Source organism: Psychrobacter sp. CAM01 (assembly GCF_032842965.1).
Taxonomy (GTDB): domain Bacteria; phylum Pseudomonadota; class Gammaproteobacteria; order Pseudomonadales; family Moraxellaceae; genus Psychrobacter; species Psychrobacter celer.
The window spans coordinates 749,728-807,398 of sequence record NZ_JAWJBL010000008.1 but is presented as its reverse complement, the minus strand read 5'-3'; the positions used below and the strand labels follow the sequence as shown (position 1 = coordinate 807,398).

Sequence of the window (57,671 nt, the reverse complement as noted above, 5' to 3'; positions counted from 1 at the left end):
TGCTATGGTACACCACAGTAGCACCCTTAAGCCGAGACAATGGCTCACGTAAAAACCCTGTCGGTAGTAGCTGCTTATTACCAAAACCGCGAGCAGTGTCCACGACGATCCACTCTATATCACGCTGCAGTGCATAATGCTGCAAGCCATCATCGGCAATGATCAGTTGCAAGTCTGGGTGAGCGGCCAATAACGTTGTGATCGCTTGCTGCCGATTGGGACTGACCGCCATCGGTGCGCCTGTCATATTGACGATCAAACACGGCTCATCGCCGACCACGCTAGGGGTGCTGCTGGCATCGACCAGTGCTGGCATTTGACTGGTGTCGCCGCCATAGCCGCGACTAATCACCCCCACCTTGATACGATGTACCGCTTGTAGATGGCTCACCAACTCAATAATCAATGGCGTCTTGCCACTACCGCCCACACTGATATTACCGATAACCATGACAGGTATGGGCGCCCGATAGCTGGCAAACACCCCCCATCGATAAGCCTGACGGCGCAGCGTGATGATGAGACCATACAGCCAACTAATAGGCAACAGCAGCCATAGCCAAGCGGCTTTGCGTTGCCATGCACGCGTCACTGTCGTCTCAATACTCAAGGCTGGTTGCTCACTTATTCGTTGGTTTGAAGCTTTGCACGCAACGATGGCTATTCAAAATCGCGGGCATACATCTGGGCATAATGACCTTGCTTTTGCATCAGCTCATCATGGGTGCCCAGCTCTACAAGCTGACCACCATCTAAGACTGCGATACGATCGGCGGACTCAATAGTCGTCAATCGATGGGCAATGACCAATGTCGTCCGGTCTTTCATAACGTTATCAAGTGCCTGCTGGATATAGTACTCTGACTCATTGTCCAGCGCGCTGGTCGCCTCATCTAGTATAAGGATCGGTGCGTCTTTTAGCAGTGCCCGAGCGATAGACAAACGCTGACGCTGACCACCTGACAGCTGCAGACCTTCAGCGCCGATTTCGCTTTGATAGCCATTTGGCAGCTTCATAATAAAATCATGAGCAAACGCATCTTTGGCTGCTTTTTCTACCTCTGCTTGGCTTTTATTGGCCAAACTGCCATAAGCGATGTTATTAAAAACAGTGGTATTAAATAGCACCACCTGCTGATTGACCATCGCAATCTGCGCACGCAGACTCTCAAGCTTGACATCCTCAATCGGCCGTCCATCCAAGGTAATCTGCCCCGAGGAGGTCGGCAAGGTACGCGTCAACAAATTGACCAATGAAGACTTACCAGCGCCGCTGCGCCCTACCAAGGCTACCGTCTCCCCTGCTCGCACATCCAGCGTAAAGTCGCGCAGCGCTACGGTCGAATCGGGATACACCAAACTGATATTGTCCAGAGATATCTCCCCAGACAACGCTGGGCTGACCGTGCCGGTGTCTTTTTCTTCTGGCTCATCAAGTAGCGCAAAGATGGACTCACCCGCGGCAATGCCTTTTTGCAGTTTTTGATTGACATCGGTCAGGGATCGAACCGGCTTACTGAGCAGTCCTGCCGCGGCGATATACGAGATAAACTCACCGGCAGAGATATTATCGATCACCGATGGTCTAAGGGCCAGCCAAACCACCACCGACATCGCCATGGCCATCAACAGCTGTACCGCTGGGGTGTTGATGCTGTTGGTCACGACGACCTTCATACCTTGGCGCAGGTTCTTTTTGGAGGTTTTATCAAAACGCTCGGCTTCGTAAGCTTGGCCGCCGTAGTTTTTGACCACCTGATAGCCACCGATGACTTCATTGGTGATATGGCTGACATCCCCCATGGTTTCTTGGATGCCTTTTGATAACTTGAGATAACGCTTGGATGCGATGCGAATCAGCCATAATATGGGCGGCAACACCACAAACAAAATCAAGGTCAAACGCCAATTACTATAAAGCAAAAACCCAATCAGACCAATCACGGTCAAACCATCTCTCAACACCGTTTTCATCGAGTCGGTACTGGCAGCGGTGACTTGCTCGACGTCAAATATCAGCTTTGAGGAGATAGTGCCTGCCGGATTGGCCAAATAAAACGCACTCGGCAAACGCAGCAGCTTATTAAACACCTCCACACGCAGCTCATACACCAAGTTGCGCGACACCAATGCGGAGTAATAGTTACCCAAAAAGCTACCCACACCGCGAACGAAGAACAGACCGATAATAAGCAGTGGAAACAAATCTTGCTTACTTTGGTCATTTTGATTGATGGCATCAGTGATGTATTGCAGCAGTTTGGCAATCCAAATCTCGGTTGCCGCATTGATCGCAAACCCTACAACCGTCAGCAGCAACGCCCACCAGTACGGTTTAAGATAGCGTAGCAGCCGCAGCAATGTCTGGTATTTCGGCGTACCTGAGGGCGCAGCCGACTGTTTTTTTGCAGACGGTTTTTTAGCGTTTGATGAATAAGCTTGGCTCATAAAAGCCTCAATTTGGGTGTCATAACATGAATGGACTGCATCTATACTGCATCTTCAAAGAACTGCAGATTCACAGAACTACAGCTGTACAGATGAGTGCGGCATCGAGCACGCCATATATTATTGCGGTAACGACTGGCCAAGCGGCACAACCGTACTGATATTTAGGTTCAAAAACCCCATTTTGCCAGCGACATCCATCACGCGCACGACTGATTGGTGCGTGGCATTGGCATCTGCCGCGATGACAAAGAGCATCTCACGATTGCTGCCGGCTTCTTGCTGAAGCATACTGATCAGCTCCGCTTCATTGCTGCTCGCAAGTGTGATGCCATTGACAAGGTAGTTACCATCTTCTTGCACTGCCACTTCGATGGTATTGTTCTGCTCTGTCAGCGCCACCCCTTCTGCCTCAGGGAGAATGATATTTAAACGGCTAAAATGATTGAACGAGGTAGCCAGCAACAAAAACACGATTAAGAATAATAAACAATCAATCATCGGTGTCAGATTGATTTCGAGGGGCTCGACCGTCGGTTTTCTAAAGCGCATACCATTCTCTTTAATTGACTCAATACCACACTTGGTAGAATACTGATAACGTAGAATATCGATAACCACTGACGCAGGTTATGAGGTCATGGCTGCTTCAGCATTGACCTCTAACCCATACATAGCAGGCGCTGGGTCTGCCGCGCCCTCTACTGCAGAAGAAGGAAACTGACGCATATCCGCCAGATTACTATCTGCTAGCAGGTGATAATCGTATAGCTCTTGAATCATCAAACCCGCTTGGGTCTCAAACTGTGCATTGATATCAATGATACGGCGCTGAAAATAGCGATAGGCCACCAGCGCAGGGATAGCCACAATCATCCCTGCAGCTGTGGTTATCAGTGCTTGTGATACCCCCGCGGCTAGCATCGTCGGGTCCTGCATCGCGCCATCAGTAATCGCCAAAAACGATGAAATAATACCCAGTACAGTACCCAATAGCCCAAGTAGTGGGGCAATCGCGCCGATGGTGCCGAGCATGTTGATGTTTTTTTCTAACTGATGAATTTGCACACTGGCACGGTTTTGCATGTGCATGGTCATCGAATCTAGCCCATACTGGCGATAGAGCAGCCCTGTCGCCAGGATATCACCTAATGGGGTTTTTTCTTTAACGTTCATCAGCTGAGTGCGGCCGATATCACCGTTTTCACGCAAGCGTGTGATTAGCTGTTCACGCAGTCTGCTTGGAACGATTTTGTTAAACTGTAAGGTATGACTACGCTCGATAATGATGACCAATGCCAAAATTGAGCACAACACAATCGGCGTCATCAACCAACCACCTGCCTTTACCAACTCCCACATATTGCTTCTCTTTTATGTTTTTTTAAATAGTTGTTATAAAGATGGCGCTTATTAAGCCTGCGCTTCTATCTGTTTGATCAAAGCGGCCAGCTGGTCTTGGCTATGAAAAAATATCTCGACACTGCCCTGCCCGTCTTTTTTGTGCTTAAGCTTTACTTCAGCGCCGAGCATATCTGTCAGGCGCTGGGTTAGACGCTCGACGTCACGTGATTGCACTTGCTCAGCGCGGCTGACTTTTGGCGCAGGCTGGAGGATAGATTTTACCAGTTTCTCAGCTTCGCGCACCGTCATGCCGCCATCGATGATCTTTTGGGCGATGATCGGCTGCTGCTCAGAAGAGAGCGCCAACAGGGTACGTGCGTGCCCCATATCAAGCGCATTGTTGGCCAAATGATCTTTGACCGTGTCATGCAGCTGGTTGAGACGCAGCAAGTTTGACACAGTGGTACGCGCCTTACCGACCACCTCAGCGATCATCGCATGGCTCATACCAAACTCGGTATGAAAGCGCTGCAGTGCAGCGGCTTGTTCAATCACGGATAAGTCTTCACGCTGGATATTTTCAATCAATGCTAACGCAATCGCCAGCTCATCAGACAAAGCGCGTTCAATCGCTGGAATGACTGGTTTACCTGCCATCTTGGCCGCACGCCAGCGCCGCTCACCTGCGATGATTTCGTGCGTGACAAAGTCCTCACTCTTATCTTCACTGGCCAGTAGTGGACGAATCACGATAGGCTGCATGACGCCATGCTGCTCGATAGACGATGCCAACTCTGCCAGCGCCGTTTCACTCATATCGCGACGCGGCTGGTATTTACCCGCTTGCAGGCGTTTGACATCGATCTGCACTAAGCTGATTTGATCTTCAAGCGCACTGTTGTCTGTACCTGTGGTACGCGGTTTGGCCGCTGCCTTGTTTGTAGCCCGTGATTTTCGGCCACTGCTATCAGGAGCGCGCGTTTGGGTTTTGGCAGCATCGGTACGCTCAGAGCGAGTCGCGACACTAGGCGCTTTTGCGTTCGTGTTTGATGGCGAGGTATCTGACGTGTCGACGGGCGCAGCATTGCCACGCGCAGCCATATCGTCTTGCAAGGCAGAGGCGGTAATTTGCTTTTCTTTTTTGATTGACCCTAATAAGGCGTCTAAGCCTCGATTGGCCGCCAACCCTCTCTTTTTCGCCATGATTACCTATCCTCTAACACTAAAATAAAAGCCCATTTTTTACAAATGCGGCTTACTCATTACTTATAAATATGATAGTTACCGCTTATCTACTCTAACGCTGGCCACGCCGCGTTTTTAGGCACTTTGCTTAATCACTTCAGCGGCCAGTTTTTGGTAAGCGCGCGACCCTTTTGACCACCTCTCATACGCAATCACCGGCAGACCATGAGCAGGTGCCTCTGCCAGACGAATGTTTCTGGGAATGTGGGTTTTGTACATGATATCGCCAAAATGCGCCTCAAGCTCGGCTGAGACATCACGCGCGAGTGTGTTACGTGCATCATATAGGGTTCTTACGACGCCGCGTATATAGAGATTTGGATTGAGCTCAGTTAAACGCTCAATAGTCTGTGACAAGTCAGCCAGTCCTTCTAGCGCATAGTATTCACATTGCATCGGAATAATCACGCCGTCAGTTGCCACCAAAGCATTGATTGTCAATAAATTCAAACTCGGCGCGCAATCGATAATCACATAATCATAAGCCGGTGTGTTGGTAGCGGCTTGCTGCTCTACCAGCGCCGCCATGGCATTTTTAAACAGCTCATGACTGTCTGTTTTGTTCATCAAAGTGATGTCCATACCCGCCAAATCTCGATTGGCGCCGATCACGTCAAACCCAGCAGGACTTGAGACAATCGCATCAGCCAGCGAGACGCCATCGAGCAGCACATCAGCGATGGTCAAGGACAGCTCGTTCTTATCGACACCTGTACCACTGGTCGCATTGCCTTGTGGGTCTAGGTCAATCAGCAGGACACGCTTGCGCTTAGCAGCCAAGCTGGCGGTCAAATTTACCGCTGTCGTGGTTTTGCCCACGCCACCTTTTTGATTGGCAATTGCTATGATTTCCATACACTCACTCAATTTTATTAGGATCTATTACTGTTATTCTCTTTTTTACTGACGCTTGCAATCACAACACCCTGTAACCCGACACTCGTCAATATATGCTATTTAGATATCAAGGTAAACGATGTTTCACGACCGCACGGGCTCATAGCTTAGACATTTTTAGCAGACAATTCAATCAAATGACGACTATCATGTAAACGTGGTACTGTTAACTTTATGGTGTCGATACGCCAGTCATGCTCGAGCGCTTGCAGCTCTTCATCGCTTGGCGCTTTGCCCTTCATCGCGCACAATCGTCCCTCTGCGGCCAGTCTTGGCTGTGCCACGTGGACAAAATCAATCAGGCTGGCAAAGGCCCGCGAGGTCACCACCTCATAGCTGGCCTCATGCGCCTCGATACGAGAGGCAATAGGCTGCATATTATGTAGACCAAGCTCACTACTGATTTGTTTGATAAAGCGAATCTTTTTCTGATTGCTGTCCAAGGCTGTGCAAGCGCGCTCAGGCTGGCAAATAGCGATAATAACGGCTGGCAGCCCTGCCCCTGTACCGATATCTAACAGTGACCCTGACGGCAAATGCGGTATAATAGCCAAACAATCAATCACATGCTTGATCAGTGCTTCTTTGGGAGCAGTGATGGCGGTGAGATTATACGCCTTATTCCACAATAAAAGCTGATCTAAGTACAATAATAGCGTGCGCTGCTGCGTCTCACTCAAAGACAAGCCCAGCTCATTGATCGCTTGTGCCAACATATCGGCCAGTGCTGGCAGCTGTGTACCAAGTTTAACAAAGCCGGCCGGATCGATAGCGGCATGATTCACGCTGGTAGATGATGAGGTTTTTTTGGCAGAAGCTGACATAAGGCGCATTATCCAGTTTTGACATGTGAACCGTTTATTTTATCACGCACTCCGCGTATTGAATAGTTGCAGATTGCCCCAATGTGAGACATCTTATACTATCTGCGCAGTCTTTGAGGCTTATTGTTCTTTAATCATAGCAAACCGCTGGGTGTTTACTGCTACCATACGCAGCAAAGACCGCAGCTTTATGATGAAATATACTAAATAAGCCAATCTCTCATTTTTAAGGCAGCATCCCAGACACTGATAATCAAGCTGCCTCATAGCAACACTTCCCAATCATCAAAAACGCGACCAAACAAGACACTAATAATATGGTAACACCCTCGACTCAGCTGACCGACCCAGCAATAGACACCACCAAAGAACAGACAAAACACGCAAAAAAGGTAACACAGCTGCATCCACGTTTTTTAGAAGTGAAGCAGCACTGCCGCCTAAGCGCCGCGCAATTAAAGCGCTATAGCAATCCTGCGGCATTGCCAAGCGACACCCGAACTGCCCCTGATTTGGACGTGGGCTTTGGCCAGCAGCGAGCGCTAAAAGCATTGCAAACCGCCCTAGACATCAAAGCTAATGGCTATCATGTGTTTGCCGCGGGCGAAAACGGTTTGGGCAAACGTACGATCATCAGCCGTTTACTGACTCGCATCGCCGCCGATGCGCCAACGCCTGATGACTGGGTCTATGTGCATAATTTCGCTGATCCCCGTACGCCGCAAGCAATATCCCTACCTGCTGGACAAGCAGAGATATTGCAGCAGCAGGTGAGCCAATTGTGGCAACAAGCCAAAAAACGCCTCAGTCAGCGTTTTCGCAGTGATCAATACCAAAGCAAAATAGAAGCCATCAAAAACGCCACCCATCAAAAAGAAAGTCAGGCTTATGATGTGCTCAATGCCGAAGGCAAGCAATACGACTTGGCTTTGACGTTTCGCTCGTTTGATAATAAAGCGGTGTTTGTCCATCCAAGTCAGCTGCCAACGGAGAGTAGCAGCGCCGCCGATACCGCCGCCGCTGAGCACATTCCCGCCAGCCCTAGATCAGATAATCCGCAATCCGCGGCCAAGCCCGATGAGACGGCGCATCGTCGTGGCAAGCAAGACAAGGTGCTCTCTGGCGATGACGAGTACGAAGCCGAGCTCGATAACTTCGTACAAAAAAACCACATGCAAAAGCGCCTAAGTCAGCTCACCATCGCACTAGAGCAATTAGAAGACGAAGCCAATGACGCCATCGAAGCGCTGCATCGTGACATTGCACGCCGTGCACTACAGCCGTTATTTGCCCCAGTTTATCAGCAGTTTGCAGCTCAGCCACAAGTCGTCGATTACCTAAAAGCCGTATCTGCAGATATGGTCACGCACGCTGAGCGCATCGTCAATGGCGATGATGAAGAGTTTGTCACAGCAGTGCTGGCCACCACTCCCAGTCGTTATGCGGTCAATGTCATCGTCAGTCACGCGCCAGACAGTGGTGCGCCTGTGGTCTTTGAGGATTTGCCGACGCATCTAAACCTATTGGGACATGTCGAGCAAATCACCCAGTTGGGCACAGTCACCACTGACGTCAGTATGATTCGAGCGGGTGCCCTACACCGTGCCAATGGCGGTTATCTGTTGTTGGAGGCCAGTCATTTACTTGAGCATCCTTATGCTTGGCAAGGTCTCAAACGCGCTCTGCAATCACGCAAAATCAAACTCTCTAGCCTTGAGCAAATGCTGACTTTGACAGGTAGCCTATCGCTTGCACCGTCTCCCATTGACCTTGATGTCAAGGTGATTTTGCTGGGCGAAGCTGACCTATATTACGAGCTTTTGGAGCTCGAGCCTGAGTTTGATGCCGTCTTTAAGGTGCGTGCCGACTTCCACGACGATGTGACGCGCAGCCCTGAGCACGAGTTGGCATTGGTGGCAAAAATGGCTGATATCATTGATCATGCTAGCCTTTATCCATTTGATCGCAATGCACAGGCGGCGCTGCTTGAGCATTTGAGCTTACAAGCCGAAGACCAAGACCGCTTAAGCTTACACAGCGACTTATTGATCAAACTGCTACACGAGTCGGATCGCCATGCGCGCCTAGATGGCAAGCATATCGTTGATGCCCATCACGTCATGCAAGCCATTGACGATATGGACGAGCGCTCAGGGTATCTGCGCGACTTATACTGGGATGAGCTAAAAAACGGCCAGCAGCTCATTCAAACCCAAGGTCATGCGGTCGGGCAAGTCAACGCCCTGACTGTAGTCAGCTATGCCGATAGCGAGTTTGGCATGCCAGCACGCCTCACCGCCGTCATTCAACCCAACATCGGCGCAGGTGAGATTCTCGATATCGAGCGCGATGTGGATTTGGGCGGTAGTCTGCATGCTAAGGGTATGCTGATTATGACCAGCTATTTGCGGGCGCTGTTTAGCCAACACCACGCCCTTAACTTTAGTGCCTCACTTGCTTTTGAGCAAAGCTACGCGCAGATCGATGGTGATAGCGCCACAGTCAGCGAAGGCTGCGCGCTGCTCTCAGCCTTAGCCGATGTGCCAATCGATCAGTCCTTAGCCATTACTGGTTCCATGAACCAATTAGGCGAGGTACAAGCTGTCGGTGGTATCAACGCTAAAATCGCTGGATTTTTTGACGCTTGCCGCGAGCAAGAACTGACAGGCCAGCAAGGCGTGGTCATCCCTATTGCCAACGTCCAGCAGCTGATGCTGCGCGACGACATCATCGCTGCGGTCAAAGCTGGTAAGTTTCATATCTATGGGGTGCAGAGCTTAAGTGAGGCGTTGACACTGATGACAGGACTGCCTGTCGACACCATGAATAAAAAAGGCCGCTATCGTAAAGACACGTTGTTTGGCAAAGTATTAAATCGCTTACTGCTGTGGGACGAAAACCAAAACGTCGATGACGATATTGAGAACAAAGACGTCAAGCAAACCAGCCAAAAAAAGCGCAAGGCAAAAAAGAAAAAAGACAAGAAAAAAAGGCGTCAACGTCAAGAAGAAAAAGACGAAAAAGGCAATGACGACCACTCAAGCGTGGATGTCGTGACAGCTGATGAATCGCGTGATATAGCCCAGCTCTGATAACATCAAGGCATCAGAGCATTAGACCATGGGCTGACCTGCTACCGTCGTTCATTGCCGTTTATCATGCATTACTCATCAATGATAGACACAACATAGACGTCAGGATAGACGTTAAGCTGCTTTTCTGCCATGATAACCAGCGGCGGATTCGTTAAAATATTAGCATTAAAATATCCATATCGATTGCGACATTGATTTGCGACTTCATAAAGGCTATCTCTGAATGACTGTACATCATACCCACACAGATGAGCGAATAGACGAGCAGCGCACGAGCACCGATGCCCCTGCTGCAGAGACTCATCATAATAATCGTCATGGCGCGGCGACCACAGCGCGGCAGTGGCAAGTACTCTCACAGCTACAGCGCAATCGCTGGGTGGGAACGACGCACATTTACGAGCAGCTCAAGCTTGCAGGGTTTGACATCAGTCTGCGTACCGTACAGCGCGACCTAAACGCCTTGTCCAAACGCTTTCCCATCGAAAAAAACAACGCCAACCCGCAAGGCTGGCGCTGGCGTGACGATGCACCGCTACACAGCCTACCGCATATGAATCTATCACAAGCGGTGGCTTTTAATATGGTAGAGGCCAATCTTACCCAGCTATTACCGCCCGTGATTTTAGACGAGCTGTTTCCTTGGTTTGATTTAGCAAGAAGGCAGCTAAAGAACAGTAAAGTCACGCACTCTTGGATCGACCGAGTACGCATCGAGCCTGCTACTCAGCCCTTAATCGCCCCGCATATTGACCTCGAGAGCAAAGACAATCTGTATCACGCGCTCTTTTATCAATTGCAGGTCAAAGCCTGCTACACCCGTAGCAACAAAAATGAGGCCAGCGAATATACGCTAAACCCCATTGCCATCATCCAGCGCGGCGTAATTATCTATTTACTAGCGACCCGTACCGATGACCCAGAGGCCATCATTCGCACCTTTGCTCTGCACCGGTTTGATAGCGTCGAGATTTTAGAGAGTCCGGCGCAAACGCCAGAGGATTTTCAGCTTGATACCTACTTGGAGGCTGGCAGTATGGGCTTTAGTCATCCGTTGTTTGGCGAGCTGCCTGAGCGTGGCAAAAACACGGCCATTGAGCTACAATTCACCAAACAAGCTGGCAAAAGTCTGACAGAAAGCAAGCTCAGTGACGATCAAGTCGTCACCGTCAATGATGACGACACCCTAACCATCAAAGCCACGGTCAACCTAACCTCACAGCTGGTTTGGTGGTTACGTGGCTTTGGTAGTGGCCTGCTCAATGCCCAGCCCGAGCTACTATATCGAGCCGTCTTGGATAACAGTACCAATAACGCCACTGATAATAAGCCTAATTAAGTGTCATTATCTTGACTAAAGAGTTACAGATTCAAATACGATAACACCCTCGAACCATTGCAACTCGAACCATTGTAAAAGGAATACTATGTCGACCACGACCCCATCGCCACTACTTTCCGACAGCTTAAGAGGACTAGGCTTAGATGCGGGGACTTTGTTTTTTGCGCTAAACTACGAATTTACCAGAATTGAGCCAAAGGGACTGCTAAAACGTTTTAAAAAAAACCAAGGCGCGATAGATATTGATATCGCATGTGCGTTATACGATGACAATTGCACCATCAGCGATATCGTTTGGTTTAAGCAGCTGCGAGACAAAGCCGAGTCGGTACGCCATCAAGGCGATAGCTTAAATGGCAAAGATCGCGGTGAGCAGGCCATGTATTTGGCACCGCTTGATCAAGAGCAGATCAGACTGTATTTAGACAAAATTCCTGCGCATATCACCCATATCGCCATGATGGCCAATTCTTATCACGGTCATCCTTTTTCTCGAGTCAAAAAAGGCGAGATACACCTAAGTGATGATGAAGGCAATCGCTGTTTTGAAGTCAATCTCAAACAGCTGCCACGCGACTGCCAAACACTTTGGGTCGCTCATTTGCGCCGAGAAGTAGATGACTGGCATCTAACTTTGCAAAACTTACCACTGGCAGCAAAGGACTTGGCCACAGCCGCGCAGCAAGTCGCCTATGAACTGGCGCGCGCCCTTCCTATCCCTCAAGGCCTATAAAAAGCCTATAAAGAGAAATCAGCCACAGCGTTTGACTGCAGCCATTAAAACCAGAAAATGAGACCATAAAAATAAAATCGCAGGAATGAAGCTGTCGAAATAAAGCTGTAAAAACCTCTCAAACACAAAACGGATAAAAAAGACTAGGGTGTGTTGAGTAGTGCACTGCTCTATAACGGCTCGCCGCAGTGCGGGCAGTAATTCTTTTGCCGCCTTTCCACTTCTCTTTCGCGGCGCTCAAGCTCTTGCTCACGCAGCACTTGTAAAACGATATTTTGCGCCTGCTCCTTGTCCAGCCCCAGCTCACGGCGAATCTTGTCAATCATCATCTGGTTTTGCACCAAATCAAAATCACTGTCAATCAGCTGCTCACGAAAATGCTGCTCTAACTCCTCGCGGCGCTGGGCCAGCTCATTGGCCAAACCAGTCGCCAAAATACCAGCTGGCAATGCCGCCAGACCCACACCCAATATGGTAATGATGGCACCCAATATCTTACCTGCATTGGTGATCGGTATGACATCACCATAGCCGACGGTCGTCAGCGTCACCACCGCCCACCACATCGCCTTCGGTATCGATTCAAACTCATCTGGCTGCGCGTGATTTTCGACCAAATAAATCCCGCTAGAGGCGGTGACAATCATGATTATCAAGATAAAGATAACCGCTTGAAACGAGCCTTTTTCTTTACTAATGACCACCAGCAAGATACGCATAGAGGCAAAGTAGCGGGTGAGTTTCAAAATCCGAAACAGACGCAAAATACGCAAGAAACGCAAGTCAATAGAGACAAAGAAGTTTAAAAAGGCAGGGACGATTGCAATCAAGTCGATCATCGCCGACGGGCTTTTGAGCCACTCCCAGCGCTGACGCCAAGTGGTATTATCTGGTTTGGCTTCGGCCACACTCCACAGACGCAGCAAATACTCGATAGAAAAAATAACGATAGAGAAATTTTCAAACCAAATAAAATAGTCTTGATAAGGGTAATACCAGCTGTCTACAGACTCGGCAATCACAGCGGCGACATTGGTCATGATCAAAAAAATCAGGAAGTAGTCCACATAACGGCTAAACCGAGTGTCATGCTCATCGTTTTGCAAAATATCATAAACAAAAAAACGTAAGCGCCGTATAGATTGGAATAGCATGCTGACCTTATGCGGTAAAACCCGCGCGTGGATAAATAAAATAAATCGCCATTGCCGCAAAAAACATTACCGTGACCACCATAATGCCAAAGCTGACATAAAAGGCGTCGATCGGCTGCTGCGTGTTATCTATAGCTAACGTGTGTCCTCAGATTATACAAAATTTTTATAGTAAATATAGACAGTTATCAGCAGTGTAAAGGCAATCACCAACACAGCCAATCGTAAAAACCGCTCATCGGCCTTCAACTGCTGGCCGATATTTTGAGCAGGCAACAAAAACAGATGGCACTCAGGACAACAGCCATCTACTTCATTTAATAGCTGCATCGTCCGTGCATTAGTACAACGCAGAGGAGAGTTACTACAATAACCAAGCATGGTATAGCGCGCCTCCATTTATAAAATAAAACCTTTATCCTTTACCTATGCTCTACTTCTAAAAGTTCACAATACCTCGATATCGATAACTTTACGCAAAAGTCTTGGTTTAATACTGAGAATAACCATTTATTACCTTACAGAAATAGTGGTTTTGTATTATAATGGCGTTATAATGTTACAGATTACTCAATAATCATAATATTATGTATTGGTCACTACTGTCATCCCTCATTAGTTGACTGATAATCCTCTATTACGTTAAGGAATCAAACGATGAAACTACAATCCCTAGTTTTAGCCGCTGCTACTGCACTGACTATGACTTCTGCTTTTGCCGTTCCTGCTGGTACGTGGACAGTGGCTGCTGGTGCACACTATGTTGACCCTAAAAGCGACAACGGTACTTTAAACAATGGCTTATCAGTAGATGTTGATGGCGATGTGCGCCCAACCATCAGTGGCGAATATTTCATTGCTAACAACGTTGGTGTTGAGTTACTAGCAGCCATCCCATTCCACCATGACATCACGCTAACTGATGCAAATGGTAACGAAGTTGATGCCAAAACTCAGCATCTACCCCCTACTCTATCTGTACAGTATCACTTCGACGGCTATAACCTACCTATGAATGTGAAGCCTTTCGTTGGTGTTGGTGTGAACTATACAACTTTCTTTAAAGAAAGAGTCTACCTAGGTAACGGTAATGATTTAGAGCTAGACGATAGCGTTGGTGTTGCTGGCCATATCGGTCTTGACATCCCATATGCGCCTACTGAGTCTTTCCGTATTGACGCGCGCTACATGGACATCAAAACTGACGCTAGCCTAAACGGTAATGACTTAGGTGAAGTCGATATCAGCCCATGGGTATATGGCGTTGCGTTTGTAAAACAGTTCTAAGAAATCTATCATAGCAAGTAAAGTATGCCAGATAAGAAGCCAGCCGATGTGCTGGCTTTTTTTGTTTGTATGATTTACTGCAATCTATTTATTGTTATTTTTTTTATAATCAACCCAACATCACGTTGGCGCACTTTATGTCATAAGCCCATAAAAAAAGACCATCCATGCGGACAGTCTCTTTGTAATACATAACCATTGATGCAATCTATCAGCCGCTATTAGCCAAAGAGCACTCAAAAGCGCTGCCGGTCAGAGCTACAGCAAGATACGGCGCGGATCTGCTAACAAGGTAGCGATATAACGGGTAAATACTGCTGCATCAGCACCATTAATCACTCGATGATCATAAGACAACGACAGCGGCAGCATCAAACGCGGCTCAAACGTCTGCTTGGTTTCGTTCCAGCGCGGCTGCATACTGGCCTCAGAGACCCCTAAGATACCCACTTGTGGCCAATTGACCAACGGCGTAAAGGCGGTACCCCCTAGGTTGCCTTGGCTCGATATGGTAAAGCTTGCACCTTGTAAGTCTTTAGTGCCAAGCTTTTTATCACGAGCCTTTGCTGCCAGCTCACCTATCTCGATGGCGATCTGCTTAAGACCTTTGTCTTGAACGTTTTTGATAACGGGTACGATAAGCCCATCATCCGTCGCCACAGCGATACCCATGTTGACGCTTTTACGCACGATAATCTGAGTATTGTCATCGCTCAAATGACTGTTAAAGCGTGGGTGCTGCGTCAAGGCATGAGCAGTCGCTTTTACCACAAAGGCTAGGATAGTAAAGCCAATACCTTCAGCTTTCATACCGCCTTTGAGCTCACCACGCAGTTTTTCAGTCTCGGTGATATCGGACAAATCAAACTGTGTGACTTGTGGCAGCAAGGTATTGTAGTTAAGCTGCGGTATAGAGACCTTTTGTAAGCGGCTTAAGTCCTGAGTCTCAGTCTCTCCCCAGATCTCGGTATTACTCATATCGGGTAAGTTTGGCAGGCTTGCCTGAGCGCCAGCGCTGTTTGTCGGCGCCGCTTTTTGTTTGCTTAAGCTTTCTTTGACATGAGCAAACACATCTTCTTTTAAGATACGATCATTGAGCGCTGAGCCACTCACTTGAGTAATATCCACACCCATTTGGCGTGCCAGCTTACGTACGGCAGGACCTGCATACACATCGACAAGCTTTTCATTCACTTGACTTTCTGTCAGCTTGCCACCGCTTTTGCTGGCATCACTAGCGCCTGTCGCTTGAGCGCTTTGTTTTGGCTTAGCGGTCGACTGTGTTTTAGCACTGGCCTGCTGCTCACTGCTGCCAGCCTTGCTATCTGCTTTGGCTGACGCGGCTTCTGTTGCAGATGACTCTGTTTCAGACCCCTGTGTCTCAGATGTGCTATTGGTCTCATCCTCACCAACAATGACAATAAAATCTTGACCGTTGGCGACCATGTCGCCTGCTTCGACCAGTATTTTTTCGACCTTACCAGCGATGGGGGCTGGTACTTCCACCGAGGCTTTGTCCGACTCAATCAACAAAATCGATTGCTCGGCACTGACGGTATCACCGACACTGACCATGATCTCGGCCACTTGCGCTTCTTCAACACCTAAATCTGGCAATGCGTGTGTACTGGCTGTACCCGCGCTCGGCGCAGGATGTTTGGACTCTGACGAGCTAGCATCAGCAGCTTGAGACTCAGATGTGGCCTCAGACTGTGCGCCAGCATCCTTTCCATCCGCTTGATTGCGGGCGTCATCAGTGCTCTTTTCACTGGCTGGTGCTTCTGCTTGTGTATCGGCCGCAGCGCTCTCAAGCTCAATGAGCACCATGCCTTCACTGACTTGATCACCAACAGCAACGCTGATTTTGGTGACTTTACCAGCAGCAGAGCTTGGTACTTCCACTGATGCCTTGTCAGACTCTAATAAAATGATATTGTCGTCTTTTTCGATGACATCGCCAACTTCGACCATAATTTCGCTGACTTCGGCACTATCGACACCCAAATCGGGGGCTTTAATGTCCATGGTTTATCTCCTCGTCTTATCGTTATTATTCTTTGACATCATCGTCATTGAGCAGCGTCGCGTCAGCTTGATCTTCGGCGCGGCCTTCATTACTGATTTCATCATCCTCTTCACTGACAAACTCAGGCACAGGGCTTGGGTTGATGTTGTCAGGAGCTGGTGCATCTGGGAAATGATCGTAATAAGGCTGCTGCTGCCATGCTGGCGGCTGATCGGCCTCAATCTCAAAGCTTGAGATGGCATCTTTGACCAAGCGCATTTCTACTTCGCCTTCATCTGCCAAGCGCTTGAGCGTCGCCACCACGATATGAGCGGCATCTACATGGAAGAAGCTGCGTAGTTTTTCGCGGGTATCTGAGCGGCCATAACCATCGGTACCCAATGTGGTATAAGGACGGCTATCAGGTAACCAGCCACGTATCTGCTCTGAGTAGTTACGCATATAGTCTGTTGCCGCGACCACCACCCCTTTATGCGGTGCCAATTGCTCTGTGACCCATGGCACCTTTTCTTCATCCATGGGGTGCAAGCGATTGTAGTCATCACATGCCATACCGTCACGCGTGAGCTCATTAAAGCTGGTGACGCTCCAAACGTTGGCAGTGATATTAAACTCTTCTTTTAAAATCTTCGCCGCTTTTTGTACTTCGCGTAAGATAACCCCAGAACCAAGCAGCTGTACTTGGCTTGAGCCATTGTCTTCTAGCAAATACATCCCGCGCTTGATGCCTTCTTCCGCACCCTCTGGCATGGCTGGCTGTTCGTAGTTTTCGTTCATGAGGGTCAAGTAATAATACACGCGCTCACCCTCACCATACATCCGGCGTAGGCCATCATGCATGATGACCGCCAGCTCATAACCATAGCATGGGTCATAGCTCACGCAGTTCGGTACGGTGTTAAACAAAATCTGCGAATGGCCATCTTGATGCTGCAAGCCCTCGCCATTGAGCGTCGTACGGCCTGCTGTCGCACCAAGTAAGAAACCTTGTGCCTGACAGTCGCCTGCCGCCCATGCCAAGTCGCCCACACGCTGAAAGCCAAACATAGAGTAGTAAATATACAGCGGTATCATTGGCAAAGCATTGACCGAATAACTGGTCGCCAGCGCAATCCAGGTACTCATCGCCCCCGCTTCGTTGATACCTTCTTCCAACATGTGACCGTCGATGGCTTCTTTATAGCCCATCAGCGCTTCACTATCTTCAGGCGTGTATTTTTGTCCTGACGCCGAGTAAATACCTAACTGGCGGAACATGCCTTCTAGACCAAAGGTACGTGCCTCATCAGGAACGATCGGCACGACGCGATCTTGAATGTCCTTGTTTTTTAGCATCGCAGATAACAGACGGACAAACACCATGGTCGTCGACTGCTCTTTGCCGTTACTGCCTTTTAAGATACGATCAAAAATCGATAAATCAGGGATATTTAGAGGAATATGACCACTACGGCGGTTTGGCAGGTGACCGCCCAACGCTTCACGGCGACCTTTTAGGTACTTCATCTCAAGCGAATCTTCTTTTGGACGATAAAACGGCAGCGTCTCAAGCTCTTCATCAGTAAATGGCAAGTCAAAACGATCACGGAAATACTTCAATGACTCATGATCTAGCTTTTTGATTTGGTGCGATTTATTCACCGCTTGCGCTTGCGTCGAGAGACCATAGCCTTTGACTGTTTTGACCAAGACAACTGTTGGTTGACCTTTGGTCTTCATGGCTTCACTAAAGGCAGCATAGACCTTCATTGGGTCATGACCACCACGGTTTAGACGCGAGATATCATGATCAGACAGCTCATTGGCCATCTCTTCAAGCTCTGGGTATTTACCAAAAAACTCTTTACGGGTAAATTCAGGAGTACGTGCCTCATATAGCTGGTACTCACCATCGACCACTTCTTCCATACGGTGCTTGAGCACACCTGTCACGTCTTTATCAAGCAGTGTATCCCAGTTACCACCCCAGATGACTTTAATCACGCGCCAGCCTGCACCGCGAAATACCGACTCTAGCTCTTGAATAATCTTGCCATTACCACGCACAGGGCCATCGAGGCGCTGCAAGTTACAGTTGATAACCCAAATTAGGTTGTCTAGTTTTTCGCGGCCAGCAAGAGAGATGGCACCCAAGCTCTCCGGCTCATCTGTCTCGCCATCACCTAAGAAAGTCCAGATTTTACGGCCTTCTTTTTCGAGCAAGCCACGGTTTTCCATATAGCGATGGACGTGCGCGTGATAAATCGACATGATCGGGCCCAGTCCCATAGAGACCGTTGGGAACTGCCAATAGTCCGGCATCAAATAGGGATGCGGATAACTTGATAAGCCTTTACCACCGACCTCACGGCGAAAATTATCCAACTGGTCTTCACTCAAGCGGCCTTCTAAATAAGAACGGGCATAGATACCTGGCGCGGAGTGACCTTGATAGTAAACCATGTCACCACCGAAATGGTCGCTTGCGGCTCGGAAAAAGTGGTTAAACCCGGTCTCATACAGCGTGGCACTAGAGGCAAATGTCGCCAAATGACCACCTAGATCGTCATCGTTTTTGTTGGCACGCATCACCATCGCCAGCGCGTTATAGCGAATCAGCGCACGGATCTTACGCTCAATGGTCAAGTCGCCAGGATACATCGGCTCGTCCTCGACTGCGATGGTGTTGATATAAGCAGTATCAAGGCGGTTGAATGGCAGGCCTTCTTGCACCGCCATATTGTATAAGGCTTTTAGTAAAAACTGCGCGCGATCTTTGTCTGCGTGTTTGATCACAGACTCAAAAGCTTCGAGCCATTCTTGGGTTTCGGTGCTGTCAGCATCCTTATAATAGTTCATCGTTATGAATCCTTTTCTATCGGTCATCCCTACTCGGTGGCAGGGTATTATTAAATCAAAGTATTACTTCATACTGGCGTGTGGAAATGGTTTACTCAAGGACTTCCTTGTTAAATTTATCGGAGTGGTTCTGACGTACTTTAAGAGATCTATAGACTGCGATGTTTGATCATCAAATGATAATAACTCTCCATTATAGGCGCTTATGGGAAAGTTGTTTATAGTGATAAAAAAATGACGATATGAGATGTATTTTTTAAATAAATAATGATTAGTGATTGGGTGAATGGTTTGTTTATTATTTGAAGCTAGGCAGGCAATAACAACACTGAAATAAAAATACATACAGCTCTAAGGCACAATCCATGAGGCGAGAAGCTGTTATTTATGTAAAAACCATCTAAAGCGTTACTTTGACTACGTTCTATCATAATAAATATGCCGCTTATCGACTCCTTACAACAAGCTTTCATACTTTATAGTAAGGTATCAAATTACATAACCTATACATGTGCTTATTAAGTCAGCAGTGTATGGATTTCGCCCGTGGTTTAGATGTCGATATGAATAGATAGGGATACTATTATGTATATGGCTAAGCACTATACAGAATCTCAGCATGTAGATTCATACCAAAGATACAAACTATTATTCTTGGCTTTTGTAGGAGCTATAGGTTTACTTTCTATCAATCACTCGTCCTATGCGATTGTGCCTAACCCAGGAGCCAACTGCCAAGGTGTGACTGGTGCTTCTCAAAGCAGCCTGACAAACGCAGACTACACTAACCTAGTCTCAGCAGTGAATACTGATAATTATGTCAACATCGCAGGCAACGCATCAGGCAGTATTCCCTTACAGATTAAAATGAATACTACAGAGTCGAGCTCGAACACCATATTGGGTAACTTTGGTGTTATTGAGGCTCAAGGAGTCAGAGCCATCAATGTCAGAAGAACGTTCCCTAACACCACGGCCTTTACAGATATCCGTCTAGATTTTCGTAATAGCATTACCATGCAACCAATCTACTTGACCAACGTTGCGTTAAGTGCGTTTGATATTGATTATGCAAATAGTAGCGGTAATAGCTTTGATGACTTTATACAAATTACTGGAGTAAATGAAGCGGGTGCTACCATTACTGGTACCTTTCAACCTATCACTAACTCCAACATTATTTTCAGCCAAAACTTGCAAGGTTTATTAACCAGAACAACCAATGATCCTAACTGTCCAGCTAAGAATCTAGGTACTCAATGCCAAGGCTCTGTTCAGTTTTCTGAACCCGTAAAATCTGTAAATGTCCGTTACTCGAATACAGGATATTTGGCTACAGCCACTAACCAAGAAATTGACTTTCGAGTAGATAACTACTGTTATGTTCCTCAATATATATTTTCTGGTACAGTCTTCGACGATAACGGAGGTATTCCTGAAAATAAAGCGGACAAAAACAATGCTGACATAACCTCTGCAAGCAGTATTTATGCCAATAGACCCAACTATTTTAATGGTCGATATGACCCGAATGCTTCTGAAACAGGTATTGCAGGTAGTACTGTACAGTTGGTCAATTGCTCTAATACAGACGCTATCTACCCTACTCAGTCGGTTATTAGAAATAATGCACCTCTCGGAGAGTATCAGATCAGTATTCCTAAAACGACTTTGTCTAACAACCCCAACCTTTGCTTGCTAGAAAAAAGAACTGGCACCTCCTACCCTATTCGCACGACCTCATCCATAAAAACGATTAATGTAGCGGCCAATACCTATCACTACCCAAATAATGACTTTGGTAGAGTGATTGCCGAAAATGCCGCGTTGGTCTTGCGAAAATCTCAACATGTAAACAACTGCCCAGCGACACTCAACTATGCCAATATCAACGACTCCACAAGCCCAGAAACCGGTTTTAGCACAAACTTAATAGCTGGCATCGCACCGGGTAGATGTATCGCTTATAAAATCACGGCCACCAATCGCGCTAATGTCAATATTGACAATTTTGTGATGCAAGATGAGCTTCAGAAAAAAGGGGTGGCCAATGCCACAGTGACATCGACATTGGCAAACCCTGCGCTCACATCGGCAGACTACGACAGCAGCAGTCCCGCCGTTGGCCAAAACGGTACGGTAAAGACCAAGCCTTTTGTACTACCGCCACGCTCTAAACGTGACTTTTATTTCAATACCAGATATGGCACGACGCAGTAGCGTGCTTAAATCTATGACCATTTTATTTTGAACTGACTGTATCTCTCATGGTTCGTTTTGAGAAGATAGCCACTTCAAACCGCCATTTATCAATTTTCCCATGACATGCCATAGTCTTTTTGTAACTATGCAGTTAAGCCGATAGGGTGCGTTATACCGCCTGTTTTTAACGCCGTTATCTATGCTTGCTGTTGTTATAACGCGACCCATATGACGTTTATTACGATTGCCTGAATCATTAACTCTCGTTTCGGAATTATTTATGAAACCCAGTCTCTATAAACCCAGTCTCTTTAGATATGGCTTAATGACGGTTGGCGTTACCGCTGCATTCGATATCTCAGCCAGTGCAATGGCCAATACCTCTACTGGTACCACGACGACTGATGTATTGATAAAAAACATAGCGACAGCGAATTATGATATTTCTGGTATCAAACAGCCAGAAGTGCGATCTAACGAAGTTGTTGTCAAGGTCTCTGAGCAATTGTCTTTTTCATTAACGGCAAACAATGAAGATGGCACACCAAATGACACGATCAATGAAAACCTAGATGCCACGCCCAATGGCTTTGCAGTATTCCAGCATACGTTGACCAACACCGGTAACCGTAATGACACTTATACGCTCAATTAGTCCCCCAAGGGACGGCAACCATGAGGTTTTCCGTTAAGATAAAGACCAACCATTAGATATGTCTTTGTAATCTATACCTATCAGCATCGTATCAGTAACTGACGCCTCTATTAAAGAATAGTAGAGGCGTTTTATCTCTCAACATCCTGTCGATTAGATGACAAAAACCTTTCTTGTCTTAAAGCACATGCCTTAAAAACATATAAAAAACCAACAAGATCAAACACCTATAAGAAAAAGTATCAAAAATATTTATTAACTTTCTATATGGTTATTTTTGGATTTATACCATCCACCTCCCTTCAGCTACCATTTATCATGTTTCTGGTGACTAATTGTTATCCACTTGTAATAATGCCTGCATGGAATACACCTCGGCGCTGTCGATGTTATTTGCGCTTTTAGGACATATGGCATATATATTGCATATTCTAAATACCTGCTCATCATCGAGCAAATACCAAATCTACAGCAACGATATTAGTAAGGACATCACATGACATTTTATACCGCTATCCGCACAACTTTATTGGCGACCATCGTATCCGCTGGCTTGTTAAACATGGCACACGCTAACGAATCTCTAAAAATGGAGCTAACTGCCAATAAAGTAGTCAAAAATGCAGAAGGTAAAATCAGCTATTTACCGGTCAGTACAGCGCCTGCAGGTACTATTGTTCAATACAAAGCAACCTACACCAACACCATCAATCAAAACATCAACGATCTGGCCGTGACCTTACCTATCCCAGCAAACATGACGTTTACTGGCGAGGTCTTCCCTACTAGCGCGCAAGCCAGTATTGATGGCAAAAACTATGCAGATATGCCGCTCATGCGTAAGGTCGATGGCAAGCTGGTCAAAATCCCTTTATCTGAATACCGTAGCCTTCGTTGGAATATCAAATTATTACCAGCAAAGAAATCTGCCTCCGTGGCACTGAATACCATTGTTGATTGATATGTTTTGTCGACACCTTACACCCCCTTAGGAGAGTTACCGCATGAGAGCGAAATTATTTAAACATTCCGTGTTAACCGTTGGTGTCATCGCTGCGATGGGCACAGCAATCAGTAGCAATGCTGCCAATGTCACTTATGATCAAAACAATGCATTTAAAGTCAAGAACATCGCAACAGCGACATATAAAGTCGTGGGTAACGATACAACGCAGACTGCTGAATCGAACGAAGTCACCGTCAACGTCACAGAAACTGGGGCCTTTAGCTTAATTCCTACTTCAGTGGATAACGATCCTAATGACGATCTGAATAAAGATCAAAACATTGCGCCAAAAGCCGGCGCGACTGTAAACTTCAATCATACGCTCAAAAACGATGGTAACGTCGCCGATACCTATCAGGTGAATATTGGTAATGCTTCAAACGATCAATTTGACTATGCCATTGCCAAAAGCATCATTACCTATCAAAAAGTAGATGCCAATAACAACAATATTGGTGGGGTTGAGACCGTCGCCAATGGAGGCAATATCGCTCTAGGTGCTGGTGAGTCTGCGAAGATTACTATCGCTGCCACCACTGATGCTGCTCGTACCGTTGGTAAAAACGGTATTTTGACCGTATCGGCAACCAGTGCTTATCTAAATGGTAAGGGACAAACTGCAACCGCCAGCAACACTGATAACGCTATCACCACGACCCCTATTTATGCCATCACCAAGTCTGCAGTGACCAATTTGGGCACTCGTAATATTGACTTGAATAATGCCAATGCTTATGTTGATTACACCATCAGTGTGACCAACGAAGGTAACGCTGATGGCACAGACGTCACTATTGAAGACGCGCTACCAAACGGCTTGATGCTTATCAAAAATGGCGAGGCCAATTACACTGCTCCTACCATCAAACGTAATGGCACTGTCGTCAATATCACCCCCTCTGTCACCGACGATAAAATCACCTTTGCTGGTGTAGATATCGCTAAGACACAAACCATCACTGTCACCTTCCGCGCAAAAAAATCCACCAATGCTTCTGTGACCAGTGACTTTGTCAACTACGCGGTTGTCAAAGATGATGTCGATGGCGATGGTACGTTTGACTTGATCGATAACTCAGGTGACAAAACACTAAACGGCACGCCAGAAAACAACTACGAAGACTCAAACCTACCTGCAGATCGTGACGGTAAAGACAATAATGACAATGCCGCGGTAACGCCGACCAGTCAAAACCGTGAGCTGACAATTACCGCCTCTGCCGACAAAGAAGTGGCGCTGCAAAGTCAAAACAATGTGTACAACTACACCATCACCAACAAAGGCAGTGATGTAACAGAAGCGGCCAATCCAGGTGAAGTATTGTTTACTGTACTGCCAACTGATGACAACCAAAAAATCAATATCGGCCAAGTATTCGTCGACGCAAACAACAATGGCAAATTGGACAATGGTGAAACGATACTGACCGCCAACCCAAACAACCAGTACGACCTAAACCAAGCGGCACCAAATGGTCTAGTATCTGCTAAAGGTAATACTCCTGCAGGTTCAGTTGTCATCGGTGTTGTGGTAAATACCAACGGTTCAGGTAGCAAAAAATCTCCAAACGTCACTGACATTGGTACCTCTGAAAAAATGACGATCACTGTACTACCGCAAACAGTGATCAATGGCACGCCAGCACCTGCCAATGTGAATACCACCTCAACCACTACCATGCAAGGCATTGATTTGGATAAATTCCAAGCAGTGGCAGCGTGTGGTACAGCGCCAACAGCGATTACTAACTGGGTTACCTCTGATATTAACGCCACTGCTGGTGCTTGTATTTTTTATAAACTAGAGGCCATCAACACCTTTACCAACACTCAGATTAACAATGTGGTGTTGTCAGATACGCTCAAAAGCACTACATATCAGAATGATTTTGCCTCTGATACCTCGGCCAACTCACCAGTGGCAACGCCTAGCATCAACGACAGCTTGATAACTGGTACGTTTAGTAAATTGGTCGGAAAAGAAGTGGGGAATGTGTATTTTTCTGCCAAGATTTCTCAGACAGGCACAAACTAAACCCTAATCCACCATCTTAAACATTATTGATATTTTAGGCGCTTTCTTCACCTACGGTCAGGAAAGCGTCCCTTACTCCTAAACATTTGGAGCGGTTTTATCATATTTTCTTTCATAAGTAGGATTACTAATTATGCGCCAAGCCGTATTTTTGTCTCGTAACCCACGCTATCAGACCGGTGCGTTGACTACGCTGGCAGCGTCGATGCTACTTATGCAAGCAAATATCGCTCATGCCGAAAACGGCAAGGGTGTGATTGATATCGACAATATCGCCAGTGTCAATTATGTCGTGGCCGCTGGCAGCCCTCAATCAGGCACCTCTAACAATGTAAAAGTCAAAACCTTTACCCTCCCTCAGTATGCGATCAGCCTCACTCAGCCGCCGATGCAGACCGTCGAGCGCGGTGACACTATCGAGTGGGTTAATGTGTTATCCAATAATGGTACTTATGATGAGATCGTCACCTTAAGCTACGACTATCCAAGCAGCTCGTCTAACTTTAAGGTTTATCAAGACCTGAATAAAAATGGCCGTATTGATGATAATGAGTCCGCGCTGCGCAATCCAAATCAGATAAAAATCGGACAAGGTGAGAGTATTCAGCTCATCATCCAAGCGCTGGCTGCAGCCGATGCCGCAGATGGTGACACCGCAGATATCAAGCTCGGTGCCGTCGTGGCAAACGATGAGTCAGTGATTGCCTCAGCCACAGATAGCTTGGTCATCGTCGAGCCTAATATTCGCTTTACCAACGCTGATTTTCTTGGTGATAAAGATACCTCTCAAGTGGGCAAACGCGTCTACGCCGAAGCAGGTTACGCTCAGTGTAATGCCCAGTATGATAAACCTGATCAAATCTGGGTGACAATAAAATCTCCTCAGACTGGCGATAGCTATGCGCTAAAGGGCATAGAGACAGGCGATAATACAGGTAAATACCACTTATCTGCCGCCACGCAAAACAACGCCAATGCTATAAATGATCAAGTCATCCAAACACTGCAGGGCGATGACTTAGCCATCAGCTTAGACGCTTGTATCGCACCTTCAGTCGGCTTAAACGAGCAGCCGTCCACTGCTGACTTAAACTTTTTGACAGAAAACATCAGCAGCCGCATTGCCATCATCGATGATGCTCCTACCTTGACGGTACAAAAAGAAGCCGATGTCAAAGCTGCTGAGTTTGGCGACTACGTCAATTACACAATCAGCGTGACCAACGATGGTAAAGCAACCGCTTACGATGTACAGCTAAAAGACGCACTGCCGCGCGGCTTTGATTATGTCAAAGGCAGCGTACGTGTCGACAAAGGCACCAGCAACGTTGAGATCCAACAAGCGCAAACGACAGAATTTAAAGCAGATGGTAAATATCAGGTTCTAACCTTAGGCGATCTGACTGCTGGAGAAACCAAAAACATCACCTATCGTGTCTTGATTGGCTCATCAGCACTAGGCGGCGACGGCATCAACCGCGCTATTGCACGGGGTCGCGACTCTAAAGCTGGCGGCACGACCATCACCTCTAGAGAAGCACAGTGGCCAGTTGAGGTCAGCCGCGGGGTCATGAATACGGAAGGCATCATCATCGGTAAGGTTTACCATGACATCAACCGCGATGGTATTCAGCAAAAAGAAGATGGTGAGCTGGGTGTCGCTGGTGTGCGTATCTATATGGAAAACGGTAACTTTATCGTCACTGACCCTGAAGGTAAATATAACTTTTATGGCGTGAGTGCCAAGACGCATGTGCTAAAGGTTGACCGCACAACCATACCTAGAGAGACTGAGCTGGTCATTCAAAGTAACCGCAATGCTGGTGATGCTGGCAGCCGTTTCGTTGACCTAAAATATGGAGAACTGCATCGCGCTGACTTCGCTATCGTCGGTGGTATGGGCGATAGCACAGATCGTCTAAACGCAGAGCTGGTAGCGCGTAGCAAGAGTATAGGTACAAAAAACGATGCTTTAGAAAAAGCGATACAAAACGAGCTGACTTTAGAGCCTGACTATGATCGTGATGTGACTGATAATGTTGATGCCAGTGGTTGTAAGTCTAATGACGACTTAGATCAGAGCATAAAATGTAACTCTGCTATCGTCAATGACATGACTACACCTAATGCTGAGCGTATAGAAATGGCTGTTAAAACCATCAAGCAGCCAAAAGCTGAACTGTTAGAAGAGTCCCTAAAAGAAGTGGCAAGCAATGAGGTTGCTTTTATTAACTTGAGCAGCGGTCAGCAGCTGGCCTCACATAAGCAACTGGTTCAAGTACAAGCGCCATTGGGCTCAAACTTTACCCTATATGCCAATGGCAAGCCCGTATCCGAACAACAAATCGGTAAAACCGCTGAGCAAGAAAAACAAAAAGTCATCGCTTTTGACTATTATGCCGTCGACCTAAAGCGTGGACGCAATACCCTACGCGGTGTCGCAACAGACATTAACGGTAAGATCATCTCTGAGCAGAGCATCGAGGTGCTCACTCCTGATAGCTTACAGGCGATTGATTATCGTACCCAAGATAGCTTAGTCCCAGCCGATGGTGTCAGCGAATATCAAATCGTCATCAGTCTAAAAGACCGTGATGGCCGCCCTTATGTCGCCTCTACCCCGATGACCATCGACACCAGCATCGGTCGGATCAATTTGCCTGATAGCAATAAAGACCAGGCTGGCACCCAAGTTACCGTTAATGGTGACGAGCTACTCATCCCAATCATTGCGCCAAGTGCGCCGGGCAAAGGTGAGCTGGTCATCGATACGGGTAGTAGTAAGCAAGTCATTCCGTTACAGTTTACTGCCAAGCTGCGCCCACTGATCGCTGTTGGTATCGTAGAAGGCGCCATCTCACTCAAAGACTTTGATGGCAGCAATATCACAGATGCACAAGGTGCGTTCGAGCAAGAGCTGCATGAAATCTCAGGCAATGATGATTATTCAGCCACTGGTCGTGTAGCGATGTTCCTAAAAGGCAAAGTACGCGGCGATTATCTGCTGACACTGGCCTATGATAGCGACAAAAAAGGCGAGCGCCTGTTCCGTGATATCGATCCGGGCGAGTATTATCCTGTATATGGCGATTCATCAGCCAAAGGCTTTGATGCCCAATCGACCAGCAAGCTTTATGTACGTGTCGATAAAGGCCGCTCGTTTGCGATGTATGGCGATCTAAAAACCCAAATCGACAATGATGAAGGGATTGAGCTTGGTCAATACAATCGCACCTTGACTGGTCTAAAAGCGCAATTTGAGGACGATAATACCCATATTACCGCCTTTGCTGCCGAAACCAGCACCTCACAACGCGTCAATGAGACTCGTGGTCTTGGTATCTCAGGCCCTTATCCCCTGGGCGAAGACTTTGATGCGGTACTTGAAAACTCAGAGACGGTCGAAGTAATCACGCGTGATGCCAACAACTCAGGCCTTATTATCAGCCGCAAAACACTGACCCGCTTTGCCGATTATGAAATCGACCCGATTAGCCGCAGTTTATACCTAAAATCGCCAATTGCCAGTCTCGATATCGATGGTAACCCGATCTACCTACGGGTGACGGTAGAGGTCGATGAAGGTGGTGAAAAATACTGGGTTGGTGGTGTGGCTGCTAAGCAACAACTGACTAAAAAAGTCGCTATCGGTGGTAGCTATATCCATAGTGATGACCCACTTAATAAAGAAGAGCTGGCGAGCATTAACAGCGTTATTAAGTTTAACGACAAGCTAAAACTGGTCGCTGAATATGCTAGAAACAAAGCAGAAAACCCCAATTACGACCCCAGCAATCAGATCAACAGCAATGAGCTTACTGGCAATGACGTCGAAGGCGACGCTTTCAGAGTGGAGCTTGATTATGATGATAAGAAAAACACCCGCGCCAAAGCCTATTATCATGATGCCGATACAGGGTTTGTCACTGGTGCATCGCCGCTAACTGCTGGGCGTACGGAGTCTGGCGTAGAAGTCACTCATACCTTTAATGATAAAAACACCGCCTTAAAACTAGAAGGTGTACGCACAGAAGACCACGCCACTGATGCCAACCGTGAAGGCGTACAGGCCAGTGTCGAGCAGCGCCTGAGCAAAAACATCGTGGGTGAAGTTGGTCTGCGCTACTATAAGCAAGATGCCACGGCAGCCTCACGCAATACGCAAGCGGTAACAGAGGTGGTAGATCTCACTGATGACACGGTATTTAACGATAACATTATCAACCAGTCAGCACTGAATGGTGTTAGTAATGCGGATAAAGACATCAAAGGCACCACCGCTCGCGCGCGTATTACCGCGCGGCTTCCTAAACTTAATAACTCTCTAGTATTTGCCGAATATGAGCAAGATATTGACAATAGCGAGCGTAACGCCACCTCTATCGGCGGTGAGACAGCACTGAGTAACCTCGGGCGCTTATATGCGCGTCACGACCTAATCAATAGCTTATCTGGCAGTTATGGCCTTGATGATACAGACGAGCGCCAGCGTACGGTCGTGGGCTTTGATGCCACTTACATGAAAGACGGCAAAGTCTATAGCGAATACCGCATGCGTGATGCAATCAGCGCGCGCGAGACCGAAGCGGCCATCGGTCTCAAAAACAAATGGTACGTGCAAGAAGGCCTGACCCTGAGCACCTTGTTTGAGCGCGTCGAATCGCTAGAAGGCGAGACAGACAATACGGCGACCGCAGCGGGCATTGGTGTTGAATACTTAGCCAAAGAGAACTACAAAGCCTCAGGACGCTTTGAGAAACGTTGGGGTGAGACCAGCGACACCTTATTAGGAAGTGCAGGCATCGCCTATCGTTATACCGATGATATTACCTTACTTGCCAAAGACATCTACTCACAGGTCGACTATGATGATGGCCATCGCACCATCAACCGTTTTCAGTTAGGCGCCGCCTATCGCGACTATGATAGCAATCAGCTAGACATGCTGGCAAAACTTGAATACCGCTTAGATGACAATGCTACTGGCACTGACCAATATCAAAAAGATACAACGATATGGTCGTGGAGCGGCAACTACCATCCAACGCGCGCGCTCACCCTCTCTAGTCGCTATGCAGGTAAATATACCCAATATGACGCTAATGATATCGTCAGCGAAAACACCGCGCATGCCGTCTATGCGCGCGGTTTATATGACATCAGCGAGCGCTGGGATATAGGTCTACAAGCCGGTACTTACTGGAATAAGCAAGCGGATGATATGTCGTATATGCTTGGCGCAGAAGTCGGCTACAGCCCGATGACCAACCTATGGTTGTCACTTGGTTATAACTTTATGGGTTTTGAGGATGAAGATATCGCTTATGACGACAGTACGCAAGAAGGCGCTTACTTCAGATTACGCTTTAAGTTTGACGAGGATTTATTCAAACGCGAAGACCCACGCAAAAATAAGCGTTTACCGAGCAACGCGACGCTATAATCTGACGAAATTGTCGTCGCTCTGAGCTGCGGCAATTCTTTCATTACTGTACTGATATGTATCTACTAGCTTATATTTTTCCATTGGTTTATATATACTGATAAACGTTTGATATAGTGATTAGAGTGTATCCTAATACTAACAAACATTTAAAAATAAAACCGATTGCTTGAATAAAAAGGTTGTAATATGTCGAAGTCTGCTACCACAGTAGCTACCTACAAACACTCTCTTTATACGGCACTGTCCGCAGTATTGCTACTCACGTCTGCTTCATCAGCATTGGCAGCAAGCGACCGTGTCAAAGCGAATACACTGATAAGTAATGACTACTGCCATAGCAACTTAGAAAATCACATCCCTTCTTATCAATACCAAAGCGCCGAGCAGCAGGCGTTGAGCTGTATGCTCACACAGGTAAAACCCTATCAGCAAGCGGATAAGACAGCACGCCAGCGCTACTGGGCCTACAAAGCGCAAGCCTGGCTCAACTACGCCCTTCATCAAAACAGTATCAATAGCCGCTCTACCGCTGGTGCCTACGCTGCCCAAGCGGCAGAGTCCATCTTACGAGCCCTGCAAGAGGGTACAGAGCAGCGCATCGATCTGTATCAGGACATCCCTGCGATGTCTGCCTTGATGCGGCCGGACCTATGGGCAACTATAAGCGCCCTCAAAGACAGTGACGGCATCGCTGTCGCCCCGCGTGAGATGGCGTTTAGTGAAGTGGCTCTGATTTGGGCGGCCACCAATCAATGCGCGCGCGGCTGGCGAGAGTCAGGGATTCATTTTCGCATGGCCGATCGCTGGCTTGAGCAAGCACGCCAAGCCTACGTCAATGCTCACGACTCACAGGCCAATGTTGCCCTGCAAGCGCGTATCATTCGCTATTATGAGGCGTACGCCCCTCTTGATTCAGGCGAAGACACATGTCGTGGGCAAGCGCTCTCTTCTATCTAAGCCTCCCACCCTGCTAACTAAGCATAAGTACAGACACAGACATAAAAAAAGCCGACTATGCAGTGAGCATGTCGGCTTTTTCGTTGCTATTTGACCAGTAGCATACTGTCAACTAACGGTTTTTGCGCGGTAGTTTTTCTGGCAAATAACAGCGCAAATAAGCGATAAATGCCGTATTTGCTTCTTGAATATAGTCACTGGTGATGCTTTGATGACGACGATACGACAAAGTAAAGATCGCATTGACGATGCTATAAGCAATCAATAACGTGTCTTGAATATCATCAAAATTTGGCATCTCATAACGCTCTGATAAGCGCTTATACACCAAGTCTACAATTTGATGATCGATGTCTTCACCAAAACTGTCACCTTCAAAATCAGGCGTATTGGTGTCATAGATCAGCTTGGCTTTGGTTTCATCATTATGAAAGATTGTCACACACTTATCGATCAATGCGGTCAAATACCCCTGCCATCTGTCGTAATTGCCGATATCGACCGTCTCTACCATCTCTAATATCTCGATTGCGTTCAAAAAACGCAACGCTAAAAATATCGCTTCGATATTAGGGAAGAAATGATAAGCAGATGCGCGCGGGATACCTGCCTCTTCGCATACCGCTGCAAGGGTAATATCGTTAATAGCATGGGTTTCGCTTAGCTTTTTGGCACCAGCCAATAGCTTTTGACGACGTGCTCGACCCTGCTGACTGGTAAACTTGAACTTATTTGGTACCAGCTTTTTTGCCAGCTCCGAATCTACCAATACGTCTTCAATCTTTTCGTCTTTATTTTCGCTCATTGTAAGTCTCTTAATGTTACGCCCTATTTTATAAATACGGTCTTTATTGAAAGTTTGGTCTTAAATAAAAAACAACGATGATTGACTAAAAATAAGTCATTGATATCATTGCCACCGCTTTCAATAAGGAGGCATCATAAACGCTTGTATACTATCAAGCAAGGCAGTTTAGTGGGTTAAAAATAATCTATGAGTCAACGACATAACAATGTCGATATAACCGTATGATACTGTTAATTATTTAGTTTCATTTTCGCTCTTATAATACCATGATCGATGACCCTATCTGCATAATCCCATTTTAAATGATCATTAAAGTAGTCCACCCGCTCTACCTGACCGAGCGAAAACTTGCTATCAGGTAAGAACTCTTCTGACACAAATAATTGATCGATGACCTCTGGCATACCTTGGTAAATATGAGTATAAGCCACATCTTTCATCCAGCCATAACGCGCCTGGATACGGGCGGCATCAAACAATGCAACATCGCGCATGCTTTTATCATAATTGACCTCGCCCGTCTCCGTCATCAGCTGCGTGGTGACGCTATTCGTCACATCATTCATGTCACCCAACAAAATCAGCGGCTCACGCGTATTCTGCAAACGCTCGATGATAGACATACGAATCGAAGCCGCTTCGGCCGCACGCATACAAAGACTTCGTAGCTTGGCACGGACTCTGATATTAGGGTCATCCATATCTTCTAGCAAGTTGCCGGCCTCATCCCGCAAGAAAAAAGCACGTTTGCTTTTTAGATGCGCAGTGACAATGGTGATTGGCTGACCATAAGCATCGACACGCACCATCAGCGGCGGCCGATTAAAGCGCTGGTAGAGACCCACATCAGGGACATCAATCACCGCCTTCGGTGCCACCTCTTCTAACAAACTGACCTCTAACGACTCAAAACGGCTGATCATGCCTACCGCTGGTGTCTTCTGGGCGCCCTGCCCTTGGGTATGAGGGCTAGCCGCATCATTGCTTGCCAGCGGTGCGATAACGTGCTTTGCTTCAAAACCCAAAGACTCCGCCAGCGCTACTAAAGCGGCTCTATCCCAAACCTCTTGTACAGCGATGATATCGGCATGGGCCTTCGCCAGTAACTCGCTGATACCGCGTAGTTTATGATTGTATTCAGTATCATTATAAGCAGGGGCATTGTCATAATAAACGCGGTTGGGATTTGCAAAGTTCAATAAGTTTGCGGTCGCAATATAAAATTGATGATTATCAGCCTTGTTATTCATATATTCCCTATTATTTTTATAATGTCTGATATATTCATTAACATCCATACATAATAAACTTTTTTCATAAAAAAAGCTTCCAAAGATGCCTTCGGAAGCCTCAAAATAACATAAATAATATAAATAAAAGTGATTGAAAGAAACTAATGTACAATTAAACTCTCTGCTGTAACGTCATAGTAAGCTCTTATAATACTGCTTAGTCTTTAGACAGTTACGCTTTTTATTTATATTTTTTTGATGAGTTTTTATAAGACTTTTAGTGTCTTATAAAGAAGACAGTTAAGAAACACGGTTCCATGCATCGCGTGAGGCTCGGCGAGCATCATTCCACTCTAGGCGAGACTCGCCTTTTACTTCGTGCCATGAGCGCTCTAAATCAGCTTCGTGGTCTTCAAAACGCGCATCGGCTGGATAGCGCGCACGATTGGCGTAGCCTACTGCATATGCTGGGTGCAAATCACGATCAAAATCTAGACCTTCACGATAGTAGTCTGCATTGGCATACTCAGCGCGCCAGTATGCTTCTTCACGTGTCGGATCGATCGCTTCTGCGGCTGCATGACCTGCTCCGCCACCAACGACTGCACCAATCGCGCCGCCAATTAGCGTCCCTAGTGGCCCTGCCATTGTACCGATAGCCGCGCCCGCTGCTGCACCGCCAACACCGCCAACGCCTGTGCCGACAGGATGAGAGCCTGGTTCACCGGTAATGATGTCTGCGTTTAAGTCTTTTTTAGACTCTTTTGACATGTGTTTTACTTCACTGCGATCGATACCGTCATGGTTACTCATAATATTATCCTTAAATTATTTGTTATATTTTAACTACTCAGACCGCTAAACTCGCGGACTTGCGAATACCATTAAAGTATAGGAATTTATGGATAAGCTTCGATAGACGCGTTATGTAAACTCTGTCCCACTTCAGATTGCCTTACGTTACAGCCTGTATCTTTCTCACGGTCGTGTACGGTCGTTTCAGGTTTTCAGTAATACTCCTTTATTAATTTTATCGCCTTCTTAATTTTCTATATCATTAGGGCGTGTCGAACATTCGACCATGGCACTGACAGCGACTATTTTTTAGGCGATTCAATGTTAAAAATAATAAGTTTAGTCATTCTAAGCGCTTATTTTTAACGATGAAGCGGCAAAAAAGAGTCCTGTCCCTGCGGGCTGATGCTAAAATTGCCCCATACTGCGTTACAAATCTCGCTAAGGCATCTGCATTATCGTCGCTTTGTGCCTTGTCTGGAACAATTTTAGCGATCAGCAGTGCCTATTTGCGAATGTTCAACACGCCCTATTTATCGCCTTGTTTTATAGCGGCATTAAGGATCGTTTGATGGCTTGCTGCCATTTACTCAGATGCTGCTCACGCATATCTGCCGACATGCTCGGCTCAAATATACGCTCTACTTGCCAAGACGCTTGCATCGTGGTGTCATCATAAAGCCCTGTTTTTAGACCCGCGAGCATTGCTGCACCTTTTGCGGTGATTTCTGTGTCTCTAGGGCGCAGCACCGGCACATCCAGCAGATCTGCCTGAAACTGCATCAACAAATCATTATTGGCCGCGCCGCCATCTACCCTAAGCTCTGTAAGCGGATGGGGGCTGTCTTTTTGCATTGCAATCAGCACGTCATAGGTCTGATAAGCGACCGCTTCTAGCGCTGCGCGAGCAATATGCGCCTTAGTAGTGCCGCGGCTCATCCCAGTGATACTAGCGCTGATATCAGAGCGCCAATAGGGCGCGCCAAGTCCTGTAAAAGCTGGCAATAGTACCACCTCCTCACTACTGTCTACTTGCCGTGCCAAATCCTCCACCTCACCACTTGTCTTAATCATACCCAAATTATCTCGTAGCCACTGGACAATGGCGCCTGCCATAAACACACTACCTTCCAAGGCATAGGTCACTTCTTTTTTTGGTGGCTGTAATAGGCGCATACCTGACTGGACGATTTGGTCAAATGATAAGTTATCTGGACGCGTTGGGCTGGTTTTTCGCTGCCACGCGATGGTGGTCAGCAGTTTATGGTCGCTGATTTTTGGCTGTTTGCCTATGTTCATCAGCATAAAACACCCAGTCCCGTAGGTGTTTTTGGCCATACCCGCCTCCAGACAGCCTTGGCCAAAGAGCGCCGCTTGCTGATCGCCCAATACCGACTGAATGGGTATTTGCTTGGCAAATAGGCCTCTTTTGGTCTTACCAAAATCTCCATCAGATGGCAAAACGGTGGGCAGTATACTCATAGGTATCGAAAAACGGGCACACAGCGCCTCTGACCATGCCAGCTTATGAATATCAAACAATAACGTCCGAGATGCATTGGTCACATCGATGACATGCGCGCCACCAGTCAGTTTGTATATCAACCAGCTATCGATGGTGCCCACCGCTATCTCACCTCTACTGGCGCGCACGCTCAGCTTAGGGTTGTTTTCGAGCAGCCAAGCGATTTTGCTGGCGCTAAAATATGGATCGAGGCGTAGGCCAGTCAGACGCTGCACCTCTTCTGCCATGCTATGCTGCGCGCCGCTATCGAGACCTGTGTCGCTACCTGCAATCTTGCTCGATGCGTTTTTGCTCCGTACACCGCTGTCAGACTCGCCGCGACTTGCAGGCTCAGCCGCCAGAGTTTTGCAATAGCTGGCCGTACGCCTATCTTGCCAAATAATCGCTGGCGCTAATGGCTTGCCGGTTTGTTTGTCCCACATCACAATAGATTCGCGCTGGTTGGTGATGGCAATGCTACTGACATCGGTGGCCAGCAGGCCTGCAAGGTTGATCACATCGTGCGCACAGCTAATCTGCGTCTGCCAAATTTGCTGGGCGTCTTGCTCCACAAAACCTGCCTTAGGTGTTTGCAAGCTCGTCGGTTGCTGCGCCATCTTGATGGGGCGTGCGTGATCGTCGTAGAGTATCGCCCGGCTCGATGTCGTGCCTTGATCTAAGGCCAATATATATCCTGCCATTACCTGCCCCTTTTTGCTGATATGCTAAATAATCATCAGCTCAGTTTATAATATCTTCTGAGCCTGTCCTATTCTGAGTATAATCGATGTACTCTAAAAAGAGCATAGCGCTACTGGGATGCTCTTTTTAAACGTAGGTTGCGCAGCCTCTGGGAACGCAGCACGCCAGTAAAATTTATACCAGTAGCGCGTTTAAGTTTATATAACAGTTCCATTTTCAACTGACTATATGTCCTATATAACGCTAAGCCTTCTATTTTTGATGTTAGGCTTGTGATACCGATTATAGCGCGGTATTTTGCCGGCACTGCTTGCCCTCTGTATAGCAATCTTTTGCGCAGTTTGAAGTCTACTCATTTACTGTAGCTGATTGTCTATCATAGCGCTATTTAATACACAATAGAAAAAGTCAAAATACTGAGCATTGACCCGTCACGATTGAGGCTCTACAGTGTGCTCATAATAGGGCACATCCTCACTTATTTGCGTTGGATGAATAGTCTATAATAAATGTACAATGCTATCTGCTGCCAGCTTGCGATACGCAGTCATACCAGTAGCAATCTGTATACCAGTGTACTTTTTTATTCAAGTCTGATGGTCTTGAATCATACCTTGCACTCTCATTAACGGCTTATGTGACTTATGAAATTTGCTTTATCGGCTCTCTCTATTGCTATAATGACGGTGACTCTAATGAGTGCATCGATAGTTACCCATGCAAACACAGACACTCATGTAAACCCTATGCCAGCGCCTAGCCACGCCAGCTCTCAAGATGAGATGCCAGCCGTCGCCGTCACGCAAATCGTTGAGGCAGAGGATAGCGCGGCGCATATTCAGGCAACCGACGACATCCGCATCGCACACAGTGCGATGCGTCATGACAATAGGCGTGCCACACAGCCCTTAAGTACGCTTATCGACCCCATCACACACAAGACAGTGGACAACAGCTATGCGCTAGATGTGTCTAGTTTTTTGAGCCTTGAGCAAGCACAAGATATCTTATTGCAAGTCTCACCCAAGATCGCGGCCAATGATGCAGCCATCGCCGCCAGTGAATACCAAACCGACGCTCTCAAAACCTTAGACAACCCACTGGTGTTTGCGCGCGTCTCAGCCAGTGCCTACCACGTCGATGAGGATATCGATTTGTCTTCACTCAGAAGCGGTATTGTCAATGAGATCAATAACAGCGTCGATGGCATTGTCCCGTCGCCTGTCCCAGATTTGCCAAACTTCGGTGAGCTCGTTGGCGAACGCCTGCCGGACTCTTATGATTTTAAGCGCTCAGGCGAGACGACCAGCGCTGGCCTAGGCGTGGCGTGGCCCATCTATACCGCCGGACGCACCGCAGCTCTAACGGGAGCCTCCCGCGCCCGTACCCAAGAAGCACTCGCAGACAGCATACTGGATAAAAACGCACTATATAACACATTAATCGAGCGGTATTTTAAAGCGCAGCTTGCCATCATTGCCGCCTATTTGCGCGACGATGCTTATGACACGTTAAAACAGACCGACCATATGGCAGAGCGCTTGTATGAAGAAGGCTTTATCTCTCATGTCGATAGACTAGAGGCACAGTCGGCGCTGGCAGATGCCAAAAGCGAAGCTGTCAAAGCCAACAACGATGCTCGCCTTGCGATGATTGCATTACAAAGACTGCTACGCACTGACTACCGTATCAAGCCCACTACGCCATTGTTTGTCTCCAGCCGCCCGTTGCCTGATGTCAGCTACTTTCAGGACTTAGCGCTCAACAATCACCCAGGACTGCAAAAAGTTGCGGCCAAGCGCGCGCAGGCGCAGCAGCTACATGCCTTGTCCGATACAGGCTACAAGCCGACGGTCATGCTGTATGGCTACGGGCAAGTTGAAAAAGACCCAAGCTGGGTCGCTGGTATCTCTGCCAGCTGGAAGCTGTGGGGCGGACTCGACAAAACCGCATCACTGGCCTCTAGTAGCGCGCAGATTCGTCAAGCCGACTTGTCTGAGATCGAAGTCAGTGACAACTTACTCCTGCTGGTCGAAAAAAACTGGCATGATGTCAATAATGCCCAAGCACGCTATCAAGCTCTACAAAGCAATGTAGATCTGGCCGCAGAGGTGCTGCGCTTGCGCCGTTTGGGGTTACAAGAAGGTGTCAATACCACGATAGAGGTGGTACAAGCACAAACGCAAGCGCTCAAAGCCCGTACCGAGCAGGCACAAGCAGCTCATGACTATGTACAAGCACTGGCCGCCCTGATGCAAAGCTGCGGCACACCGTTAGCATTCAATGCTTACCTCAATGCCGCTGACATTCAATTGCCGACTTTATATACTCAGCAATAAAAAAACACAGCGAAAAAATCACAATGATTTAAGCAAGCTACCGTCATTTACTTAACATGGCTGATAGAGACACCTAACCTTAACCTTTAGTGTGAATGATTGTTTTATGAAAAATCTGACTGCTACCTCGACCCGCAATTGGCGACAGACGTTACTAGAGACGTGGCGTATTGCCAATACCTCAAACGTTTGGGCACACTGCGCAAGCGTCGGTTATTTTGGTTTTTTGTCGATTTTTCCGGTCATGGCTGTATTTGTGCTGCTATACGGCTTGGCGTTTTCGCCCGCCGAGATGCAAGAGCAGATATCACTGCTACGCCCCTTTATACCTGATACGGTATATGACGTCTTAGATTCGCGCCTAAGCGATCTGGTTTCTAACACTGCCTCCACCCTCACTTTTGGCCTGACTGTTTCAGCCTTACTTGCTTTATATGCAGGTTCCAAAGGGGTTAAGTCATTAATCATTCTTATCAACCTGGCCTTTCACATCAGCCAAGAGCGCGGTTTTATTCAAGGCACCATACGCGCCCTTGGTTTGACCTTGGCGGCAGTGGTGGTTTTGATTATAGCCATATCCTCTATCGCGATTATTCCTGTCGCCGCCGCTTATCTGCCCTTCCCGCAAGTCGCCAAGATAGTGGCGCTTTGGAGCAGATGGCCGATACTGGCAGGCATTATATTTTTATGCTTTTTGGGTTTATACCGATTAGCGCCCAATCGGGACGCGGTCGCGCTAAAAAAACTGGTGCCAGGTGCGCTGATAGCGACCGTCCTTTGGATTGTGCTGTCGATATTGTTTTCGCTGTATGTGCAAAACTTTAATAATTATAGCGCTGAGTTTGGCGTGCTTTCGGCTGCTGTGGTCATTATGCTATGGCTGTATTATTCAGCGTTTATCGTCGCCTTTGGTGCTATTTTTAACGCTGAGACGATCGAAAACGCCAAGCCTTATGCAGTTCGTGTGTATTAATATCCTCTTTGTTTTCAACTTTGTTGCTTTAGGACTCTCACCGTCATGACTGAATTTCCAAACGAATCAGACGACTCACGCAAACTCCCTGATTCTGATGAATCAGCGCGGCCTCATGATGCACAGACGCCAACGGAGTCTGTAAAAGAGACGCCTGATGACAGCCCAGCACTAGCTGCGGCCGATTATTATCGCGGTACGCTAAAGTCAGACAATGCAGCCATGCGAAAAAAAGCCCTACTGGCTGGTGTGGCACTTATCATCATTGCTGTCATTGCCTATGGCCTATACAAAAGCACCGAGCAAAGTGAGCCGCAGCTTGTGACGCTGCAAGGACAGATGCAAATGCAGCAAACGTCTATCGCCGCAAAGGTACCAGGGCGCATCGCTCAAATCTTAGTTACCGAAGGCGATGACGTCACACCCGGCCAGCAGCTGATTGAAATGGACTCGCCTGAGATCAACGCCAAGATCGCTCAAGCGCGGGCAGGCAAACAAATGGCCCAAAGCCAATTGGATAAAGCCGAAAACGGCGCGCGCCCGCAAGAGATTGCGCAGGCAAAAGCGGCATGGCAGGCCAACAAAGCTGCCTCTGATTTGGCAAAAAACACCTATCAGCGTGTCAACCGCCTTTATGAAGAAGGGTTGATGGCACGGCAAAAACGCGATGAGGCTTATGCGCAGTATCTGGCCACCCAAGATCAGACCGAAGCGGCGCGGCTGCAGTATGACTTGGCACTAGAAGGTGCGCGCAGTGAGGATAAATCAGCGGCCACCGCACAAGTAGCACAGGTTGATGCCCAGCTTGACGAGGCTTTGGTCGCAAAAGAAGAAGCCAATCTTAAAAGTCCGATTGCTGGTATCGTTGATAATGTCATCGTAAGCGCAGGCGAAGTCGTCGGTCAAGGGGTGCCAATCTTGACGCTGGTCAACACCGACGATCAGTGGGTGGTGCTCAATGTCACCGAGTCGCATCTCAATCAATTTGCCATCGGTCAAGTGTTTACAGGCACCATCCCAGCGCTATCTTCTGCCGGCAAGCCCTACAAAAAACAGTTTACCGTTTATGCCACCTCGACCCTCTCCGACTTTGCCACATGGCGACCGACCAATAACGATGATGGTTTTGATGTGCGCACCTTTGAGGTCAAGGCTCGCCCGACTGTGCCCGATGCCCGTATCCGCTCCGGCATGAGTGTCATCGTACCTATCGACCCAACCACCATGAGCCAAGAGTAAGCCATGCGCCTAACTCAGCTAAGTGAGGCTTTTATACGTAGCGCCGCCTATGAGCGGCGGTTTTTGCGCAAAAACCCATGGGATTTGACCATGGTGGTATGGATTCCCTTGCTCACCGTCTTGCTGATTTGGTGGATATTTTCGCAGACTCAGATTACCAACCTGCCTATTGGGGTCATTGATCAAGACAATGGCCCAGTGGCCAATACCGCCGTGCGCTATCTTGATGCCAGCCCAACGCTGAGCGTCAGACAGATGTATTATTCAGCCGCAGAGGCAGAAGCGGCTATTTTGCAGCGTGATATCTACGCTGTTGTCATCATTCCTGAAGACTTCTCGCGCAATATCTTATCGAGCAAATCCGCACCGCTTATTTTACAAGTCAATGCCCAGTATGGCACACACTCAGGTATTATTCAGACTGGTGTGCAGGCGGTCGCAGGTACTCTGTCGGCAGGCGTTGAGATTCAGCGTTTGATCAAACAAGGCATGGCACCATCACAAGCGGCTATCGCCTATTCGCCAATCAGCATACAACGCATCAGTCTGTTTAATGCCGCCACCGACTATCAGCAGTTTTTGGCCTCTACCGTGATACCAGCGCTATTACACATACTGGCCATGGTCATCGGTGCCACGACCATCGGCCGTGAGCTACGAGATAAGCAGCTTGGCCGTTGGTATGGTTTTATCGCCTCTGCTCAGGCTTATGACAATATTAGTGGCAGTATTGGTGCCAATGTGAATAATAATGTAGCTGATAACACAGTGCAAAAGATAGCCGCGCTCAGTCAACCTGCAGTTAAGCTGCCAAATAGTGCCGCTAAGGACAACACCAATCAAAAACCTGTATCTACGCTGCCGAGCGTGCACATGGGTGTTTTGCTTTTTGGGTTGTTGGGCAAGTACTTTTGGCCGATGCTGGCTTATGGCCTCTGGTCTATCTTGGCGCTGTGGCTGGCCACGCCGCAGGAGTCCGTAGCGAGCAGCGCTGTTTTTGCCACTTATCTTGGCCTGCTGCTTTTGATGATGCTATCGTTTTGGCTGGGCGCTATTTTTACTTTAGGCTCTTTTTCGTTACGTATGGGTTTGTCTGCCACTGGCTTTATCTCCGCGCCTTCGTATGCCTTTGCTGGCGTGACTTTTCCTTATATTGCCATCAGTGACAGTGCCAAGCATTGGTCAGATGCCCTGCCACTTACCCATTATCTTAAGCTACATATCGCGCAGATGCAGATGCAAGCGCCTGTTGCCATCTCCCTGCCGATACTCTACGGCCTTACCATCGCCACTGTCGTCGCTATGATGCTGACTACCCTACTCACCAAACGCGCACTGGCACATCCTGAGCGCTGGGGAGCACGCTAATGCCGCCATTATCAACAAACCATAACGCTAAAGGCACCCAGCCGCAGCCGCCAGCGCAAGGCTTTTTTGCAAGCTTTTTTCAGACCCTAACAGACGTCTTTACGGACAAAGGTATTGTATTGATGCTGATTATTGCCCCCATTGTTTATGGCTTTTTTTATCCGTGGCCGTACTCATCGGAGGTCGTCAATCATGTGCCAGTCGGTATCATTGATAAAGACAACAGCGACTTATCACGCACCATCGTTCGTTATGCCAGTGCCAGCCCGCAGCTCGACACCAGACGGTTTTTAGACGAACAAAGCGCTAAGGAAGCCATTTGGGCAGATGAGATTGCAGGCTATATGGTGATCCCAAGTGGGCTTGAGCAAAACGTGCTGTCGGGTAAAGCAGCTAGTGTCAGTGTTCTTGGTAATGGCGGTTATTTTTTGCTCAACAAAAACGTGCAGATGGGATTTTTAAAAGCGGTTAGCACGGTCTCCGCTGGTGTCAAAATCAAAAAGAGTGTCGCGCAAGGTGCCTATGCTCCGACAGCTGCCCAAAACGCACAGGCCGTACCGCTACAGATTGTCCCGCTATACAACCAGACAGAAGGCTATGGCGCTTATGTGGTGCCCGCCGTTTCTATTATCATCTTGCAGCAAACACTACTCATGGCCACTGCCATGCTCATTGGTACTTGGTATGAGCAGCGGCGGCATCAGACCAGCATCAGCGGCTGGCTTGGGCGTATCACAGCGCTTAGTGCACTGAGCTTTTTGATCGGCTGCTTTTATTATGGCTGGGCGTTTGAGCTACATCACTACCCACGTGGGCAAAATATGCTCGGCAGCCTGCTGTTTCTTTTACTGTTTTGTCCTACGGTGGCGACACTGGGCTGCCTGCTAGGGCTTTGGTTTCGTCAGCGTGAGCGCAGCATGCAGATTTTGATTTTTAGCTCATTGCCGATGTTTTTTGTCAGCGGCTACCCATGGCCTGCCGACCAGCTGCCTACTTTCTTACAAATAGTGCGCTGGTTTATTCCGACCACGCCCGCCATCAATACCTCAGTCCAGCTAAACCAAATGGGCGCGAGTATCTCTCAGGTCGCGACTGGTTTTTATGCGCTAGCGGCCTTATGGGCGCTATATTTTGCGCTACTCATGTGGCTTCGCTGGTATAATACGCCAAAGCGTAGGCAAATCTCTTAGCGGCTCGGCTCGTTTAAAAGCTTTCTAGTCTAAAAGACAGCTCATCTAAAAAAAGCGCCTGCTTATGATTAGCAGGCGCTTTTTTATTTGGCTGAACAGCGCGCGTCATTCTTAAAAAACGCGGTTTAGTCCATTTAATGCAGCCACGCGATACGCTTCAGCCATCGTTGGATAGTTAAAGGTAGTATTTACAAAGTATTCAAGGGTGTTGTTGCTCTTGCACTTCATCACCGCTTGACCGATATGGATAATCTCTGAGGCGTGATTGCCGTAGCAATGAATACCCAAAATCTCCAGCGTGTCACGGTGGAATAATATCTTTAATACACCAGAGCGCTCGCCGATGATCTGTGCCCGCGCTAGATGTTTAAAGAATGCTTGGCCTACTTCATAAGGGACTTTTTCGTCCGTCAGCTCTTGTTCTGTCTTACCGATACAAGAGATTTCAGGAATGGTATAGATACCAGTCGGTACACTTGATACAGGCTCTGCATCACTATCACCGACCATAAAGGCTGCCGCACAGCGCCCTTGGTCATAAGCGGCAGAAGCCAGAGACGGCCAGCCAATCACATCGCCGGCGGCATAGATATTTTCGACTTCAGTACAGTAAGTATCATCAACTTTTAGCTGACCTCGGCTATTGGCTTCAAGACCGATGGCCTCTAGATTTAGGCCTTCTGTATTGCCTGAACGGCCATTGGACCACAAGATCGCGTCCGACTTGATGCGTTTGCCGCTCTTTAGGTGCAAGACCACATAATCGTCATGGGTTTCTAAATAGTCAATCTCTTCATTACTACGGATCAGAACGCCAAACTGCCTAAAGTCATGGGCAATCGCATCGCTAATTTCACTATCTAAATAGCTCAGTAGCTGGTTTTGGTTATTGATTAAGTCAACTTTATAGCCAAGGCCGGTAAAGATAGAAGCATACTCACAGCCGATAACCCCTGCGCCATAGATGATGATTTTTTTGACGACATAGTCCATCTGCAAGATTTTGTCAGAGTCAAACACCCGTGGATGGTCAAAGTCGAGAATATCTGGGCGATAAGGACGGCTACCGACGGTGATGATGGCTTTATTAAAAGTTACAGTCTCAAAGATATTGTCATCGGTTTCGACGCGCAGAGTATGGGTATCGACGAAACTTGCCCAGCCATGAATCACTTCGATACGGTTGCGCTCATAAAAGCGCGTATGAGTATTGACTTGCCGGCGAATCACTTGACGCGCTTTGGCCAGCACTTCATTGAGCGGGACTTGCTTGTATTCCATCGCTTTGGTAAACATAGGATCACGGCGAAAGTTGATCAAGTTAAACACCGATTGACGCAGCGCTTTACTCGGTATGGTGCCGACGTGCGTTGAGTTACCACCGACCTGCTCACGCGGATCAATCACCGCCACCTTTTTGCCCGCTTTGGTCAGTTTCATGGCCGCCGCTTCACCAGCAGGACCCGCCCCTAGCACCACCACATCATACTCATACTGATGCTTATCGCCCTTTAGACGACGCGAGTCTTTGGTAAAACCAGTTTGGATATCGATACGAGTATCATCGAGCGGATTGACCAAGTCAGGATGATGCATGATGTCTTCGGTGACTTGCTCGTGGGTTTGCTCGATTTTCTCTTTTCTACCTTTACCTTTGGTGTGTTCAGGGTTTGGTATGGGCGCGCTTTGTTTGTTAGATACTTCGGTATGGGTATCTTCACCAACATCGTTGGTCGCATCGCTTGGTTTTTTACTTCCCATTATGTCCTCTTTATATATTAATGTATGTATCGTATCGCCCATGAAGCAGCATCATGGATCTTCTCATTATCATAGCTCTAATCATAGGTCTAAGGGGTGCCTACCATACGTTGAGATAGGATATTTTGCAACGTCCAATGACCTGTCAGACGTTGTTGCCCCTCGTCGATCTGTGGCCGTACACTGATGACGTATTCGGTGCCAAGGCTTGGCGCAAAGTCATCAATCCAGTCATAAGGAATCTGAAACACACTGCCATCTTTGCTTGATTTGGCCAGCAAGCATTGCATCGGTAGCGCTGAGGCGCAGGCGACACGATTGGGCATAATAGTGAGCGTTTGAGCGTCACCGAGCACAATACTCGGAATATAACGCGGCTCAGGCACAGGCTCACGAGCAAATGGCGACGTCTGGCAGGCACTCAATAGCGTCGCGGCGCTAATGACGCTTGCCAATAATAAAGGCGTTTTTTTGGCTTGATAAAGTGAACGCATAATCTTCTCTATATAAAATGACCGTTTGATAAAGACAGTATGATAAATCTGGAGGTATAAAATGTGAGCGCTCAGCATTCTAACCGATGCGGCGTTTTAGCCCCGTCATCTGCAAGATACGCGTAGCAATCTCTTCTACCGACATCTCAGAGACATCGAGGCTTGGGATACCATGAGTGATATAAATACCTTGTATGGCGCGCTGCTCTTGCTGGCACTGCTGATAGCTCGAATAACGGCTGCCCGCGCGGCGCTCTTGGCGAATCTTGACCAAGCGATCGGTATCAATCAGTAAACCAAACAGCTTGTCTTTGTGTTCGCGCAGGGCTTTTGGTAATTGATTGTCATACAGATCATCTTCGGTCAATGGATAATTGGCGGCGCGAATACCGAATTGTAACGCAAGATATAGTGACGTCGGTGTTTTGCCCGAGCGTGATACCCCTACCAAGATAATATCGGCAGCATTATAATGACGGGTGCGCGCCCCATCATCATTATCTAATGCAAAGTGCACCGCGTCGATACGCTCTTTATACGTCTCGGAGTCGACATCATCATGGGCGTGGCCTGAATGACCATCTGGCTCTACCCCAGTCTCTTCTGCAACGCGGCCGATCAGCCCCTCATACATATCCAAGTTACAGCTGTGCGCTGAATTGATTGTTTCACGAATCTCAGGGCTCACGATGGTATCAAACACCAATGGCAGCAAACCATCACGCTGATAAGCCATGTTGATTTGCTCAACTGCATCCTCAGCACGCTCTAGGCTATCAACATAAGGCAATACTCTGGTCTCAAAAGGAACCGAGGCAAACTGACTTAAGATCGCGCGGCCCAGCGTCTCCGCCGTAATCGCCGTACCATCTGAGATAAAAAACGCGGTTCTGATGGCCTGAGAGCTGTCCAAGTTTAGCGCGTGACGGTTTTGAATGGTGGGCTTGACTTGTTCAGCTGGATTGCTTGAGTACATGCGTGGATACCTCGGTTGAAAACTCATCGATTGAAAACTCAATAGGAGTCTTCATCTAATTTTTGTCTATTATATGGCGTTATCTAATATGTTGTCTGATATGTAGCATCTGGATCTTTACTATACATACCGTGCACGGCTGAGCGCTCAGTTTTGCTGCTGTATATTATACGCATAATAGAAGTCTAATAGAAATCAATGTTACAGGCGTACACTTATCACCAACATCCATGCCGGTACAAAGGCTGAGCGCTGCAAAGGCGATCAAATAGCCGCGCCACACCTCCTAAAAACCAGCCATGTTATGTGGTTTTTGAAGCGACAGGCTTTATAAAACATCCATCGATGGCTTTAGTGGTTATCATTGTTGGTAGTTTTGGTAAAATCAGTCGAAACGGTGGGCACTTGAAGATATCAGAAGATATCAATAAACGGATTGTTTTCTTAGATTTTTTGGACACAGATCGACCTTTATAAGAGCTGCTTTTATAGCGTCATCATAAATTATGTAGCAAATCCGACAATTTGTATCTTTTTCACAAGTTTTTTAGGTCAACCCCTCGAAATTCTGCAAATATAGCGGTATAATTCACCGTTATAATCTTTACTAAATAACCTTATTTTCTGGAGTTATCATGGCAGCGCAATCTACAGCACTTGTAATCAATCTAGATCAGTTAGGAAAAGACGACATCGACATGGTCGGTGGTAAAAACGCCTCACTCGGCGAGATGATCAGCCACCTATCTGATTTAGGCGTTAGTGTTCCAGGCGGTTTTGCGACGACTTCCAATGCGTTCAATCGTTTTTTGACCGAAACAGGCTTGCTCGATAAGATCAACAACGAGCTAAAAGCCTTAGACGTCAACGATGTCAACAAACTTGCTGCCACTGGTAAAAAAATCCGTACTTGGATCATTGAGCAAGCGCTGCCAAGCGACCTTGAGCAAGAAGTACGCAAGTCGTTTGAAGCCATGAGCGGCGGCGAAGACATCGCAGTTGCGGTACGCTCTTCTGCGACTGCTGAAGATTTGCCAGATGCGTCATTTGCCGGTCAACAAGAGACTTTCTTGAACATTCGCGGTATTGATAACGTCCTAATCGCTATTAAAGAAGTATTTGCCTCTTTATATAACGACCGTGCAATCTCTTATCGCGTACACAAAGGTTTTGAGCACGAAGGCGTGGCATTATCGGCTGCTGTACAGCGTATGGTACGCTCAGAAACGGGTGCTGCAGGCGTGATGTTTACCCTTGATACCGAAAGTGGTTTTGATCAAGTGGTCTTTATCACCTCAAGTTATGGCCTAGGTGAAATGGTCGTACAGGGCGCGGTGAACCCAGACGAATTCTACATTTCTAAAAAATTACTTGCCAATGGTAAGCCTGCGGTAATCCGCCGTAACCTCGGTAGCAAGCATAAGAAAATGGTCTATGGCGATGAAGGCAGCACGTCAAAATCAGTGAAGACCGTTGATGTTGAAAAACAAGATCGCATGCAGTTCTCACTCACCACAGAAGAGCTAACCTCACTTGCCAAGCAAGCGGTCACCATCGAGCAGCATTATGGCCAAGCGATGGATATCGAGTGGGCGAAAGACGGTGACAGCGGTGAAATCTTCATCGTACAGGCGCGCCCTGAGACCGTCAAAAGCCGCCAAGACAGCAATGTCATGGAGCGTTATGTCATCGATACCACTGATGCCAAAGTACTGTGCGAAGGTCGTTCAATCGGTCAGCGTATCGGCTCAGGTAAAGTACGCATCGTCACCAACCTAAACGAGATGGACAAAGTAGAAGAAGGCGACATATTAGTCTCTGATATGACGGATCCAGATTGGGAACCGGTCATGAAACGCGCCTCTGCGATCATCACCAACCGCGGTGGCCGTACCTGTCACGCGGCTATCATTGCTCGTGAGCTAGGTGTACCAGCGATTGTTGGTTGTGGTAACGCCACTGAGCTATTGGTCGACGGTCAAGACGTCACCGCCTCTTGTGCCGAAGGCGACACAGGCTTTATCTACGAAGGTCAGATCGACTTTGAAGTACAAACCAACTCTGTCGAGACCATGCCAGAGCTAGCATTTAAAGTGATGATGAACGTCGGCAACCCAGACCGCGCCTTCTCATTTACCCAAATGCCAAATGAAGGTATCGGCCTTGCCCGTCTTGAGTTTATTATCAACCGTATGATTGGTGTGCATCCAAAAGCGCTACTAAACATGAATAGCTTGCCACGCGAAATCTCACAAGCCATTCATGAGCGTATCGCAGGCTATGCCTCACCTGTCGATTTTTATGTTGATAAATTGGTCGAAGGTATCTCAACCCTAGCGGTTGCCTTTATGGACCAGCCTGTCATCGTTCGTATGTCTGACTTTAAATCAAACGAATATGCCAACCTATTGGGTGGTAAGCTATACGAGCCATCAGAAGAAAACCCAATGCTAGGCTTCCGCGGTGCCAGCCGTTACGTGTCTGACAACTTCCGCGACTGCTTTGAGCTTGAGTGTAAAGCACTAAAACGTGTCCGCGACGAGATGGGCTTGACCAACGTTGAGATCATGATTCCATTCGTTCGTACCACTGACGAAGCACGTCAAGTCATCGAACTGCTTGAGAAAAATGGCCTAAAACGCGGCGAGAATGGTCTACGCGTCATCATGATGTGTGAGCTACCGACCAACGCTCTATTGGCAGAAGAATTCCTTGAGCATTTCGATGGTTTCTCAATCGGCTCTAATGACTTGACTCAGCTAACGCTCGGTCTTGACCGTGACTCAGGTATCGTCTCTCACTTATTTGATGAGCGCGACCCTGCGGTTAAGAAACTGTTGACCATGGCTATCGAAGCTTGCCGTAAGCAAAACAAGTACGTCGGCATCTGTGGTCAAGGTCCATCTGACCATCCAGATCTAGCATTCTGGCTCATGGAACAAGGCATCAGCTCTGTGTCACTAAACCCTGACTCAGTGCTAGACACTTGGTTCTTCTTAGCTGGTGAAGACAAAAAATAAGCCGTTACATTAAGTCACGACGGTGATTGACACAGTCATTACAAGTACTACTTTTAGGGTCTATTTGATTTTTTCAAATAGACCCTAATATAATGTGAGACAAGTAGTGGCTTAAAAACAGTGACTTAATATTTGACTAACTATGCAGGCAATTATGCAAATTTTTCTTGCTCGAAATAACGTACAAGCTGGTCCATACAATTTGGAGCAGCTCAATATCATGTTGGCATCTGGCGAAGTGGTGCTAGATGACCTGATGTGGCATGAAGGCTTGGAGCAATGGCAACGTGTCGGCACCTTAACCAACAACCAAACGGTCTATACACCCGCTCCGGTTAATGGCGCTGAGGTCAATGACTCTATCATTAACAACGTCACTATCTTTCCAGAAGACAACGCCTCCGGTAATCAAACCGACAAGCCTGTGTCTTTAGATAGACTGTACGGCAAGCCTGAGCGTAAAGATACGGCGAATAATACCAAGGTCGACATGACGACCAATCGTCACCACACCCCGCATCACAACGTCTCATTAAACAAAACCCCGCTGAATAAAGCTGCCACCAACCAAGATAAAGTCGTTGGCGACGTCGTACTAGCGCCAATTATGTCACGGGTCTTAGCGACCGCTATCAATGGGCTGCTATATCTGCTGGCGATATTTCCGCTGGTGATGGCACTGACCAAAATGGATGTCGACTATAGTAAGTTTCAAAACATCCAAGATATGGACGCCGCGTACCAGTACTCAATGACATTGATGGAGAGCCTACCTAGTAGCACATTGATGATGTCGCAAATCATGGTGTTCGGCCTATTTGCGTTGCAGCTGGTATTTATCGCATTACGCGGCCAGTCACTGGGCAAGCTAATCACTGGTATTCGTGTGGTCGATCAAACCACTCATCGCCTGCCCTCATTTACCAAGCTCATCGGTATGCGTACGTTACTGCTGTTTATTATTTATAATTTACTATTTTCGTTTACCAGCTTTTTAGGATTTGTCGTTGTCGCCGTTCATTATTATATGGCCTCCAAAAGCCCTGAAAACATCGGTTGGCATGACAAACTGGCTAAGACGTTGGTGGTCAAAGCCGACAGCAGTCAGCTGACAAAAAAGCCAACTCTGAAATAATCAACCGATAAATAACACGCGAAATCTTTAAATATATCCTTAAACACCTCTTTAAATACTGAAAAAGCAGCGCATGATCGTGGCTTTTTTAGTATTACCGGCAATGCGTGAGTGATTAACCTTTGTATTAGCCACTCACTACTGTTATAATACGGCGCTTTATAAACTAAGCTTATCTCCAAGATTTTATAAGAACTATTTTTATAAATAGGGTTTTATAAAACTGGGCGTTGGGTTTACCTTATAAATCTCCTTGCTATTGACATAGGGTCAATAGCTACTAATCCGTAAGGAGTCATAATGCGACATTACGAACTGGTGTTACTTGTACACCCAGACCAAAGCGACCAAGTGGTCGGCATGGTTGAACGCTATATCAAGTTGGTTCAAGACAACGGTGGTGCTATCCATCGCCTTGAAGATTGGGGCCGCCGTCAATTGGCTTATCCAATCAACAAGATTCACAAAGCTCACTACGTTCTTTTCAACATCGAAACTGACGGTGATACTTTAGCTGAACTTGAAGAATTATTCCGCTATAACGACGCGATCATTCGTAGTCTAGTTATGCGCCGTGACGAAGCTGTCACTGAAGAGTCGCAGTTAGCCAAGAATGCCGATGAAAAACGCGCACGCAAAGCAACTACTCGTCGTCCAGACAATCGTGAAAACGACGACAACGACAACAGTGAAGACTAATTAAAGGAGAATACTCATGGCACGTTTCTATCGCCGTCGCAAATTCTGCCGTTTCACTGCTGAAGGCATCACTCACATCGACTATAAAGATGTTGAATTGCTAAAACAGTACATCAGTGATAATGGTAAAATCGTACCAAGCCGTATTACCGGTACGTCTACTAAGTATCAGCGTCAACTAGCCACTGCTATCAAGCAAGCTCGTTACCTTTCACTACTTCCGTATACTGACAACCATCAGTAATTTAACCGTTAACTAGGAATGACTCATGCAAATTATTTTGTTACAGCGTATCGTCAACCTTGGTAAACTCGGTGAAACTGTCGATGTAAAACCAGGTTACGGTCGTAACTTTCTTATCCCTCAGGGCAAAGCGCTACCTGCGACCAAAGCTAACATTGAAAAGTTCGAAGCACGCCGTGCTGAGCTTGAAGCTGAAGAAGCAAAAGAAATCGCTACTGCTCAAGAGCGTGCTGACGCATTAACTGACGTTAATGTCATCATGCGTGCTAAATCAGGTGACGAAGGCAAGCTATTTGGCTCTATCGGTACTCGCGATATCGCTGAAGCTTTGACTAACTCAGGTCTAGAAGTAGACCGTGCTGAAATCAAGCTACCTGAAGGCACTCTACGTCAAGTGGGTGAATACAATGTTGATATTCAGCTACACCATGACGTGACTGCTAGCATCTTGGTTACTATCTTGTCTGAAGATGGTGACAATGAAGACGCAGCTGATGATGTAGAAGACGACAACGAAGATTACTCAGAAGAGTAAGTCTTAGTAGCAGTCTAAAAAAGCCAGTGACATTATGTCGCTGGCTTTTTTTACTGCTGATCGCTGCTAATCTCGCTTGACTTATTTGTTGCTACCCGATGATATACTCTAGTAACCATCCGAAATAAATCCTTAAACATCTTATACTTAACGATAAGACAACCGCTACAAAACCCTATATATATTTGGCTATCTGATTGTTATGCTATCGCCCTCTCATTTACTGATAGGATGCGATGAATAGTATGACAAATAACGATACATTGAACGATAAAATATTAAACAATCGTGTGATCAATACCAATGATAAATTGTTATGTATCCAAGGTAATAAGTTTTATGCAGAAGGTGAGGTTTATACCGTCGGTAGAATTGTGAATAATAAGTATTTTCAACTGTTAACTGGCAGTAATGACGATCACTGGTATGCCACACTAGATAAAGAAGGCATTTATGTCAGCTTCGATTCTATGACGCCTGATAATAACAAAGCATGGTTTGATAAGATTGCCTAGACGATGCAAAAGCCCTGTCTCATCGCTGCAGAAGATAAAATACACTGGTCATTACACATGGCCAGTTTTTTGCTATGAGCCTTTTTATTAGAGCATGTTTTTAATTGGGTTATCATGGAAGCTGGCATTGAAAACACGCTCAAAAAAGAAAAGACAAGTCTTGGCGCTCCCCATATGCCACTGAAGCTGGCCAGTCTGCTGCTATCTTCGGTACATCCTGCCCAGCATCAATCATCTTGGCAGCAGTTATCCAGCCTGCATGACCGACTGCTAATACTGGTTTTTGACCACTATTTTGCGCAGCCATGTCATTTAACCAGTTCTCCACACGTTCAAATAACTGCTGCAAGCTCTCGCCACCATCAGGCGCAAAGTTAGCAAAGTTAGCACACCAGTCATCGATCTCTTGCTTGGCAATCTGCGCCCAATCTTGGCCATCCCATTGACCAAAATTAATCTCAGCGAGCTCAGGGACGACATGACACACAAAACCGCGCTGCGCCAATATTTGCCCGACCTTTAAAGAACGCTGTAATGGGCTTACCCAGATTACCTTTGGCAGCTGATGCCGTCGCACAAAACGCTCGATACGATGCGCCAGACGTTTTAATTTGCGCTTATCGACGGCCACATTACTCTGGCCGATGCAGCGTCCGTCAGTGGCAATGGGTTTTGGGTGCCGCCAAATATAAAGCGTCATTGATGGATTCGCCTCCTGTTTTTTTATAGTCAATTCACCATAAAATAAACACAGTGCTACTGGGATGAATTTTTCGTAGCATCTGTCTGCGTAGGCACAGCAAGCAAGGAAAATTTATACCAGTAGCGCGTCATAATACTTGTACTCTTTTCATTTAGGACTGACTATATACTTTAGACAAAAGGTATAGAAGCAGCCAGCCCCGCATATATGGCGATTTCACTTACCTGCTGCGTCGCCCCTAGCCCATCGCCCGTATAGCCATCTAAACGCCTACGTAATAAGCGGCGCATATAGTCTGTCGCCAGCAATGCCAATATCAGCGCTACTATCCATTGGCTCAGACCAATCTGCTGCACAGTGCTCGGAAACAAGAAGACAACGAGCGCGCCTGCTACCAATAGCCAACCACTACTGAAAAACCCTTGTAGCGGTGTCAACTGCTGCGCCATCGGTTTGGCCTTGGCGTGCTCGACTTCGCCGCCATATGGCAATAGCGCAAGCAAACTGATACATAATAAGCGCGACGCGGTATGAGCAATAATTAGCGCGACGATAGCCACCGATGACGGCATAGACGCCAGTAAAGAAATCTTAATCAATAGCGCCGATACCAGACCTAGCACGCCGTATGTGCCCAAGCGTGAGTCTTTCATAATCGTTAAAGTGCGCTCGCGAGTCAGACCACCGCCCAGTCCATCACAGCTATCGGCAAGACCGTCTTCGTGAAAGGCGCCAGTTAGCCTAACCCCAAAGACCGTACTGATCACCACCGCGACCAAAGGCGTAAACAAAAAACTGGCCAGCCAAAACACGCCAGCACAAAGTAGCCCAACAAGCAAACCAACGGCGGGAAAATGACGGCTACTCTGGTGTAACCACTGCGGATCGTAGGTTTTAAACGCGGGCACCGGCAGGCGCGTCAAAAACTGCACCGCAACCAGTAACAGTATGCCTTCTTGTTTGATACACTGACCAATACTTGGCGTCGCAACAGATTGCTGTGGCGACGCTGATAGATCTGAAGGCGCGTTTGCTGACTGATTTTCTGACTGGCTTGGTGGCTTGTTTAGTAACTTTGACATTAGCTGTTCTGATCACTGATGCCAGCATCACTAAAGCTTGCCATCTCGTTTATAAAGCCGCAAGCGGACTGCAATAGCGGATAAGCAAGCGCAGCCCCGCTACCCTCGCCCAGACGCATACCCATATTGAGTAATGGCTCAGCATTAAGTAATTTTAATAAATGCGCATGTCCTGGCTCGACTGAGTGATGAGCAAAGATGGCATACTGCGCGACACCTGGCGCTAGATGCTCGGCAGCCAATAACGCACTACTGGCAATAAAACCATCAATTAATAAGATACGGCGCTCACTGGCGGCCTGAATCAGCGCCCCTGCCATCATAGCGATCTCAAGCCCGCCTAATGCTGCCAGCACTTCTAATGGCGTCTGCGCGTTTTTATGCCGCTGCAATACTTGGGTCAAGACTGTTGTTTTATGCTGTAGTCCCGCATCGTCAAGTCCTGTACCGCGGCCGATACAATCGGCAATCGACACCTTACCCAAGCGTGCCAGTAACAGGCTCGCCGCCGACGTATTGCCAATACCCATCTCACCGACGATGAGCAAATTACCTGCCAGGCCTTTAGCCACTTTCATACCATTATTTAGAGCAGCGATGCACTCCGCTTCGCTCATGGCAGGCTCGCTCATGGCATCTCGGCTACCGTATCGAACTTTATAATCGAGCAGCTGCGGATGATCTTTAAAAGGAGAATCGGCAAAGTCTGCATCCACTCCCGCATCGACGACCTTTAGCTCGATATTATGCTGGCGGGCAAACACATTGATCGCCGCGCCGCCTTGCAAGAAGTTATAGACCATTTGCGCGGTGACAGCACTTGGATAGGCTGAGGTGCCATGTTTGGTCAAACCGTGATCGGCGGCAAACACTCGAATTTGCGGCTGATAAATCTGCGGCCTCGTCGTCCCTTGAATCATACCGATTTGCAACGCCAGCGACTCTAAACGACCCAGCGCGCCACGTGGTTTGGTTTTGAGGTCGATGATTTGCTTTAGCTGTTGGCGTAGCTCGTTGTTTTCTATCGTGGCAATGGTTGAGGCAGTAAAGGTGGGCAAGATAGTCAAGGCAGTCATCCTAATGTCGATGCTATTAAACAAAGAGACATACTAGCAGAGTATGGGGTTTTTGGCATAACCAAAGGCAGTTGATACCGCCTGCTGTGTTAAATAAATTTCCTCGCTGTCTGTATTTGCTATAGAATATGCGCCTTTAAAAACTCATATCATGACTGCTGTTGTTCTATGATGGTTTTGCTTGATGGCAGATACTTGCTGATAAGCATATCAGCACTGACACAAGCACGAGCATAACCAGTGACACAAGCCGTGATGATATCCACCCTATTATGTAGAGACAGTAATGATTGTATTTTGGCTTGTGCTGACCATTCTTTTTATTATTTTTGCCACCGCAAAGCTAAAATGGCATCCTTTTTTAGTGCTGATCCTATCTGCCTTTTTGGTCGCGCTATTTTATCAAGTACCGCTCAACACCGTCGCCAAGACTATCTCTGATGGCTTCGGTGGTATCTTAGGCTATATTGGCCTGGTCATTGTTTTTGGCACTATCATCGGGCTTATCCTAGAAAAAACCGGCGCTGCCATTGTGATGGCGGAGTCTGTCATCAAGGTTTTGGGGCCACGCTTCCCAACTTTGACCATGTCTATCGTCGGTTCTGTCGTTTCAATCCCTGTATTTTGTGACTCAGGCTATATTATTTTAAACTCATTAAAGGAGTCTTTAGCCGAGCGCTTAAAAGTATCTAGCGTGGCGATGAGTATTGCTTTAGCAACTGGTCTATACGCCACTCATACCTTTGTACCGCCAACCCCAGGGCCCATCGCTGCAGCGGGTAACTTGGGCTTAGAGTCCAATCTAGGTTTGGTCATCATGGTCGGCGTGGTAGTGACAGCTGTTGCGGTATTGGCAGGCTGGTGGTGGTCCAATCGCTTTTTGAATGTCACGCCTGATAATACAAGTGCGCCCGCAGCGACAATGCCTGACAATATCAAAACACGCGATGATTATGGCAGTATGCCGTCAGCCATGATGGCGTTTTTGCCGATTATCGTACCTATCGTCTTGATTTGCTTGTCTTCTATTGCCAACTTCCCAAGCGCACCTTTCGGTAGCGGCACACTGGCAGACATCCTCATCTTTATTGGCAATCCTTTGACGGCGCTGCTTATTGGGCTGTTTTTATCGTTTTTACTGATCAACACTGAACAAAAAACGCAGGAGATTAGCGATAGCATCTCGCAAGGCCTCGTGGTGGCAGCACCTATCTTGCTCATCACTGGCGCAGGCGGTGCATTTGGCGCTATGCTAAAGATCACACCCATTGGCGACTATTTAGGCACCACACTATCTGCATTGGGGCTGGGTATTTTTATGCCATTTATCGTCTCAGCTGCGCTAAAAACCGCGCAAGGCTCGACCACTGTCGCGCTGGTCACTACCTCAGCGATGGTTGCACCGTTATTGGATCAAATTGGTCTCGACAGTGAGCTTGGCCGTGTGTTTTGTGTGATGGCGATTGGCGCCGGTGCCATGACGATCTCGCACGCCAACGACAGCTTCTTTTGGATTGTCAGTCAGTTTAGCCGTATGAGTGTCGCGCAAGCGTACAAAGCGCACTCAATGGCGACCGGCATTCAAGGTATGACCAGCATCCTCTTTATCTGGCTGTTGACCTTGATATTTATTTAATTGCTGGTTTATAAAATTGAATCGACTGTATAAGCAAAAAATACAAGATAAGCAAAGAGAAATACATGAAAATTTTGATCGCCCCCGACTCATTTAAAGAAAGCTTAGAAG

General features: G+C 47.3%; 44 protein-coding genes (2 of these 44 only partly in view). 23 read left to right on the top strand and 21 right to left on the bottom strand.

Annotated elements, in window-relative coordinates; all coding sequences use genetic code 11:
- From lpxK to rsmG, 7 genes are all read right to left on the bottom strand, one after another.
- On the bottom strand, positions 1-610 hold the 5' portion of the coding sequence (lpxK, locus tag R0I52_RS07090) for a tetraacyldisaccharide 4'-kinase (RefSeq protein WP_317053735.1). 557 nt of this gene lie to the left of the window's left edge; 610 of the gene's 1,167 nt are visible here — the first part of the coding sequence; it begins with the start codon at positions 608-610; its stop codon lies beyond the left edge, outside the window.
- Between the two features lie 50 nt (positions 611-660).
- Complete coding sequence (msbA, locus tag R0I52_RS07085) at positions 661-2,448, bottom strand: lipid A export permease/ATP-binding protein MsbA (protein ID WP_317053734.1); 1,788 nt, start codon at positions 2,446-2,448, stop codon at positions 661-663.
- A 120-nt stretch (positions 2,449-2,568) separates the two neighbouring features.
- A complete protein-coding gene (locus R0I52_RS07080) occupies positions 2,569-3,000 on the bottom strand; it encodes a biopolymer transporter ExbD (RefSeq protein ID WP_317053733.1) in 432 nt (143 codons plus the stop codon).
- A 78-nt stretch (positions 3,001-3,078) separates the two neighbouring features.
- Positions 3,079-3,810, bottom strand: coding sequence for a MotA/TolQ/ExbB proton channel family protein (locus tag R0I52_RS07075; protein WP_317053732.1), 732 nt, complete (start codon positions 3,808-3,810; stop codon positions 3,079-3,081).
- Between the two features lie 51 nt (positions 3,811-3,861).
- Complete coding sequence (locus R0I52_RS07070) at positions 3,862-4,995, bottom strand: ParB/RepB/Spo0J family partition protein (protein WP_288997004.1); 1,134 nt, start codon at positions 4,993-4,995, stop codon at positions 3,862-3,864.
- A gap of 117 nt (positions 4,996-5,112) precedes the next feature.
- Positions 5,113-5,892: a ParA family protein gene (locus R0I52_RS07065; protein WP_198336350.1), complete on the bottom strand. Its 780-nt coding sequence runs from the start codon at positions 5,890-5,892 to the stop codon at positions 5,113-5,115.
- A gap of 149 nt (positions 5,893-6,041) precedes the next feature.
- A complete protein-coding gene (gene rsmG, locus R0I52_RS07060) occupies positions 6,042-6,758 on the bottom strand; it encodes a 16S rRNA (guanine(527)-N(7))-methyltransferase RsmG (RefSeq protein ID WP_317053731.1) in 717 nt (238 codons plus the stop codon).
- A gap of 317 nt (positions 6,759-7,075) precedes the next feature.
- Between rsmG and R0I52_RS07055 the strand changes: the two genes are divergently transcribed.
- The 3 genes from R0I52_RS07055 to R0I52_RS07045 all read left to right on the top strand — a co-directional run bounded on the left by R0I52_RS07055 (position 7,076) and on the right by R0I52_RS07045 (position 11,928).
- Complete coding sequence (locus tag R0I52_RS07055; RefSeq protein ID WP_317053730.1) at positions 7,076-9,850, top strand: ATP-binding protein; 2,775 nt, start codon at positions 7,076-7,078, stop codon at positions 9,848-9,850.
- A 226-nt stretch (positions 9,851-10,076) separates the two neighbouring features.
- Positions 10,077-11,192 (top strand): WYL domain-containing protein, encoded by a 1,116-nt coding sequence (locus R0I52_RS07050; RefSeq protein WP_317053729.1) that lies wholly within the window; start codon positions 10,077-10,079, stop codon positions 11,190-11,192.
- 88 nt (positions 11,193-11,280) lie between these two features.
- Positions 11,281-11,928 (top strand): TerD family protein, encoded by a 648-nt coding sequence (locus tag R0I52_RS07045; RefSeq protein ID WP_317053728.1) that lies wholly within the window; start codon positions 11,281-11,283, stop codon positions 11,926-11,928.
- A 170-nt stretch (positions 11,929-12,098) separates the two neighbouring features.
- Here R0I52_RS07045 and R0I52_RS07040 read toward each other — a convergent pair whose 3' ends face one another.
- Complete coding sequence (locus R0I52_RS07040; RefSeq protein ID WP_201585540.1) at positions 12,099-13,082, bottom strand: ion transporter; 984 nt, start codon at positions 13,080-13,082, stop codon at positions 12,099-12,101.
- Between the two features lie 153 nt (positions 13,083-13,235).
- Complete coding sequence (locus R0I52_RS07035; protein WP_317053727.1) at positions 13,236-13,412, bottom strand: hypothetical protein; 177 nt, start codon at positions 13,410-13,412, stop codon at positions 13,236-13,238.
- A 327-nt stretch (positions 13,413-13,739) separates the two neighbouring features.
- Between R0I52_RS07035 and R0I52_RS07030 the strand changes: the two genes are divergently transcribed.
- Positions 13,740-14,369 (top strand): OmpW/AlkL family protein, encoded by a 630-nt coding sequence (locus tag R0I52_RS07030; protein WP_317053726.1) that lies wholly within the window; start codon positions 13,740-13,742, stop codon positions 14,367-14,369.
- A 258-nt stretch (positions 14,370-14,627) separates the two neighbouring features.
- On the opposite strand, the gene R0I52_RS07025 is transcribed toward R0I52_RS07030, so the two are convergent.
- The gene (locus R0I52_RS07025) at positions 14,628-16,394 is read right to left on the bottom strand and encodes a 2-oxo acid dehydrogenase subunit E2 (RefSeq protein ID WP_317053725.1); all 1,767 of its coding nucleotides are present in this window, start codon (positions 16,392-16,394) and stop codon (positions 14,628-14,630) included.
- Positions 16,395-16,419: 25 nt separating this feature from the next.
- Positions 16,420-19,233 (bottom strand): pyruvate dehydrogenase (acetyl-transferring), homodimeric type, encoded by a 2,814-nt coding sequence (gene aceE / locus R0I52_RS07020; RefSeq protein ID WP_317053724.1) that lies wholly within the window; start codon positions 19,231-19,233, stop codon positions 16,420-16,422.
- Between the two features lie 585 nt (positions 19,234-19,818).
- Between aceE and R0I52_RS07015 the strand changes: the two genes are divergently transcribed.
- The 6 genes from R0I52_RS07015 to R0I52_RS06990 all read left to right on the top strand — a co-directional run bounded on the left by R0I52_RS07015 (position 19,819) and on the right by R0I52_RS06990 (position 31,534).
- Positions 19,819-21,453, top strand: a complete 1,635-nt coding sequence (locus R0I52_RS07015) for a hypothetical protein (protein ID WP_317053723.1) — start codon at positions 19,819-19,821, stop codon at positions 21,451-21,453.
- Between the two features lie 262 nt (positions 21,454-21,715).
- Positions 21,716-22,090, top strand: coding sequence for a hypothetical protein (locus tag R0I52_RS07010; RefSeq protein ID WP_317053722.1), 375 nt, complete (start codon positions 21,716-21,718; stop codon positions 22,088-22,090).
- A 496-nt stretch (positions 22,091-22,586) separates the two neighbouring features.
- Complete coding sequence (locus R0I52_RS07005; RefSeq protein WP_317053721.1) at positions 22,587-23,051, top strand: hypothetical protein; 465 nt, start codon at positions 22,587-22,589, stop codon at positions 23,049-23,051.
- Between the two features lie 43 nt (positions 23,052-23,094).
- Positions 23,095-25,131 carry a hypothetical protein gene (locus R0I52_RS07000; RefSeq protein ID WP_317053720.1) on the top strand — a complete coding sequence of 679 codons (2,037 nt, stop codon included), beginning with the start codon at positions 23,095-23,097 and terminating at the stop codon, positions 25,129-25,131.
- Positions 25,132-25,264: 133 nt separating this feature from the next.
- On the top strand, positions 25,265-30,574 hold the full coding sequence (locus R0I52_RS06995; protein ID WP_317053719.1) for a hypothetical protein: 5,310 nt from the start codon (positions 25,265-25,267) through the stop codon (positions 30,572-30,574).
- A gap of 189 nt (positions 30,575-30,763) precedes the next feature.
- Entirely contained in the window at positions 30,764-31,534 is a 771-nt protein-coding gene (locus R0I52_RS06990) for a hypothetical protein (RefSeq protein WP_317053718.1), read from the top strand.
- 112 nt (positions 31,535-31,646) lie between these two features.
- Here R0I52_RS06990 and R0I52_RS06985 read toward each other — a convergent pair whose 3' ends face one another.
- The 4 genes from R0I52_RS06985 to R0I52_RS06970 form a co-directional block, all read right to left on the bottom strand.
- The gene (locus tag R0I52_RS06985; RefSeq protein WP_274632680.1) at positions 31,647-32,339 is read right to left on the bottom strand and encodes a TetR/AcrR family transcriptional regulator; all 693 of its coding nucleotides are present in this window, start codon (positions 32,337-32,339) and stop codon (positions 31,647-31,649) included.
- A gap of 233 nt (positions 32,340-32,572) precedes the next feature.
- Positions 32,573-33,592 carry an endonuclease/exonuclease/phosphatase family protein gene (locus R0I52_RS06980; RefSeq protein ID WP_317053717.1) on the bottom strand — a complete coding sequence of 340 codons (1,020 nt, stop codon included), beginning with the start codon at positions 33,590-33,592 and terminating at the stop codon, positions 32,573-32,575.
- A gap of 282 nt (positions 33,593-33,874) precedes the next feature.
- The gene (locus R0I52_RS06975; protein WP_288999630.1) at positions 33,875-34,387 is read right to left on the bottom strand and encodes a hypothetical protein; all 513 of its coding nucleotides are present in this window, start codon (positions 34,385-34,387) and stop codon (positions 33,875-33,877) included.
- A gap of 528 nt (positions 34,388-34,915) precedes the next feature.
- Positions 34,916-36,574, bottom strand: coding sequence for a glycerol kinase (locus R0I52_RS06970; RefSeq protein ID WP_317053716.1), 1,659 nt, complete (start codon positions 36,572-36,574; stop codon positions 34,916-34,918).
- A gap of 696 nt (positions 36,575-37,270) precedes the next feature.
- On the opposite strand from R0I52_RS06970, the gene R0I52_RS06965 reads away from it, so the two are divergent.
- From R0I52_RS06965 to R0I52_RS06945, 5 genes are all read left to right on the top strand, one after another.
- Positions 37,271-38,914, top strand: a complete 1,644-nt coding sequence (locus R0I52_RS06965) for a TolC family protein (protein ID WP_317053715.1) — start codon at positions 37,271-37,273, stop codon at positions 38,912-38,914.
- Positions 38,915-39,020: 106 nt separating this feature from the next.
- Entirely contained in the window at positions 39,021-39,887 is an 867-nt protein-coding gene (locus R0I52_RS06960; RefSeq protein WP_317053714.1) for a YihY/virulence factor BrkB family protein, read from the top strand.
- 45 nt (positions 39,888-39,932) lie between these two features.
- Entirely contained in the window at positions 39,933-41,126 is a 1,194-nt protein-coding gene (locus tag R0I52_RS06955) for an HlyD family secretion protein (protein ID WP_317053713.1), read from the top strand.
- A gap of 3 nt (positions 41,127-41,129) precedes the next feature.
- On the top strand, positions 41,130-42,494 hold the full coding sequence (locus R0I52_RS06950; protein WP_317053712.1) for an ABC transporter permease: 1,365 nt from the start codon (positions 41,130-41,132) through the stop codon (positions 42,492-42,494).
- On the top strand, positions 42,494-43,684 hold the full coding sequence (locus R0I52_RS06945; protein ID WP_317053711.1) for an ABC transporter permease: 1,191 nt from the start codon (positions 42,494-42,496) through the stop codon (positions 43,682-43,684). The genes R0I52_RS06950 and R0I52_RS06945 overlap by 1 nt, the downstream gene beginning before the upstream one ends.
- Positions 43,685-43,795: 111 nt before the next feature.
- Here the strand turns inward: R0I52_RS06945 and sthA are convergent, their stop codons facing one another.
- The 3 genes from sthA to R0I52_RS06930 form a co-directional block, all read right to left on the bottom strand.
- A complete protein-coding gene (sthA, locus tag R0I52_RS06940) occupies positions 43,796-45,445 on the bottom strand; it encodes a Si-specific NAD(P)(+) transhydrogenase (protein WP_317053710.1) in 1,650 nt (549 codons plus the stop codon).
- Positions 45,446-45,534: 89 nt separating this feature from the next.
- Positions 45,535-45,939, bottom strand: a complete 405-nt coding sequence (locus R0I52_RS06935) for a DUF4377 domain-containing protein (protein ID WP_100749539.1) — start codon at positions 45,937-45,939, stop codon at positions 45,535-45,537.
- A 79-nt stretch (positions 45,940-46,018) separates the two neighbouring features.
- Positions 46,019-46,915 (bottom strand): pyruvate, water dikinase regulatory protein, encoded by an 897-nt coding sequence (locus tag R0I52_RS06930; protein ID WP_075102151.1) that lies wholly within the window; start codon positions 46,913-46,915, stop codon positions 46,019-46,021.
- Positions 46,916-47,550: 635 nt separating this feature from the next.
- Between R0I52_RS06930 and ppsA the strand changes: the two genes are divergently transcribed.
- The 6 genes from ppsA (at position 47,551) to R0I52_RS06900 (ending at position 53,063) form a co-directional block, all read left to right on the top strand.
- Positions 47,551-49,935, top strand: a complete 2,385-nt coding sequence (ppsA, locus tag R0I52_RS06925) for a phosphoenolpyruvate synthase (RefSeq protein ID WP_105246241.1) — start codon at positions 47,551-47,553, stop codon at positions 49,933-49,935.
- 154 nt (positions 49,936-50,089) lie between these two features.
- On the top strand, positions 50,090-51,070 hold the full coding sequence (locus tag R0I52_RS06920; RefSeq protein WP_317053709.1) for an RDD family protein: 981 nt from the start codon (positions 50,090-50,092) through the stop codon (positions 51,068-51,070).
- A gap of 300 nt (positions 51,071-51,370) precedes the next feature.
- Positions 51,371-51,769: a 30S ribosomal protein S6 gene (rpsF, locus tag R0I52_RS06915; protein ID WP_075102154.1), complete on the top strand. Its 399-nt coding sequence runs from the start codon at positions 51,371-51,373 to the stop codon at positions 51,767-51,769.
- 16 nt (positions 51,770-51,785) lie between these two features.
- Positions 51,786-52,013, top strand: a complete 228-nt coding sequence (gene rpsR, locus R0I52_RS06910) for a 30S ribosomal protein S18 (protein ID WP_058368567.1) — start codon at positions 51,786-51,788, stop codon at positions 52,011-52,013.
- A gap of 25 nt (positions 52,014-52,038) precedes the next feature.
- The gene (rplI, locus tag R0I52_RS06905) at positions 52,039-52,548 is read left to right on the top strand and encodes a 50S ribosomal protein L9 (protein ID WP_075102155.1); all 510 of its coding nucleotides are present in this window, start codon (positions 52,039-52,041) and stop codon (positions 52,546-52,548) included.
- Between the two features lie 245 nt (positions 52,549-52,793).
- Positions 52,794-53,063: a hypothetical protein gene (locus R0I52_RS06900; protein ID WP_317053708.1), complete on the top strand. Its 270-nt coding sequence runs from the start codon at positions 52,794-52,796 to the stop codon at positions 53,061-53,063.
- A 139-nt stretch (positions 53,064-53,202) separates the two neighbouring features.
- On the opposite strand, the gene R0I52_RS06895 is transcribed toward R0I52_RS06900, so the two are convergent.
- The 3 genes from R0I52_RS06895 to cobT form a co-directional block, all read right to left on the bottom strand.
- On the bottom strand, positions 53,203-53,763 hold the full coding sequence (locus R0I52_RS06895; RefSeq protein WP_317053707.1) for a histidine phosphatase family protein: 561 nt from the start codon (positions 53,761-53,763) through the stop codon (positions 53,203-53,205).
- A gap of 173 nt (positions 53,764-53,936) precedes the next feature.
- Positions 53,937-54,848: an adenosylcobinamide-GDP ribazoletransferase gene (gene cobS, locus R0I52_RS06890; RefSeq protein WP_317053706.1), complete on the bottom strand. Its 912-nt coding sequence runs from the start codon at positions 54,846-54,848 to the stop codon at positions 53,937-53,939.
- The gene (gene cobT, locus R0I52_RS06885; protein WP_317053705.1) at positions 54,848-55,924 is read right to left on the bottom strand and encodes a nicotinate-nucleotide--dimethylbenzimidazole phosphoribosyltransferase; all 1,077 of its coding nucleotides are present in this window, start codon (positions 55,922-55,924) and stop codon (positions 54,848-54,850) included. Before cobT ends, cobS begins: the two co-directional genes overlap by 1 nt.
- Positions 55,925-56,210: 286 nt before the next feature.
- Between cobT and R0I52_RS06880 the strand changes: the two genes are divergently transcribed.
- Positions 56,211-57,560: a GntP family permease gene (locus R0I52_RS06880; RefSeq protein ID WP_317053704.1), complete on the top strand. Its 1,350-nt coding sequence runs from the start codon at positions 56,211-56,213 to the stop codon at positions 57,558-57,560.
- Positions 57,561-57,625: 65 nt separating this feature from the next.
- Positions 57,626-57,671: the 5' end (the start) of a glycerate kinase gene (locus R0I52_RS06875; protein WP_317053703.1), read on the top strand. 1,097 nt of this gene lie beyond the right edge of the window; only the first 46 of its 1,143 coding nucleotides appear in the window; its start codon is at positions 57,626-57,628; its stop codon lies beyond the right edge, outside the window.

Coding starts and splice junctions, on each gene's coding strand:
- msbA (WP_317053734.1), bottom strand. CDS start 2,448: ATGAGCCAAGCTTATTCATCAAACGCTAAAAAACCGTCTGCAAAAAAA.
- R0I52_RS07080 (WP_317053733.1), bottom strand. CDS start 3,000: ATGCGCTTTAGAAAACCGACGGTCGAGCCCCTCGAAATCAATCTGACA.
- R0I52_RS07075 (WP_317053732.1), bottom strand. CDS start 3,810: ATGTGGGAGTTGGTAAAGGCAGGTGGTTGGTTGATGACGCCGATTGTG.
- R0I52_RS07070 (WP_288997004.1), bottom strand. CDS start 4,995: ATGGCGAAAAAGAGAGGGTTGGCGGCCAATCGAGGCTTAGACGCCTTA.
- R0I52_RS07065 (WP_198336350.1), bottom strand. CDS start 5,892: ATGGAAATCATAGCAATTGCCAATCAAAAAGGTGGCGTGGGCAAAACC.
- rsmG (WP_317053731.1), bottom strand. CDS start 6,758: ATGTCAGCTTCTGCCAAAAAAACCTCATCATCTACCAGCGTGAATCAT.
- R0I52_RS07055 (WP_317053730.1), top strand. CDS start 7,076: ATGGTAACACCCTCGACTCAGCTGACCGACCCAGCAATAGACACCACC.
- R0I52_RS07050 (WP_317053729.1), top strand. CDS start 10,077: ATGACTGTACATCATACCCACACAGATGAGCGAATAGACGAGCAGCGC.
- R0I52_RS07045 (WP_317053728.1), top strand. CDS start 11,281: ATGTCGACCACGACCCCATCGCCACTACTTTCCGACAGCTTAAGAGGA.
- R0I52_RS07040 (WP_201585540.1), bottom strand. CDS start 13,082: ATGCTATTCCAATCTATACGGCGCTTACGTTTTTTTGTTTATGATATT.
- R0I52_RS07035 (WP_317053727.1), bottom strand. CDS start 13,412: ATGCAGCTATTAAATGAAGTAGATGGCTGTTGTCCTGAGTGCCATCTG.
- R0I52_RS07030 (WP_317053726.1), top strand. CDS start 13,740: ATGAAACTACAATCCCTAGTTTTAGCCGCTGCTACTGCACTGACTATG.
- R0I52_RS07025 (WP_317053725.1), bottom strand. CDS start 16,394: ATGGACATTAAAGCCCCCGATTTGGGTGTCGATAGTGCCGAAGTCAGC.
- aceE (WP_317053724.1), bottom strand. CDS start 19,233: ATGAACTATTATAAGGATGCTGACAGCACCGAAACCCAAGAATGGCTC.
- R0I52_RS07015 (WP_317053723.1), top strand. CDS start 19,819: ATGTATATGGCTAAGCACTATACAGAATCTCAGCATGTAGATTCATAC.
- R0I52_RS07010 (WP_317053722.1), top strand. CDS start 21,716: ATGAAACCCAGTCTCTATAAACCCAGTCTCTTTAGATATGGCTTAATG.
- R0I52_RS07005 (WP_317053721.1), top strand. CDS start 22,587: ATGACATTTTATACCGCTATCCGCACAACTTTATTGGCGACCATCGTA.
- R0I52_RS07000 (WP_317053720.1), top strand. CDS start 23,095: ATGAGAGCGAAATTATTTAAACATTCCGTGTTAACCGTTGGTGTCATC.
- R0I52_RS06995 (WP_317053719.1), top strand. CDS start 25,265: ATGCGCCAAGCCGTATTTTTGTCTCGTAACCCACGCTATCAGACCGGT.
- R0I52_RS06990 (WP_317053718.1), top strand. CDS start 30,764: ATGTCGAAGTCTGCTACCACAGTAGCTACCTACAAACACTCTCTTTAT.
- R0I52_RS06985 (WP_274632680.1), bottom strand. CDS start 32,339: ATGAGCGAAAATAAAGACGAAAAGATTGAAGACGTATTGGTAGATTCG.
- R0I52_RS06980 (WP_317053717.1), bottom strand. CDS start 33,592: ATGAATAACAAGGCTGATAATCATCAATTTTATATTGCGACCGCAAAC.
- R0I52_RS06975 (WP_288999630.1), bottom strand. CDS start 34,387: ATGAGTAACCATGACGGTATCGATCGCAGTGAAGTAAAACACATGTCA.
- R0I52_RS06970 (WP_317053716.1), bottom strand. CDS start 36,574: ATGGCAGGATATATATTGGCCTTAGATCAAGGCACGACATCGAGCCGG.
- R0I52_RS06965 (WP_317053715.1), top strand. CDS start 37,271: ATGAGTGCATCGATAGTTACCCATGCAAACACAGACACTCATGTAAAC.
- R0I52_RS06960 (WP_317053714.1), top strand. CDS start 39,021: ATGAAAAATCTGACTGCTACCTCGACCCGCAATTGGCGACAGACGTTA.
- R0I52_RS06955 (WP_317053713.1), top strand. CDS start 39,933: ATGACTGAATTTCCAAACGAATCAGACGACTCACGCAAACTCCCTGAT.
- R0I52_RS06950 (WP_317053712.1), top strand. CDS start 41,130: ATGCGCCTAACTCAGCTAAGTGAGGCTTTTATACGTAGCGCCGCCTAT.
- R0I52_RS06945 (WP_317053711.1), top strand. CDS start 42,494: ATGCCGCCATTATCAACAAACCATAACGCTAAAGGCACCCAGCCGCAG.
- sthA (WP_317053710.1), bottom strand. CDS start 45,445: ATGGGAAGTAAAAAACCAAGCGATGCGACCAACGATGTTGGTGAAGAT.
- R0I52_RS06935 (WP_100749539.1), bottom strand. CDS start 45,939: ATGCGTTCACTTTATCAAGCCAAAAAAACGCCTTTATTATTGGCAAGC.
- R0I52_RS06930 (WP_075102151.1), bottom strand. CDS start 46,915: ATGTACTCAAGCAATCCAGCTGAACAAGTCAAGCCCACCATTCAAAAC.
- ppsA (WP_105246241.1), top strand. CDS start 47,551: ATGGCAGCGCAATCTACAGCACTTGTAATCAATCTAGATCAGTTAGGA.
- R0I52_RS06920 (WP_317053709.1), top strand. CDS start 50,090: ATGCAAATTTTTCTTGCTCGAAATAACGTACAAGCTGGTCCATACAAT.
- rpsF (WP_075102154.1), top strand. CDS start 51,371: ATGCGACATTACGAACTGGTGTTACTTGTACACCCAGACCAAAGCGAC.
- rpsR (WP_058368567.1), top strand. CDS start 51,786: ATGGCACGTTTCTATCGCCGTCGCAAATTCTGCCGTTTCACTGCTGAA.
- rplI (WP_075102155.1), top strand. CDS start 52,039: ATGCAAATTATTTTGTTACAGCGTATCGTCAACCTTGGTAAACTCGGT.
- R0I52_RS06900 (WP_317053708.1), top strand. CDS start 52,794: ATGACAAATAACGATACATTGAACGATAAAATATTAAACAATCGTGTG.
- R0I52_RS06895 (WP_317053707.1), bottom strand. CDS start 53,763: ATGACGCTTTATATTTGGCGGCACCCAAAACCCATTGCCACTGACGGA.
- cobS (WP_317053706.1), bottom strand. CDS start 54,848: ATGTCAAAGTTACTAAACAAGCCACCAAGCCAGTCAGAAAATCAGTCA.
- cobT (WP_317053705.1), bottom strand. CDS start 55,924: ATGACTGCCTTGACTATCTTGCCCACCTTTACTGCCTCAACCATTGCC.
- R0I52_RS06880 (WP_317053704.1), top strand. CDS start 56,211: ATGATTGTATTTTGGCTTGTGCTGACCATTCTTTTTATTATTTTTGCC.